Raw genomic sequence first — 56,117 nt, 5'->3', positions numbered from 1 at the left:
CTGCACGCGTTTGCCGTGCTTGCTGCCTTCGGCGTAGATGTATTCGGCGATCGGCGTGGAGCCGACGAAGCTCAGGGCCTTGACCTCCGGCGCCTGGATCAGCGCATCCACCGCCGTCTTGTCGCCATGCACCACATTGAGCACGCCTGCGGGTAGGCCGGCTTCATGCAGCAGTTGGGCGATGTACAGGGTGGAGCTGGGGTCGCGCTCGGACGGCTTGAGAATGAAGCAGTTGCCGCAGACGATGGCCAGCGGGTACATCCACAGCGGCACCATGGCCGGGAAGTTGAACGGGGTGATGCCGGCGACCACGCCGACCGGCTGAAAGTCGCTCCAGGCGTCAATGTTGGGGCCGACGTTGCGAGTGTATTCACCCTTGAGAATCTCCGGTGCCGAGCAGGCGTATTCGACGTTCTCGATACCGCGCTTGAGCTCACCGGCGGCGTCTTCGAGGGTCTTGCCGTGCTCTTCGGCAATCAGCTTGGCGATGGCTTCTTCGTGCTGCTCGAGCAGTTGCTTGAAGCGGAACATCACCTGGGCGCGCTTGGCCGGCGGCGTGTTGCGCCAGGCCGGAAAGGCCTCTTTGGCCGAGTCGATGGCCTGCTGCACGGTGGCCACGTCGGCCAGGGCGACGCGGCGAATCGCTTCGCCGGTGGCCGGGTTGAACACGTCGGCGCTGCGGCCGCCCTGGCCGTCGGTGAGTTGGCCATGGATCAGGTGCTGGATGGTGGTCATTGAGTCCTCCGAATGCTGTTCGCTTGGGCGGCAGCGATGCAGGCCGCTGCCGCAGGAAATGGGGTGGTCACTTGAGTTCGGTTTCGACGAAGACCACTTCGTGGTCGCTGGCGTTGACCACGTTGTGCTCGACGCCCGCCTTGCGGAAGTAGCTCTGCCCGGCGACCAGCGTCGCGTGCTTGTCACCGTCCGCGGTTTCCAGCAGCAGGGTGCCGTCGGTCATCGGCACCACCACATAGTCGTAGCCATGGCGGTGGCGGCCGGTTTCAGCACCGGGTACGAAGCGCCACTCGGTGACGATCACTTCGTCGTTATCCACCTGCACGGTGGCCACCGCGTGTTGTCGACCGGCCATCAGGCGATACCCTGCAGCGCGTCGCCAACGGCGCTGAACACGCGGTCGAGGTCTTCGATCTTGGCGTTGAACATTGGCCCGAACTGCAGGCCGTCGCCGCCGAAGCGCACGTAGAAGCCGGCCTTCCACAGGGCGATACCGGCCTCGTACGGGCGGATGGTCGGGTCGCCGTCACGGGGCGCCAGCTGGATCGCGCCGGCCAGGCCGCAGTTGCGGATGTCGACCACGTGCTTGGCGCCCTTGAGGCCATGGATGGCGTTCTCGAACTTGGGCGCCAGCTCCGCGGCCTGCTGGATCAGGTTCTCGCGCTTGAGCAGCTCCAGCGACGCCAGGCCGGCGGCGCAGGCCACCGGGTGGGCCGAGTAGGTGTAGCCGTGGGTGAATTCGATCATGTGCTCGGGCGTCGGCTGGCCCATGAAGGTCTGGTAGATCTCGCGGCTGGCGATCACCGCACCCAGGGGGATGGCGCCGTTGGTGATCTGCTTGGCGACGTTGAGGATGTCCGGCGTGACGCCGAAGTACTCGGCGCCGGTCCACTTGCCCATGCGCCCAAAGGCGGTGATCACTTCGTCGAAGATCAGCAGGATGTTGTGCTGGGTGCAGATCTCGCGCAGGCGCTCCAGGTAACCCGCTGGCGGCACAATGACGCCGGCCGAGCCGGACATCGGCTCGACGATCACCGCGGCGATGTTCGAGGCGTCATGCAGTTCGATCAACTTGAGCAGCTCATTGGCCAGCTCGACGCCGCCGGTCTCGGCTGCCCCCCTGGTGAACGCCATGCCCGGCTGCAGGGTGTGCGGCAGGTGGTCGACGTCCATCAGCTGGCCGTACATCTTGCGGTTGCCGGCGATGCCGCCGAGGCTGGTGCCGGCGATATTCACGCCGTGGTAACCGCGGGCGCGGCCGATGAACTTGGTCTTGCTGGCCTGGCCCTTGAGGCGCCAGTAGGCCTTGGCCATCTTCACGGCGGTGTCGGCGCACTCGGAGCCGGAGCCGGTAAAGAACACGTGGTTGAGCTCGCCCGGCATCAGGTCGGCCATCTGCTCGGCGAGCTTGAACGACAGCGGGTGGGCGTACTGGAAGCCCGGCGAGTAATCGAGGGTGCCGAGCTGCTTGGCCACCGCCTCCTGAATTTCCTTGCGGCAATGGCCGGCGCCGCAGGTCCACAGGCCGGACAGGCTGTCGTAGACCTTGCGACCGGAGTCGTCGGTCAGCCAGGCGCCTTCGCCGGCGACGATAATCCGCGGGTCGCGCTGGAAGCTGCGGTTAGCGGAAAACGGCATCCAGTGGGCATCCAGCTTGAGCTGGCTGGCCAGGGGCGGCGTTGCGGTCTGCGGCATGTTCATGACGATGGCCTCGGCAGTGGCGGCGTGATCGGGAATAACGAGGGAGGGGCTTTAGCCGCGAGAATCAGCAGCAATCGCGGCTAAAGCCGCTCCCACAGGTATAGGTCGGTTGTCAGCCAAGGTGCCACAGGCATAAAGTCACTCAAACCAGACTCTTCTTAACCTCAGTTCAGTGATGACTAAACAATGAGCAGCCGACGCCCCGAACCTCTCGCCCAGGTCAGCGACTTCGATATCCGCCTGCTCAAGCTGTTTCGCAGTGTGGTCGAGTGCGGCGGGTTTTCTGCCGCAGAGAGCGTGCTGGGCATCGGCCGTTCGGCGATCAGCCAGCAGATGAGCGACCTGGAGCAGCGCCTCGGCCTGCGCCTGTGCCAACGCGGCCGCGCCGGCTTCGCGCTGACCGAGGAAGGCCGCGAGGTGTACCAGTCGACCCAGCAACTGCTTGCAGCGCTGGAGAGCTTTCGCACCGAGGTCAACGGCCTGCACCAGCACCTGCGCGGCGAGTTGAACATCGGCCTGACCGACAACCTGGTGACGGTGCCGCACATGCGCATCACCGGCGCCCTCGCCCGCCTCAAGGAACGCGGGCCGGACGTGCGGGTGAACATCCGCATGACCCCGCCCAGCGAGGTCGAGCAAGGCGTGCTCGACGGCCGCCTGCATGTCGGCGTGGTGCCGGTGGTCGGCGGCCTTTCCGGCCTGGATTACCAACCGCTGTACGACGAACGCTCGCGGCTTTATTGCGCGGTCGGCCATCCGCTTTTCTATGTCGATGACAAGGAGCTGGCGGACGAGCGCCTCAACGCTCAGGACGCCATCGCGCCGACCTTTCGCCTGCCGCCGGAGATCCAGAACCACTACGGCGTGCTCAATTGCACGGCCAGCGCGTCGGACCGCGAAGGCATGGCGTTTCTGATCCTCACCGGGCGCTACATCGGCTACCTGCCCGACCACTACGCCGAGGCGTGGATCAAGGAAGGCCGCCTGCGCGCGCTGAAGGCCGATTCGCGCTTCTACGACATCAGCCTGGCCTCGGTGACCCGCAAGGGCCGCCGGCCGCACTTGGTGCTGGAGAGCTTTCTGCAGGAATTGGCGGCGAGCGCCTGAGCGGTCGCTTTTGATCACTTGGGTGTGCGCTTGAATGAGCGGCATAAAGGCAGAAGCGCTCGTTCGCTACGTAGGGTGGACGACGCTTCACCCGTCCACCGCTCCGAAACCGCAATGGTGGATGAAAAAAGCGTCATCCACCCTACGCCTGAGCAAACAGCCGTTCGCCAATCCACTGTGGGAGCGCGCCATGCGCGCGAAAAATCGCGGGCATGGCCCGCTCCCACAGGGAATGCACAAACGTCCGCTACCGCCATCTTTCAACCATTAAGGCGCCCTACTCGACCTTCTCGTAATGCCCGCCGCAGTCGGTAAAACAACTCTTGTAGCTGTCCGAGCAGATGCTCGTGTCCGGCCCGCTGATCGCCGTGGGCTGCGGGCACAGCGACTGGAGGTTTGGGTCGCGGGTGCTGTTGTGCAGGCAATTCTGGTAGGTCTGATTCTGGGCGTCGTAGATCACCTTGAAGCCCTGGTACGACTCTTCTGCACGCTGCCTGCATGCGCTTGCCTGCTCGGTGCATTTACGCACGCAGGCCTGGCCTTCGGCCGTTTGCGGGGGCACTTCGCGGTACTGGGTGCAGCCGCCGAGCAGGGTCAGCGCGGCAAGCAAGGTCACGGGCAGGAAACGATGGGGCACAGTTCAAGTCCTTGTGAGGTTCGAGCAGGCCGCCTGAGCGTGGCGGCAGAAGCAAAAGCCTCTTTCTGAGAACAGGCGCTCTGGATGGTTCCCGCTGAGCGACATAACAGGTAACAAGTCATCCTGGCGATGCAACCGATTGGCCGAAGTGGACGACTAACCTCATCTGCCTAGCCCTTTTCGCAATGGAGCACGCCATGCCCAGCCGTCGCCATTTTCTGCAGGGCAGCGCTGCCCTGATGACCATCACCGCCGGCAGCCAATTGCTGCCCGGCTTTGCCTTCGCCGCCAATCCGTCACCGCTGCTGCAACGCAAGATCCCGTCCAGCGGCGAGAGCCTGCCGGCGATTGGCCTGGGTACGTCGCAAACCTTCAACGTGAGCCTGGACAACACCAGCCTGATACCGCTCGACGAAGTGGTGCGCGCCTTTATCAATGGCGGCGGCACGCTGATCGACACCGCGCCCAGCTACGGCGCTGCCGAAGCGGTGACTGGCGAGCTGCTCAAACGCACCAAGACCCAGGGCAAGGCGTTTCTTGCCTCCAAGCTGTCGAGCACCGGGCGCGAGCGTGGCCTGGCGCAGTTCGAGGCCAGCCTCAAGGCGCTGCAGACCGACAAGATGGACCTGCTGCAAGTGCACAACCTGCAGGACACCACCACGCAACTAGCGCTGGCCCGCGAACTGCGTGAGCAGGGCAAGGTGCGCTATATCGGCATCACCCATTACATCGAGTCGGCCCACGACGACCTACTGGCCGTGCTCGCCAAGGAGAAGGTCGACTTCGTGCAGCTCAACTACTCGGTGGGCGAGCGCAACGCCGAGAAACGCCTGCTGCCCTACTGCGCCGACAACGGCATCGCCACGCTGATCAACCGTCCGTTCCAGCGCGCGCAGTTGCTCAGCCGGGTGAAGGGCAAACCGCTGCCAGAGTGGGCCAACGAAATCGACGCGACCTCCTGGGCGCAGCTGCTGCTCAAGTTCATCCTCGCCAATGAGGCGGTAACCGTGGCGATTCCGGCCACCTCGAACCCGCGCTATATGGTCGACAACCTCAAGGCTGCCCAGGGCCGCTTGCCGGATGCGAAGCTGCGCGAACGCATCGTCCAGGCCTTCAGCTGATCCACGCGGGTTCTGCGGACATACACTAGGCTCCCCCGGCGCTTGTCACGCCCGCAGCAGAGGAGTATTTCTTCACCCGCTGAGCCCCTCGATCACCACGGAAGCCCCTTGATGCCCCCCGACGCCACCGCTGCACGCGCCACCACCGGCAAACCGACTGGCCGCATCCGGCAGAAGAACGAAGAAGCGATCATCGCCGCCGCCGTGGAGCAGTTCGCCTGCCACGGCTTCAAGGGCACCAGCATGAACACCATCGCCCAGGCGGTGGGCCTGCCCAAGGCCAACCTGCATTACTACTTCAGCAGCAAGCAGGGCCTGTACCTGGCCGTGCTGAGCAACATCATGGAGCTATGGGACAGCGCCTTCGACAGCATGAGCGTCGACGACGACCCAGCCGAAGCGCTGGAGCGCTACATCCGCGCCAAGCTGGAATTCTCGCGCCGTTATCCGAAAGCCTCGCGCGTATTCGCCATGGAGGTGATCAGCGGCGGCGCCTTCCTGTCCCAGCATCTCGGCGATGATCAGCAGAGCTGGTTCCGCGAGCGCGCGGCGATCTTCGAGCAGTGGATCGCGGCCGGCAAGATGGACGCCGTCGACCCCACCAACCTGATCTTCATGATCTGGAGCAGCACCCAGTACCACGCCGATTTCGCCTCGGAGATCTGCCGGGTCACCGGCCGCTCGCGCCTGACCAAGCCGGACTATCAGGCGGCTGCCGACAACATGGTGCGCATCATCCTCAAGGGTTGTGGGCTGAAGCCGAGCGTCTGATGCCTTACCTGCTACTCGCCCCCTGTGATTACCGCGAGGAAATCCGCAAGAGCCGCTTTCTCGCCCAGGCCCGCGCCATCAGCAGCGCGGCCGATGCCCAGGCGTTCATCGACGAGGTCAGCGACCCGGGCGCCTCGCACAACTGCTGGGCCTGGAAGCTCGGCCAGCAATACCGCTTCAGTGACGATGGCGAACCCGGAGGCACCGCCGGTAGGCCGATTCTGGCGGCCATCGAGGCGCAGGGTTTCGACGGCGTGGCTGTGGTGGTGACGCGCTGGTACGGCGGCATCCAGCTCGGCACCGGCGGCCTGGCCCGCGCTTATGGCGGCAGCGCCAACAAATGCCTGCAAAACGCCGAGCGCCAGGAACAGGTGCCGCGCACCGCCTGCGCCTGCCATTGCGGCTTCGCCGAACTGGTCCTGCTCAAATCACGCCTGGCCGAATTCGATGCCGTGCTGGAACAGGAAAGCTTCGATGTCGAAGGCGCCGAACTACAGCTGGCCGTGCCGCAACCGCAGATCGAGGGCCTAAGGCGCCTGCTTGCCGACATCAGCCGTGGGCGCAGTAGACTGCGCATCATCGAGTGACCACCGCCCACTTGCCATGGAGCCTCTATGAAGCCGCATCTGCTGATTCTCAACCCGCTCAGTGAAACCAGCCTGGCACGCATCGCCGAACACTACCGGGTAACCCACGCACCGAATGCCAAGGCCCGCGAGGCGGCCATCGCCGAGCACGGCACGAACATCGAAGCGGTGCTGACCATCGGCACCATCGGCCTGAGCGGCGAGGAGATCGCTCGCCTGCCAAAGCTCGGCTTCGTCGGCACGCTCGGTGTGGGTTATGAAAAGGTCGATATCGAGGCGGCCCGCGCTCGCGGCATCGCCCTGAGCAACGGCGCCGGCAGCAATGCGGTGTGCGTGGCCGACCACGCCATGGCGTTGCTACTGGCGGCGATCCGTGACGTACGCCGCCTGGACAATGCCTGCCGCGCTGGCATCTGGCGCGACGCCCTGCCGATGACCGATGGCGTCAGCGGCAAACGCCTGGGCATCCTCGGCCTCGGCGCCATCGGCGAACAACTGGCCCGCCGTGCGGCGGCCTTCGACATGCCGGTGGGTTATCACAACCGCTCACCGAAAGCCGGCAGCCCCCACCAATACTTCGCCAGCGTGCAGGCGTTGGCGGATTGGTGCGACTGCCTGGTGGTGGCCATTCCCGGCGGCGCTGCGACCCATCACCTGGTCAATGCCGAGGTGCTCGATGCGCTGGGGCCGCAAGGTTATCTGATTAACGTGGCGCGCGGCAGCGTGGTGGACACCGCGGCGCTGGGCAGCGCACTACGCGAGAAACGCATCCGCGCCGCGGCGCTGGACGTGTACGAAAGCGAACCGCTGCCGCCCACCGAGTTGCTCAACCTCGACAATCTCACTATCACCCCCCACGTCGGCGGCAACTCGCCTCAGGCGCTGGAGCAATCGCTGAGCCAGTTTCTCGACAATATTGGCCGGCACTTTCGGGGGGAGGCGCTGCTGACGCCGATCTGAGAATCTCTTTTTAGGCGAGATAAATGAGGCTGCAACCAATGCAAGAGCAGCCTTTGGTACGGTGGACGACGCTTCATCCGTCCACCGCACTGCTATCGCAATGGTGGACAAAAAGAGCGTTGTCCACCCTACGAGACTGCAATTGAATAATGCGGGCTCCCTGTGGGAACGGGCGGGGACGCCTAGTCCATGCCCGTGACTTTTCGCGGGCATGGCCCGCTCCCACAGGGTAATAGTCTTCAGACCGTAAGATGGGTCGGGCCGCGTAGGCGCTAGCCCATCAAAACCACGCGCGCCAGACCAAACTACCCTACCCGCCCCCACTCACCTGCAAGCCAATCCCCAGCGCCTTGGCCAGCGACAGCGGTAACAGTAAGGTATCGAGCAAGGCGCTGGCCGGCAGGTCGACGCCCGCGTAACGCGGCGCCTCGGCGCCAAAGCGCTCGACCGGGCAGCAGCCGTCCTGCAGCGCGTACCAATCCAGCCGCGTGCCGGCATACACCACCGGCGCGCCGGGCTTGTTGGCATCCAGCGTACGTGCGGTGGCGCAGCCGCCCAGGTGCAGGCAGGTGAGCAGCAGAAGCCAGCCAGCGTGCTTATTCATCGCCACTGTTGAGGTGATGCTCGCCCCAGCGCGGCAGCATGTCCTGAGGGATATTCAGGCAGTTGAGGATGCGCGCGACCACGAAGTCGACCAGGTCATCCACGGTCTGTGGCTGGTGATAGAAGCCCGGTGAGGCCGGCAGGATGGTCACGCCCAGGTTGGAGAGCTTGAGCATGTGCTCCAGGTGAATGCTCGAATACGGCGCCTCGCGCGGCACCACAATCAGCTGGCGGCGCTCCTTGAGGGCAACATCGGCGGCGCGCTCGATCAGGTTGTTGCAGGCACCGGTGGCAATCGATGACAGCGTGCCGGTGCTGCACGGCACCACCACCATGGCCGACGGCGCACCGGAGCCAGAGGCGACCGGCGCCATCCAGTCTTCCTTGCCGTAGACGCGAATCTGCCCGTCGGTGGCGCCGGTGTACTCGGTCAGAAACGCCTGCATGGCCTGCGGTTTGGCCGGCAGGCTGACGTCCGTTTCGGTAGCCATCACCAGCTGCGCGGCCTTGGAAATCAGGAAGTGCACTTCCCGATCCTCACGCACCAGGCAGTCGAGCAGGCGCAGGCCGTACTGGGCGCCCGAGGCGCCGGTCATAGCAAGGGTGATTCTTTCAGGGCCTGACATTCAGTCCTCCAGTGCCTTGGCCAGCTTGCCGTGCAGGCCGCCGAAACCGCCGTTGCTCATGATCACCACTTGAGTGCCAGGCCGTACCCGCGCCTTCACGCCGTCGATGATGGCCTCCAGAGAATCGCATACCTGGGTCGGGTTGGTCGCCCCGGCAACGGTGGCCGCCAGGTCCCAGCCCAGATTCGGCGGTGCGTACCAGAACACCGCATCGGCCTGCACGGCGGATTCGGCCAGGCCGTCACGGTGAGCTCCGAGCTTCATGGAGTTGGAGCGCGGCTCGATCACCGCGATGATCTGCTCGTCGCCGACGCGCTTGCGCAGGCCGTCGAGGGTGGTGGCGATGGCAGTTGGGTGGTGGGCGAAATCGTCATAGACGGTCACGCCGTTCACCTCGGCAACCTTTTCCATGCGCCGCTTGGCGTTGATGAACGTGCCCAGCGCCTCGATGCCCAGCGCCGGCACCACGCCAACATGACGCGCCGCCGCGAGCACGGCCAGGGCGTTGGCAACGTTATGCTGGCCGGTCAGCTGCCAGTCCACCAAACCTTCGACCTTGCCGTCGAAGCTCACTTCGAAACGAGAGCCGTCGGCGCTGAGCAGGCGGGCCTGCCATTGGCCACCTTCACCGGTGGTCTGCACCGGCGTCCAGCAACCCATCTGGATCACTCGCACCAACGCTGTTTCGCCGGCCGGGTGGATGACCAGGCCTTCACTGGGGATGATCCGCACCAGGTGATGGAACTGCCGTTCGATGGCGGCCAGGTCCGGAAAAATGTCCGCGTGATCGAATTCCAGGTTGTTGAGGATGGCGGTGCGCGGGCGGTAGTGGACGAACTTGCTGCGCTTGTCGAAGAACGCGCTGTCGTACTCATCCGCCTCGACCACGAAGAACGGCGTGTCGCCCAAACGCGCGGAAATTCCGAAGTTCTGCGGCACGCCGCCGATCAGAAAACCTGGTGCCATGCCGGCGTACTCCAGCACCCAGGCGAGCATGCTTGAGCTGCTGGTCTTGCCATGAGTGCCGGCCACAGCCATCACCCAGCGGCCCTGCAGCACATGATCGGCCAGCCACTGCGGGCCGGATACATAGGGCAGTCCCTTATTGAGCACATATTCCACTGCCGGGTTACCGCGGCTCATGGCATTACCAACCACCACCAGATCGGGTGCAGGCTGCAGGTGCGCGGGGTCGTAGCCCTGCATCAGCTCGATACCCTGGGCTTGGAGCTGGGTGCTCATCGGCGGGTAGACGTTGGCATCGGAGCCCGTAACGCGGTGGCCCAGGTCCTTGGCCAGCACGGCGAGCGAGCCCATGAAAGTGCCGCAGATGCCGAGAATGTGGATATGCATGAAAACCTCGAGAACAGGCGCGCCAGGGGCCAGGCGAGCCGCGTGAAAATATGGCCGCAGATTAGCACAGCGGCGCCTCGCTCCCAGCCTGCCTGAAGACGTGCAACGCGTGCGCTGCGCAGCCGTTAGCAAAACCGCTCGCTAAGCGAGTAAAGGCTCTGCGTCGCTGGCTTTAGGGCGAAAACTGCACTTTAATCGAAACGCCTGCCGTCTCCACCCGACAGCCAACGAGGCCCTCGCCTATGCGCATCGTGCAAGCCACCCTGGAGCACTTGGATCTACTCACCCCGCTGTTCGTTCGCTACCGCGAATTCTATGGAGAGCGGCCGTTTCCCGACTCATCGCGCAAGTTTCTGGAAACTCGCCTCAAGCGCGACGAATCGGTGATCTACCTGGCCCTGGCCGACGACGATGACAAGCTGCTGGGCTTCTGCCAGCTGTACCCGAGCTATTCGTCGCTGTCGCTCAAGCGCGTGTGGATCCTCAACGACATCTATGTGGCCGAGGATGCGCGCCGCCAGCTGGTCGCCGACCGCCTGCTGCAGACCGCCAAGAAGATGGCCAAGCAAACCCAGGCCGTGCGCATGCGCGTGGCGACCAGCCGCGATAACGAGGTGGCGCAGAAGGTTTATGAGTCGATCGGTTTCGTCGAAGACGATCAGTTCAAGAACTACGTGCTGCCCATCAATAGCGAGTAACTCCTGAGAACCTGCTCAAAGTCTGCTGCGCGTCGGCACTGCGGCGTTGAAAACAGGCTGGAATGCCAGCCCAGTCGGACTGCTCATTTACAGCTCGTAAACTCCGCGTCCTCGCCTGTTTTTGCGGGGCCGCCTAGGCCTTGCATTGCTCTAGCTCGCGAGGCTTTGAACAGGCTCTGAGCGCTTGCGGCCTGCGGCCGGGCTGTTAAGGTGACGCGTCTTTCAATCGAGCCGTTTGCATGTGGTCGTTTAGCGCCTGGCGCCGTCGTCGAATTCTCTCCCGTCACCCCGTCAGCGCCAGCAGCTGGGCCACGGTGCGCCAGCGCCTGCCGATTCTCGATGGCCTGAGCAGCGAAGAAGAGCAGCTGCTGCGCGAGCGCGCCGTGCTGTTTCTGCACGCCAAGCACCTGACCACCCTGCCCGGCCTGGAACTGGACGGCGACGACCGCCTCGCTCTGGCCGCGCTCGCCGAACTGCCGTTGCTCGGCCTGGCCGACCTGAACTGGTACCAGGGGTTCCATGAGGTGATCCTCTACCCCGACGACTTCGTCAGCCCACAACGCCATCGCGACTCCGGCGGCATCGAGCACGAATGGGACGGCGAACACAGCGGCGAAGCCTGGCAGCAAGGCCCGGTGATTCTCGCCTGGCCAGGCGTACAGGCCAGCGGCAGCTGGGAAGGCTACAACCTGGTGATCCACGAGCTGGCCCACAAACTGGACATGCTCGGCGGCGATGCCAACGGCCTGCCGCCGCTGCACAGCAATATGGACGTGACGCAGTGGGCCAGCGCCATGCAGCAGGCCTTCGACAGCATGAACGCCGAGCTGGACATTGACGAAGAAGCGCAGACCGCCATCGACCCTTATGCGGCGGAAAACCCGGCCGAGTTCTTTGCGGTCACCAGCGAGTATTTCTTCAATGCGCCAGACCTGCTCGAAGAGGCCTACCCGGCCGTCTACGAACAATTGCGCCTGTTCTATCGGCAAGACCCATTGGCACGTTTGCGCCGCCTGCAGGTCGAACACCCGGACTATCAGCAAGCCACACCCGCGCCCGCCGATACGCCAGATGGCTGTAATGGCAACGACGCAGGAATCCACCTATAATCGCGCCACTTTTTTTGGCGCACATCAGGGAGTCACCCATGAGCTACAGCAAGATTCCGGCTGGTAAAGACCTGCCGAACGACATCTACGTCGCTATCGAAATCCCGGCCAACCACGCGCCGATCAAATACGAAATCGATCACGACACCGACTGCCTGTTCGTTGACCGTTTCATGGCCACGCCGATGTTCTACCCGGCCAACTACGGTTTCATCCCGCACACACTAGCCGACGACGGTGATCCCCTCGACGTGCTGGTCGTGACTCCGTACCCGGTCGCACCAGGCTCGGTGATTCGCGCTCGCCCGGTTGGCGTGCTGCTGATGAGCGACGAAGCCGGCGGCGACGCCAAGCTGGTTGCCGTACCACACGACAAACTGAGCGTGCTGTACAAAGACGTCCAGGAATACACCGACCTGCCCCCGCTGTTGATTGAGCAGATCAAGCACTTCTTCGAGAATTACAAAGATCTCGAGAAAGGCAAGTGGGTCAAGGTTGAAGGTTGGGCCGGTGCCGACGAGGCCCGCAACCTGATTAACAAGGCAGTCGCGGCTTACCAAAAATAAGCTGAGACCACCCCCTAAAAGCCGGCCACAAGCCGGCTTTTTTATGCCTGCGGTTTAGCGCCGCGTCAGGGTACGGCCAAAGAACGCCAGCATCTGCTTCCAGCCATGCTCGGCCGCTTTTTCGTCGTAAACCGGGAAGTCCGGCTTCATCCACCCATGCTGTGCCGGGTAGTTTTCCGAGCTGAAGGTCACGCCAGCGTCGCTCAGGGCCTTCTCGAAACGCTCGGCCATTTCCGGTGGGTAGCTGCCGTCGTTCTCGGCGGCGGCGATATACAGCTCGGCCTGCAGCGCGGATGCTGAAAGATGTGGGCTGTCGGCGGCATCGGTCGCCAGGTTGCCGCCATGGAAGCTGGCGACCGCCGCGAAGCGTTCCGGTCGTGCACCAGCGGAGGCGATGGCCATGCCGCCGCCCATGCAGAAGCCCACCGCACCGATGCGCTCCCCGTGCACGTCGCTGCGCCCATCGAGGTAGGCGATATAAGCATCGATGTCCGCAGCAGCCTTGGCGTTGCCGGTGGTTGCCATCAGCGGCCCGACGACGGTGCGGAAATCACCCTTGAACACTTCCTTGGGGTCGAACGGCCCGTAGATGCCATAGCGGTAGTAGGTATCCGGCAGCAGCACCACATAGCCGGCATCGGCCAGCCGCTCGGCCATGCCGAGCACGCCTGGGCGGATGCCGACGGCGTCCATGTAGAAGATGATCGCCGGGCCGCCCTGCCCGTCAGCAGGCGTGAACACGTGGGCCGGGCATTGGCCGTCTGGCGTGGTGATGACTGTTTGCTCGTGAGCCATGTTGATCCTCCGGTTGGATGCTCCCGCCAGCTTCAGCCGATGCGGGCATAAATGGACGAAGTCAGGTATTGGTCAACAGAATGGCAAGCGAGTGCCCGGACTTGAGGAACAACAACGCTTCGCGGCAGCTAGCCGACCGGGCTGCCACTCGGCGCCAGGCGCGCCCGCTTTACCCGGTACATGTGTCCGTCTGCATGGTCGAGCAATGCATCGGCGTCCGCTCCGTCGGTGGGGTAGCACGCCACGCCGATGCTGCAGCTCGGCATACGCAGCGCGCCGAACTCGGCGCCCAGCGGCTCGCTCAGAGCAGCGAGAATCTGCGCCACCTTTTCAGCGACGGCCTGCGGCGTATCGATATCGGTCAACAGCACGGTGAACTCGTCACCACCCATGCGCGCCACGGTGTCGGTTTCCCGTACGCAGGCCTGCAGGCGCCGGGCCACCTCGCACAGCACCTGATCACCCGCCGTATGTCCGTGGGTATCGTTGATCCCTTTGAAATCGTTGATATCCAGAAACAGTAAAGCCAGCGTACTGGTGCGGCGTTGGGCGGCGCGCAACGCTGTTTCCAGGCGGTCGCGAAACAGCGCGCGATTGGTCAGCTTGGTCAGGGGATCGTGGTGGGCGAGGAAACGTAATTCCTCCTCCGCATGCGCAAGGGCCGTCACGTCCCGCGCGACGCCGATGCGCGCGCCGACCTCTTCGGACCAGAAGGCAGCCCAGAGGATGTAAACGACGCTGCCATCCTTGCGTATGTAGCGATTGCGAAAGTCGAAGTGGGGCTGACCATTCATGACCCGAACGATCGACGCCTTGGTGGCGGCCAGATCATCCGGATGCATGTAGTCGGTGATCAGCGTGCCGCAGAGCTCGGCGGCGCGGTAACCGAGCAGTGTTTCGCAGGCATCGCTGACGAACACAATGCGGTTGTCCGGATCGACCACAAAAACCGTGTCCAGCATCAGGTGGATCAGTTTGGGATAGAGCGCTTGCAAGTCGACGGGCATAGATCGGCAATCCGGTTCTGATGGCTGATCATAGCCTGATCCCAGCGCACGGCGGCGAGCAAATCATCTGCATTTCCGTGCGTTTCGCTCACGTAACGAGTGCTCTGCCAATACGCCTGGATCGACGCTAACGCGCACATGAAAAAGCCAGGGCAACTGCCCTGGCTTCTTTTACAACGCTTAACCCTAGACAGCCTTGAGCCGTAGCTCCTTGGGCATGGAGAAGGTCACGTTCTCCGGGCGGCCATCAAGTTCCTGGACGTTACTCGCACCCCACTCACCCAGCCTGTCGATCACCCCGCGCACCAGCACTTCGGGCGCGGAAGCGCCGGCAGTGATACCGATGCCCTTGGCGCCATCGAACCACTCGCGCTTCAGATCCTCGGCACCATCGATCAGGTATGCAGGCGTGCCCATACGCTCTGCCAGCTCGCGCAAGCGGTTGGAGTTGGAGCTGTTCGGGCTGCCAACCACCAGCAGCACGTCGCACTCGTCAGCCAGTTGTTTGACTGCGTCCTGACGGTTCTGGGTGGCGTAGCAGATGTCGTCCTTGCGCGGCCCGCCGATGTTGGGGAAGCGTGCTCGCAAGGCATCGATGACCTTGCTGGTGTCGTCCATCGACAATGTGGTCTGGGTGACGAAGGCCAGGTTGTCGGGATCGCGTACCTGCAGCGTGGCGACGTCTTCTTCGTCCTCGACCAGGTAGATCGCCCCGCCATTGCTGGCGTCGTACTGGCCCATGGTGCCTTCGACTTCCGGATGGCCTTCGTGGCCAATCAGGATGCACTCGCGGCCATCGCGGCTGTAGCGCACCACTTCCAGGTGCACCTTGGTGACCAGCGGGCAGGTGGCGTCGAACACTTTCAGGCCACGGTTGGTGGCTTCGTTGCGCACCGCCTGAGACACGCCGTGGGCGCTGAAGATGACGATCACGTCGTCGGGCACCTGGTCGAGCTCTTCGACGAAGATCGCCCCGCGCGAACGCAGGTCTTCGACCACGAACTTGTTGTGTACCACTTCATGGCGCACGTAGATCGGCGGGCCGAACACCTCGAGGGCGCGGTTGACGATCTCGATGGCGCGGTCGACACCGGCGCAGAAACCGCGGGGATTGGCGAGTTTGATTTGCATGGCACGCTCGGCACGGAAAGCTTGAGTGGAGAGTCTATCCCACGAGCCGCACTGGGCTCATGGGATAGACAGCGCGTTCACGAGTAATGTCCGCCTGCGACTGACGCCCGGTCAGATCGCCTGCACGTCGATGATCTCGACATCGAAGGTCAGCGTCTTGCCGGCCAGCGGGTGGTTGAAATCGATGGTCACCTGGGCGTCATCGAACGCCTTGACCACCCCTGGCAGCTCGGTATTTGCAGCGTCGTTGAAGATCACCAGCAGCCCTTCCGACAACTCCATGTCCTGGAACTGCGAGCGCGGCATCACCTGCACGTTCTGCGGGTTGTGCTGGCCGAAGCCCTGCTCGGGCTGCACGGTGAGGCTACGTTTGTCGCCGGCCTTGAAACCGTACAGCGCGGCCTCGAAACCCGGCAGCAGGTTGCCGTCGCCGACCTTGAAGGTCGCCGGCTGCTTGTCGAAGGTGCTGTCGACCACATCGCCGTTATCCAGCTTCAGCGCGAAGTGCAGGGTCACCTGCCGATCCGGGCCGATACGTACATCAGTCACGTGCCACCTCTTCTTCGGGCTTCTTGCTCTTGAACATATCCAGCGCCAGCAGTATTGCGCCGACGGTGATCGCGCTGTCGGCGAGATTGAAGGCCGGGAAATACCAGCTGCTCTGCCAGTGCACCAGGATGAAGTCGACCACGTGGCCGAACACCACGCGGTCCACCAGGTTGCCCAGGGCGCCGCCGAGCACCAGGGCCAGGCCAACGGCCAGCCAGGTTTCATCAGGCTTGAGGCGCTTGAGCCAGACCACCAGCACCACGCTGACCACCACGGCGATCAGGGTGAACAACCAGCGCTGCCAACCGGACGCACCAGCCAGAAAGCTGAAGGCCGCGCCGGTGTTGTAGGCCAGCGTCCAGTCCAGCACATGAGGGATCACGGTAATGCGCTCCCACATCTGCAGGTTGTTGTCGAACCAGTATTTGGTGACCTGGTCGATCACAAACACCACCGCGCTGAGCCACACCCAGCCGAGCTTGCCGAAACGTGCGCTCATGAATGCATCTCCGCAGTGCAGGCCAGGGCGTTACGCATGGTGGCGTACCTCGCCCTTGCCTTCGATATTGCTGATGCAGCGGCTGCACAGCTCCGGATGCTCGGCATGGCTGCCGACATCGGCACGCAGGTGCCAGCAACGGCCGCATTTGGCATGGGTAGACTTGACGATCTTCAGCTTCAGGCCTTCGACCTCGGTGACCACCGCATCGGCCGGCGCTTCGCTCAGCGGCGCGGTAGCAGCGGCGGAGGTGATCAGCGCGAAGCGCAGTTCGTCGCCGAGCTTGCCCAGGTCATTACGCAGGGCGTCATCACTGAACAAGGTGACTTCGGCCTGCAGGCTGGCACCGATGGCCTTGGTTGCGCGCAGGTTTTCCAGCTCCTTGTTGACCGCGCCCTTGACCGCCATCACGCGCTCCCAATAGGCGTTGCCCAGCTCGGCGCCTTCTGGCAGGCGAGCCAGGTTCTCATACCAGGTGGCCAGCATCACCGACTCGGCGCGCTCGCCCGGCAGGAACTGCCAGATTTCCTCGGCGGTAAACGACAGGATCGGCGCGATCCAGCGCACCAGCGCCTCGCAGATGTGGAACAGCGCGCTCTGGCAGGAACGACGGGCGATGCTGTCAGGTGCGGTGGTGTACTGGCGGTCCTTGATGATGTCCAGGTAGAAGCCGCCCAGCTCCTGCACGCAGAAGTTGTGTACCTTGGAATACACGTTCCAGAAGCGGTACTCGGCGTAGGCTTCGGTCAGCTCGTCCTGCAGGCGCGCGGTGGCGTCGACGGCCCAGCGGTCCAGATCGAGCATCTGCTCGACCGGCAGCAGGTCGGTAGCCGGGTTGAAGCCATTGAGGTTGGCCAGCATGAAACGCGCAGTGTTACGGATGCGCCGGTAGGCGTCGGCACTGCGCTGCAGGATCTGATCGGATACCGCCATCTCGCCGGAGTAATCGGTGGAGGCCACCCACAGGCGCAGGATATCGGCGCCCATGCTGTCGATGACCTTCTGCGGCGCGACCACGTTGCCGAGGGATTTGGACTGCTTGCGGCCCTGCTCGTCGACGGTGAAGCCGTGGGTCAGCAGTTCCTTGTATGGCGCATGGCCGTCGATGGCGCAGCCGGTTAGCAAGGATGAGTGGAACCAGCCGCGGTGCTGGTCGGAGCCTTCCAGGTACAGGTCAGCCACCGGGCCGCTGGTGTGCGCTAGCTCGGCGTGGGAGCCGCGCAACACGTGCCAGTGGGTGGTGCCGGAGTCGAACCACACGTCCAGGGTGTCGCGACTCTTGTCGTACTGATCGGCCTCGGCGCCGAGCAGCTCGGCGGCGTCCAGCTTGAACCAAGCTTCGATGCCTTGCTGCTCGACGCGCTTGGCGACCTCCTCCATCAGCTCCACGGTGCGCGGGTGCAGCTCGCCGCTCTCCTTGTGAGTGAAGAACGGGATCGGCACGCCCCAGTTGCGCTGACGCGAGATGCACCAGTCCGGGCGACCAGCGATCATGCTGTGCAGGCGCGCCTGGCCCCAGGCCGGGACGAACTTGGTGTCTTCGATTGCCGCCAGCGAACGCTCACGCAGGGTGGCGCCGTCTTTCGGCTTGGTGTCCATACCGACGAACCACTGCGCAGTGGCGCGGTAGATCAGCGGGGTCTTGTGGCGCCAGCAGTGCATGTAGCTGTGGCTGATAGTGGCGTGCTTGAGCAGCGCGCCCACTTCTTCGAGCTTGGCGACGATGGCCGGCGTGGCCTTCCAGATGAACTGGCCGCCGAAGAACGGCAGCGAGTCGACGTACACACCGTTGCTCTGCACCGGATTGAGGATCTCGTCGTTGCTCATGCCGTAGCGCTTGCAACTCTGGAAGTCGTCCTCGCCATAGGCCGGCGCGGAGTGGACGACACCGGTACCGGCGCCCAGCTCGACGTAGTCGGCCAGGTAAAGCGGCGACAGACGATTATAGAACGGGTGACGGAAGTTGATCAGTTCCAGCGCCGAACCTTCGGCGGTGGCGACCACCTGGCCCTCGAGGCCAAAGCGCTGCAGGCAGCTCTCGACCATTTCCTCGGCGAGCAGCAGCAGGCGGTCGCCCACGTCCACCAGCGCGTAGGTGAATTCCGGGTGCACGTTCAGCGCCTGGTTGGCCGGGATGGTCCAGGGCGTGGTGGTCCAGATGACGATGGCGGTCGGCTTGCTCAGGCTGGCCAGGCCGAAGGCGGCAGCCAGCTTTTCGGCATCTTCGACCGGGAAAGCCACGTCGATGGCTTCGGATTTCTTGTCCTGGTACTCGACCTCGGCCTCGGCCAGGGCCGAACCGCAGTCGAAACAGAAGTTGACCGGCTTGAGCCCCTTGAACACGAAGCCGTTCTTGACCATTTCCGCCAGGGCGCGGATCTCGCCGGCCTCGTTGGCGAAGTTCATGGTCAGGTACGGGTTGTTCCAGTCACCCAGCACACCGAGGCGGATGAAGTTGGCCTTCTGCTCCTCGACCTGCTCGGCCGCATAGGTGCGGCAGCGCTCACGGGTCAGGTCGGCCGGCTGGTTCTTGCCGAAGGTGGTCTCGACCTTGTGCTCGATCGGCAGACCGTGGCAGTCCCAGCCCGGCACGTACGGCGCGTCATAGCCGGCCAGGGTCTTGGAACGAGTGATGATGTCCTTGAGGATCTTGTTCAGCGCGTGACCGATGTGGATGCTGCCGTTGGCATAGGGCGGGCCATCGTGCAGCACGAATTTCGGGCGGCCTTCGCCGGCCTTGCGCAGCTTTTCGTACAGACCAATATCAATCCAGCGCTGCAGGGTCTGCGGCTCGCGTTGCGGCAAGCCTGCCTTCATCGGGAAGGGAGTATCGGGCAGGTTCAGCGTGGCTTTGTAATCGGTCATGTCAGGCTCTTCATCAGCGGATGGCGCTGCCAGTGGTCGCGGGCAGCGGCAATATCGGCCGCAATGGCCGTCTTCAGTGCCTCGAGCGAGGCGAAACGCTGCTCATCGCGCAGCTTGTGGTGGAAAGCCACCGTCAAACGCCGGCCATACAGGTCACCGGCAAAATCCAGCAGGTGCACCTCGAGGTGGGCGCTCCCGTCGCCAGCCACGCTGGGGCGCACACCGATATTGGCGACGCCGGGCCATGGCTGATCGTCTATCTCGACGCTGACCAGGTAAACCCCGGTCAGCGGTACACGTTTACGTTTGAGCTGCACGTTGGCGGTCGGCGCATTCAGCTGGCGACCGAGCTTCTGGCCATGCAGCACTCGCCCGACGATGCGAAACGGCCGGCCCAGCATGCGCTCGGCCACGGCGAAGTCACCGCTGGCCAGCGCTTCACGCACACGCGTGCTGCTGACCCGCTGCCCGTCGATCTCCACGGTCTTGGCCGCCTCGACGCTGAAGCCTTCACGCTGCGCGGCCTCGGCCAGAAAGGCGAAATCTCCGGCGCGGTCGCAACCGAAGCGGAAATCGTCGCCCACTTCCAAGTGCATAACACCCAGGCCGTCGATCAGCGCACGCTGTACGAACTCGGCAGCGCTGAGTTCGCGTAGACGCGGGTTAAAGGTCAGGCACAACACCCGGTCGACGCCTTCGGCAGCCAACAAGGCGAGCTTGTCACGCAGCCGGCTCAGACGCGCCGGAGCGCCCTCTGGATCGAAGTATTCACGCGGCTGCGGCTCGAACAGCACTACGCAGCTCGGCACACCCAGCTCTGCCGCGCGCTCGCGCAAACGCGCCAGAATTGCCTGGTGGCCACGGTGAACGCCGTCGAAATTACCGATGGTGGCGACACAGCCCCGATGCTGGGGCCGCAAATTATGAAGGCCTCGAACCAGCTGCATAACGCACTTCTTGCTCACAAAGTGGCCAATTATACGCACAGCCGCTGGTGCCGGGTAGCAGATACGGCGCGCTCATTTGGCCGCGCCGCGGCGCCATCAGGCAATCGAGCGCCGAGAGAAGTCGCGCAGACGGAAACCGAGGATGCCCAGCACCGCGAAATAGCTCAACGCACCGGCAGCCACCAACGCACCCAGGCGCAGCAGACGGGCCAGCATGTTGCCGTCGCTCCAGGCGGGCATCAGCCAGAGCATACCGATCAGCACAACGACCATCACCAACACCGCCGCCAGCAGCTTGCTGGCGAACATCGCCCAACCCGGTTGTGGCTGGTAGAAGCCGCGGGCGCGCAGCTTCCAGAACAGCAAGCCGGCATTCAGGCAGGCCGCCAAGCCGATGGCCAACGCCAGGCCGGCGTGGGCCATGGGGATGACGAAGATGAACAGCACGTTCATCACCTGCGTCATCAGCAACGTGAACATGGCGATGCGCACTGGCGTACGGATGTCCTGGCGCGCATAAAAGGCAGGCGCCAGCACCTTGACCAGCAGCATGCCCAGCAGACCGAGCGAATAGGCCAGCAAGGCACGCTGAGTCATGTCCGCGTCATGGGCGGTGAAGTTGCCGTACTGGAACAGCGCCACCACCAGTGGCTCGGAGAGCAGCGCCAGCGCCAGCGCACAAGGCAGCGCCAGCAGGATGCACAGGCGCAGGCCCCAATCGAGCAGTTTCGAATAGGCCGCGGGATCTTCAGCAGCGTGGGTCTTGGCCAGCGACGGCAGCAGGATGGTGCCCAAGGCAACGCCCAGCACGCCGGACGGCAACTCCATCAGGCGGTCGGCGTAATACATCCACGACACCGAGCCTGCAACCAGAAAGGAGGCGAATATGGTGTTGATGATCAGCGAGATCTGCGCCACCGACACGCCTAGAATCGCTGGCCCCATCTGCCGCAGCACGCGCCACACGCCGCTGTCGCGCAGGTTGAGACGCGGCAGCACCAAAAGCCCGATCTTGCGCAGGTGCGGCAGCTGATAGAGCAACTGCAGCAGGCCGCCGACCAATACCGCCCAGCCCATGGCCATGATCGGCGGATCGAAGTACGGGGTCAGGAACAGCGCGAAAATGATCATGCTGACGTTGAGCAGCGTCGGCACGAAGGCCGGCACGGCGAAACGGTTCCAGGTATTGAGCAGCGCACTGGCGAACGACGACAGCGAGATCAGCAGAATATAAGGAAAGGTTACGCGCAGCAGATCGCTGGTCAGCTCGAAGCGCTCGGGATTGTCACTGAAGCCCGGCGCCGAGGCCCATACGATCCAGGGCGCAGCCAGCACGCCGAGCAGCGTCACCAACGCGAGGATAAGCGTCAGTTGGCCGGCAACATAAGCGACGAAGGTACGGGTCGCCTCCTCACCTTTCTGCGTCTTGTATTCCGCCAGGATCGGCACGAATGCCTGGGAAAATGCTCCCTCGGCAAAAATACGCCGCAGCAGGTTGGGCAATTTGAAGGCCACCACGAAGGCATCCGAGGCGATGCCCGCACCGAAAATCCGGGCCATGATGGTGTCGCGCACGAAGCCGAGAACCCGCGACAGCATGGTGATGGAGCTGACCGCAGCCAGCGACTTGAGAAGATTCATTCGGCAGAGATGCTCAATCGGCGATTACATGATCAGGCGCGACGCTTGTCACGCGTCAGCAACAGACCCCGACATCGCACGAAGGTGCGGTGTCGCAAGTGCGGGCCGGAAGTGTAGAATTGCCGGCTCGATAAAGCATCCTTTCTTGTAGGGCGCCTTGCGACGACTGACCGAGGTTCGACCTTGACAAGTGCTTCGCTCGCCTGCATGATTCGCGGCCTTATTTGTCTGTAACCCCTTAGTTTTCGAGGAGCTTGACGGTGGCCAATACACCTTCTGCCAAAAAACGCGCAAAACAGGCTGAGAAGCGTCGTAGCCATAACGCCAGCCTGCGCTCCATGGTTCGTACCTACATCAAGAACGTAGTCAAGGCTATCGACGCCAAAGACCACGAGAAAGCACAAGCTGCTTACGTTCTGGCTGTGCCTGTTATCGACCGTATGGCCGACAAAGGCATCATCCACAAAAACAAGGCCGCTCGTCACAAGAGCCGCCTGAACGGTCACGTCAAAGCACTCAGCCAAGCTGCTGCTTAAGCGTCCCGCTTCATGAAAAACCGACCTCAGGGTCGGTTTTTTATTGCCTGTAGAAAAGAGCTACACCACCCCCCCGAAAGCCTAGCTATCGATACACTCAAGCAACAAGCGAAGCGGCCGATATGCCGACTGATTCCGCAGCACTCGCGCGGACAAAGAAAGGAATTCTGTCATGTGGCTGAGAGGGTTGAACATTGGCAAACGTGCCAGCCTGGCATTCGCGCTGTTAGCAGCGATCGTACTGGGGCTCGGAGTTTTTTCGGTGTCGCAAATGAATCGTATGGACGATGCGTCGGACGAGCTGCGCGACAACTGGCTGCCCTCTCTACTCGCCGCAGAGGGAATCACCAACAGCATTGGCCGCCTACGCGCCCTCACGCTGCGCATGGTACTGCTGACCGATGAAAGCGATCGGCAGAGCACGGTTGCCGTTGTCGACGGTATCGCCAAAGCCCTACCCGACCAGCTCGACGCCTATGTCCGATGGATCAGCGGCCCTAACGAGCAGAAACTGTTCGACCAGTTGCGCGGCGCCTATGAAAAGTATTCAGCAGTGCAACAACAGGTGGTGAATGCTGTTCGCAGCAACAAACCCGACGACGCCGTGCGGTTGGTCAATGGGCCACTGGTCAGTCTCGCAGACGACTTGGCAAACGCCATCACCCAACTCGCGGACTTCAACAACGCTGGCGCCAAGCAATCGACCGATGTCAGCCAGGACACCTTCGATAGCGCCGTGACGATGGTCATCGCTACCCTGGCCATTAGCCTGGTGATAACGGTCATTCTCGCCCTAATGCTGACACGCAGCATTGTGCGGCCGCTGGGTGAAGCCCTGAGCGTTGCCAACGTTATCGCTGCTGGCGACCTGACCCAGCGCATCCAGGTCAGCGGCAGCGACGAGCCGGCACGACTGATGGGCGCCCTACAGACAATGCAGAAGAACCTGCACGGGGCGATTCAGAGCATCGCAGACTCTTCCAACCAGCTCGCCTCCGCCTCAGAAGAACTGCACGCAGTCACCGAAGATTCCACTCGTGGCCTGCACCAGCAGAATACCGAGATCGAGCAGGCGGCCACAGCCGTGAACCAGATGACTGCCGCCGTGGAAGAAGTAGCACGCAATGCGGTCAGCACCTCGGAAGCCTCCAAGGAATCCAACAACACAGCCATTCGCGGCCGTGAACAGGTACGCGAAACGGTCGAATCGATCAGCCAGCTGACCCGCGACGTGACCGACACATCAGGCGAAGTAGAAAAGTTGGCCGAACAGATTCGCGAGATCAGCAAGGTGCTCGACGTGATCCGCTCGATCGCCGAACAGACCAACCTGCTCGCACTAAACGCCGCTATCGAAGCGGCGCGCGCCGGGGAAGCCGGCCGCGGGTTTGCCGTGGTTGCCGATGAAGTGCGCGCACTGGCGCACCGCACCCAGCAGTCGACCCAGGAAATCGAAGGGATGATTGGCGGCATCCAGACCGGCACCGAGAAAACCGTTACCGCCATGCAGAACAGCAACCAGCGAGCGCGCTCGACACTGGATGTCGCCAAGGGCGCCGGCCAAGCGCTGGAGCAGATCACCGAAGCCATCGCGATGATCAACGAACGCAACCTAGTGATCGCCAGCGCGTCGGAAGAGCAGGCTCAGGTGGCCAGAGAGGTCGACCGCAATTTGGTGAACATCCGCGACCTGTCCATGCAGACCTCCGCCGGCGCCAACCAGACCAGCGCCTCCAGCCAGGAGCTGTCGCGCCTGGCCGTGGACCTCAACGCACTGGTGACACGCTTCAAGATCTGAGCAAAGGCGGCGAGCGCCGCCTACTCAGTTGCTTTTCGGCCAGGGCAGAATCGGAATGGCCGTCACCGCATTCTGCGGGCTACCTTCGATGATGCGGTCGCTGTAGACCAGGTACACCAGGGTGTTGCGCTTCTGATCGAAGAAGCGCACGACCTGCATGGTCTTGAACACCAGCGAGGTACGCTCGCGGAAGACTTCATCGCCATCCTTGAGCTCACCGACAAAGCTGATCGGCCCGACCTGGCGGCAGGCGATCGATGCCTCGGCACGATCCTCCGCCAAACCAAGCCCACCCTTCACACCGCCAGTCTTGGCCCGCGACAGGTAGCAGGTCACGCCTGCCACTTTGGGGTCATCGAATGCCTCGACCACGATCTTGTCGTTGGGCCCCAGCCATTTGAATACCGTGGAAACCTGCCCCACTTCCTCGGCAACCGCACCCAGCGGTACGGCCATCACCGCTGCAGCAATCAACAGAAGCCTACGCATCGCAACCCCCCTAAGCAGCCGTCATACCAGAATCAGATTGTCGCGATGCACCAGTTCCGGCTCATCGACATAGCCCAGCAAGCGCTCGATCTCATCCGAAGGACGACCGATGATCTTCTGTGCCTCGAGCGCACTGTAGTTGACCAGACCGCGGGCGATTTCCCGACCGTCCGGCGCCACACAGACCACCATTTCGCCGCGACGGAAACTACCCTGCACGGCTTTGACGCCAACCGGCAGCAAGCTTTTGCGATCGGAGCCCAGCGCTTTCACCGCGCCATCGTCCAGCACCAGCGTGCCGCGGGTTTGCAGGTGCCCGGCCAGCCACTGCTTACGCGCCGCCAGCATGCCGCGCTCGGGCACCAGCAAGGTGCCGAGCAGCTCGCCAGCCTTGAGCCGCGCCAGCACCTGCTCGATGGCGCCGCCGACGATCACCGTGTGCGCGCCGGAGCGCGCGGCCAGGCGCGCAGCACGCAGCTTGGTCTGCATGCCGCCACGCCCAAGCGCACCACCCACACCGCCGGCCACGGCATCCAGCGCCGGGTCATCGGCGCGCGCCTCATGAATCAGCTTGGCATCAGGGTTGTTACGCGGATCAGCGTCGAACATGCCGTCGCGGTCGGTCAGGATCACCAGCAGGTCAGCTTCCACCAGGTTGGCGACCAGTGCAGCCAGGGTGTCGTTATCACCGAAACGAATGCCCTCGGTGACCACCGTATCGTTCTCGTTGATCACCGGCACCACATCGAGATCGACCAGCGTGCGCAAGGTGCTGCGCGCGTTGAGGTAGCGCTTGCGGTCAGACAGGTCATCGTGGGTCAGGAGGATCTGCGCGGTACGCCGACCATGCTCGCCAAAGCTCGACTCCCAAGCCTGCACCAGACCCATCTGGCCAATAGCGGCAGCGGCTTGCAACTCATGGACCGCGCTCGGTCGCGCCGTCCAGCCAAGACGACTCATGCCCGCCGCTACCGCGCCGGACGACACCAGCACCAGCTCGACACCCTGCGCACGCAGAGCGACCATCTGCTCGACCCACACCGCCATGGCGCCGCGATCGAGCCCCTTGCCATCGGCGGTCAGCAAGGCACTGCCGATCTTCACTACCCAGCGCTGCGCACCACTTACCTTGTCACGCATGTTTTCCAACCCTAGCCAGAAGCACATTTTCGCAAGCCATCACCGACGGCAACGGCCGAACTTACGAAAACGCCGCTAAAAAGCGGCGTCTGTCGTCCAATCAATCCCGGACGTATATGATTTCCGGGCCATCCTCTTCATCTTCCTGATCCCAGAAGCTGTCGTCTTCCTCGACGTCACCAACAGGCCGCACACCGGAACGACGCAACGCACGCTTGTCATCCAGCGCCTGCAACTGGGCACGGGCTTCATCTTCGATACGCTGATCGAGCTCGGCGAGCTGCGAGGCGAACTCCGGGTTCTCCTGGATACGCTCAGCACGGGCTTCGAGGAAGTCCATGATGTCGTAGCACAGCTGCTCGGTACCTTCGCGCGCCAGCGCCGAGACCACATACACCGGGCCTTCCCACTCAAGCCGCGCGACGATCTCGGCAACACGCTGCTCCTTCTCCTCATCGAGGATCTGGTCAGCCTTGTTCAGCACCAGCCAGCGCTCACGCTCGGCCAACGCGGGGCTGAACTTGGTCAGCTCGGCAACGATGGTGGCAGCAGCCTCGGCAGGATCGGTCAGATCCAGCGGCGCCATGTCGACGAGGTGCAACAGCAAGCGGGTACGCGACAAATGCTTGAGGAAGCGAATCCCCAGGCCGGCGCCCTCGGAAGCACCCTCGATCAAACCCGGAATATCAGCGACCACAAAGCTCTTGTAACGGTCGACGCTGACCACACCCAGGTTCGGCACCAGCGTGGTGAACGGATAGTCGGCAACCTTCGGCTTGGCAGCCGACACCGAACGAATGAAGGTGCTCTTGCCCGCATTGGGCAAACCAAGCAGACCAACATCTGCCAACACCTTGAGCTCCATCTTCAGGTCACGGGCATCGCCCGGTTTGCCTGGAGTGGTCTGGCGTGGCGCACGATTGGTACTGGATTTGAAACGGGTATTGCCCAGGCCGTGCCAGCCACCCTGAGCGACGAGCAGGCGCTGGCCGGCCTTGGTCAGGTCGCCAATCACTTCCTGAGTGCCAGCATCGATCACCGTGGTGCCAATCGGCACTGGCAGGATCAGGTCTTCACCCTTGGCGCCGGTGCAGTCGGTGCTGCCGCCCTTCTCACCATTGGGCGCCTGGAAGCGGCGGGTATAGCGGTAGTCCACCAGCGTATTGAGGTTGGCCATCGCCTCGATATAGATCGAGCCGCCATCACCACCATCACCACCGTTAGGGCCGCCGTTCTCGATGAACTTCTCACGACGAAAGCTCATCATGCCGTTGCCACCGTCACCGGCCTTTACAGAAATCGATACTTCATCGACGAATTTCATGGGTACACCTCCCGCTTAAAACGCGGGTCACTGAAACAAGAAACACCGGGTGCTTGCGAAATTGCCCTGAAACCACCCGCGCTCAACCCAGGACAGTTTGGCAAGAACCCACACGGTGCGCACCCTAGAGGCACTTCCCATTGAGGAAGTCACCGAAAAGCCACGCCATAGGATACAGAAACAAAAAAGCCCCGTCGCAGGACGGGGCTTTTCCAGCAACGTCGCGATTAGGCTGCGACGACGCTCACGTAGCGGCGGTTGAACGCGCCTTTTACTTCGAACTTGATCACGCCTTCGATTTTCGCGAAGAGGGTGTGATCTTTACCCATGCCAACGCCATAACCAGCGTGGAATTGGGTGCCGCGCTGACGCACGATGATGTTGCCAGGAATGATTTTCTGGCCGCCATACATCTTCACGCCAAGGCGTTTGGCTTCTGAGTCGCGACCGTTGCGGGTACTACCGCCAGCTTTTTTGTGTGCCATGAGTTCAATACTCCTATAAAGGGCTCAGACGAGAAGAATCAGGCCTGAATACCGGTGATTTTGATCTCAGTGAACCACTGACGGTGGCCCTGACGCTTCATGTGGTGCTTACGACGACGGAACTTGATGATGGTGACTTTATCGTGACGACCTTGCGAAACGACTTCAGCCGATACCTTCGCGCCTTCGACGACAGGTGCGCCGATGGTGACGTCATCACCGTTGCCAACCAGCAACACGCGGTCGAAAGTCAGAGCTTCGCCAGTGGCCAGCTCCAGTTTCTCGACCTTGAGGAATTCGCCTTCGGTGACTTTGTATTGCTTGCCACCAGTAACAATTACTGCGTACATGGTAAATCTCCGTTGATCCTGCTCACCCAGCGCTTTATAGGAATAAGTGTCGGCTGGCATGGCTGCTTGGGGCCGGATGGACACCCTTGCAATTGCGTAAGGCAGGGAAATACCCAGGGGGAAGTTCAGGGTGCGCGATTGTACGCAAGCCATTGACACTGCGCAAGCGCCCCTTGCCGTTGCCTTGACAGCCCCCACCCTGCCCCCTAGCATGCCGCGCAAACTAGGGTCTATTAACGTCAGTAGGCCCTACTAAAGGAGCATATGTCGCCGATGCAACCTCAGGCTTTTTACAGTGTGGTAGCGGATGATTTCACCGCTGTTGACGGCATCATCCGTCAGCAACTGGTGTCCCGCGTCCCGCTGGTCGAGAAGATCGGCGACTACATCATCTCCGCTGGCGGCAAACGCCTGCGCCCGCTCCTGGTTTTGCTCAGCGGCAAGGCCTTGGGCATGAATGGCGAGCGTCTGCGCCTACTGGCCGCGACCATCGAATTCCTGCACACCGCCACCCTGCTGCACGATGACGTAGTCGACATGTCCGACATGCGCCGTGGCCGCAGCACCGCCAACGCCCAGTGGGGCAACGCGCCTAGCGTGCTGGTCGGCGATTTCCTTTATTCGCGCTCGTTCGAAATGATGGTCGAACTCGGCTCGATGCCGGTGATGAAGATCCTCTCCAAGGCGACCCGGGTGATCGCCGAAGGCGAAGTGCTGCAGCTCTCGAAGATCCGCGACGCCAGCACCAGCGAAGAAACCTACATGGAGGTCATCCGCGGCAAGACCGCCATGCTCTTCGAGGCCTCGACTCAGAGTGCCGCAGCGCTGGCCGAAGCCACACCGGAACAGAACGAAGCGCTGCGCCTGTTTGGCGACCATTTGGGCGTCGCCTTCCAGCTGGTCGACGACCTGCTCGACTACAAGGGTGATGCCGCCACCCTGGGCAAGAACGTCGGTGACGACCTGGCCGAAGGCAAGCCGACCCTGCCGCTGATCTACACCATGCGCGAAGGCAACGCCGAACAGGCAGCTCTGGTACGCAAGGCGATTCAGAAAGGCGGACTGGAAGATCTGGAAAGAATCCGCAATGCCGTGGAAGCGGCTGGCGCCCTGGACTACACCGCCAATATGGCGCGCGAGTACGCCGAACGCGCCATCGCCTGCCTCGAAGTCTTGCCCGCCAGCGTCTACCGCGACGCACTCGTGGAGCTGAGCCATTTCGCCGTGGCTCGCACGCACTGATCGCCCGCCAGAGCATCATCAGAAGCCCGTCCCAGTGACGGGCTTTTTTATGCCCGCCCTCCCGGCTCAATAAGCCAAGACATCGGCAGATCGACGAAAGGCGCGATTAAGACTTGCTATTAACGTAATAAGAATTATTCTCATATCTGCCATTTACCAAGGGAGATGCAAGCATGACTTATCTAATAGACGCCTGGCTGGATCGCCCTCATCCCTACCTACGCATCCTGCACCGTGAGACAGGAGAAGTCTGCGCCGTGCTTGAAGAGGAAGCACTGGATGAACTGCGTAAACAGGGTGACCTGGATCTGCACGAACTGAGCTCGAGCGAGCCGCTGATCCTCAAGGAGCTGGTGCGTAGCCTGTTCCTGTATTGCTATGCCCGAGCATTGCGCCCGTGACATTGGAGCGGCATCTAAAGGCTCGCGAGCTAGAGCATTGCAAGGCAAAAATCGCCGAGAAACACAGCGCAGCGAAATAACAGCCAACGGCTGGCCCCTAGGGTGAGCGCAGCGAATCAAGCGGCCGGGGTCGCGACCGACTGTACTTTTGTACATGAGCATTACTCGCTCCGCTCGCCCTTCAGGCCGCGCTGAAGCGCGTTAGCCGCAAGCGGCTTTCCTCGGCGATTTTTAACGCCGCAAGGCTGACGCGCAGCAGCCTTCGCAGGTGCTTACAGGATGTCGAGCAGCTCGACATCAAACACCAGCACGCTGTGCGGCGGGATGCTGCCAACGCCCTGAGCGCCGTAAGCCAGCTCGCTCGGCACGTACAAGCGCCATTTGCTGCCGGTGCCCATCAGTTGCAGGGCCTCGGTCCAGCCGGCGATCACGCCACCGACCGGGAACTCCGCCGGCTGGCCACGCTCGTAGGAGCTGTCGAATACGCTGCCGTCGATCAGAGTGCCGTGGTAGTGAGTGCGCACGCTGTCGTCACGCGAAGGCTTGGCGCCGTCGCCGGCGGTCAGTACTTCGTACTGCAGGCCCGACTCCAGCACGGTGATGCCGTCGCGCTTGGCGTTCTCGGCCAGGAAGGCCAGGCCTTCGCCTGCTGCCGCATCGGCTTTGGCCTTGGCTTCAGCTTGCATCACATCACGGATGACCTTGAAGCTGGCCGACAGGTCGGCTTCGCTGACGCGGCTCTGCTGGCCAGCGAAGGCGTCGGACAGACCTGCCAGAACGGCGTCCAGGCTCACGCCCGGTGGAGGATTGTCACGCAGTTGGCCACCCAGTTGACGGCCAATGCCGTAGCTGACGCGTGCTTCGTCAGTAGAAAGATCGAGTTCGGACATATACCGCTCCGCTAGCAGGAAAAAAGGCCGGCTAGCCTATCACGGTTCCAGGCGGGCTCTGCGCTTACCAGCGGCTGCGTAGGCCAACCGGCACGCGCAGGGCATCGCGCGACCCCGTCTGCAGGCCGCACATTTCATCGTAGGCCGAGGCATGCACCAGAAACATCGGCACATCCGGTAGATCCTCGAGCAGGTCACGGGCGTGCTCGACCGAGCGCAGATGCTGATTACGCCCGACATCATCGACCAGATAGGCGCGCTGCTGCGGGCCGAGAATCTGCAGCAGGTAGATGCCGCCTTCCAGGGAAATCAGTTCGAGTTCGCTCACCGCACCAGCGCGCGCCGCTTGCAGCAATTCAGGCAGGGTCATGGCATGTCCTCGCAGGCAAGAAGCGCCACTATACGATTGTCGGCCTGCAGATAACAAAACACCCGGCGCGCAATCTGCGGGCCGGGCGTTTTGTTTGCCAGCAATGATCAGTGCTTGGTCAGCTTGTCCAGATAACCCATGGCGAAGGCCGACACCACGAAGGTCATGTGAATGATCACGTACCACTTCAGGTGCTCGGGGTCATGGTTGCGCGCATCCATGAATACTCGTAGCAAATGGATCGAGGAGATCGCCACGATGGACGCTGCGACCTTCATCTTCAGCGAGCTGGAATCCATCTTGCCGAGCCAGGCGAGCTTTTCCTTGCTGTCATCGATATCCAGTTGCGAGACGAAATTTTCGTAGCCGGACATCATCACCATCACCAGCAAGCCGCCAACCAGCGCCATATCGACCAGAGACAGCAGTACCAGAATCAGCTCCGCTTCGGCCATGGCGAAGATGTTGGGCAGGATGTGGAAAATTTCCTGGAAGAACTTCAGGGCCAGCGCCAGCAGGCCAAGCGACAGGCCGAAGTAGATGGGGGCCAGCAACCAGCGCGACGCGTACATCGCGTTTTCGATAAAGCGTTCCATGGGCTCTCACCGTAATTAGAGGCGAGCGAGTATACCCATCGGCCGGGAGCAGACAAAACGATCTTCAGCGCCTTGAACTGCGCTTTTTATGCTCGACGGTCGGCGCTTTATGGATTGTGGATAAGATCCGCGGCCATGCGTCGCAGGCTGACTGCTCGGTCGCTGAAAGAGCGCACGAAAGCTATCCGCTTACTTATCAGGCCAGGACTGCGTAGCGGCCCGCGAACCGCCACCCGTACCGTTGAGGCGACGCAACTGCGCCTGGGCGTGCAACTGCCAGATCAAGGGTTCCTCGCACGGCTCATAACCTTGGGCAGCGAGGCTCTCGGCAATATCATCGAGCAAGTGTTCAACGACTAAAGGCCCGTGGAATGGGCCTTGCGCTTTGATGGCAGTGGGTTGGCGAGCGGACATTCCGGCGATGCAGATCAGCGTCCACAGCCCTTGCTCACCCGCCAGGGGCAACACCGTACATTCGATGCGAGTGGTTACACCGAGGTAATGACGGGTCAGGCAGAGGCTACGCGACATGGCGGCAATCCTCGCGGAATACCCGTGCAGCCTACACCTGCCAGGCAATCAGGCAAAGCCAGGTTTATACACAAAAGCTGTGGATAACCTTGTGCATGACAGGTGCGCAAGCACCTGTCATGCAGCCGGCTAAATGGCAGTAGCAGAGCCGATCACCGATTGATCAGCTCGGCGTGTTGACCGGCTCGACCGTCGATTTTTTCCCGCGCGGTTTCTTCGGCGCCTTTTCCGGCAGCGCGGCGGTCAGCGCTTCTTTGGCCTGCTCCGGTTTCTCTTCCTCGCCCATACCGATTTCGGCGATCTCGCGCAAACGTTCGACCACCCGAGCGTTGACACTGCCCGCAGGGAAACGGCCCTTGTCATCCGGCGTACCAGCGTCTTCGCCAACCAGCAGGCTCAGCGCCTCATCGACATGGCGCACCGAGTACACGTGGAACTGCCCGGCGCGCACAGCCTGCAGCACACGCTCGTCGAGCATCAGCGTGGAGACGTTGGAATGCGGGATAATCGCGCCCTGCTCGCCCGTCAGGCCACGCGCTTCGCAAAGGCGGAAGAAGCCTTCGATCTTCTCGTTGACGCCGCCAACGGCCTGCACCTCGCCAAACTGGTTGATCGAACCGGTAATGGCAAAGCACTGCTTGAGCGGCGTGCGTGACAAGGCGGAGATCAGCGTGCAAACCTCGCCAAGCGAAGCGCTGTCGCCATCCACATAACCGTAGGACTGCTCCAGGGCGATGCTCGCGGAAATTTCCAGCGGGAATTCCTGGGCATAGCGGCTGCCGAGGAAACCGGTGAGGATCATCACGCCCTTGGAGTGAATGGGTTGGCCAAGGTTGACCTCACGCTCGATGTCGACGATGCCCGAGCCGCCTGGGTAAACGGTCGCGGAAATCCGCGCTGGCACGCCAAAGGCCGAGTCACCGACTTCCAGCACGGTCAGGCCGTTGCATTTGCCGATGGCGGCCCCTGCGGTGTCGATCAGGATGATGCCGGCCAGCATGTCGTCGATGATCCGCGCGGAAACCCGACCGGTACGCGTGGCCTTGGCTTTAAGGGCACGTTCGATATGGTCGGCGTCGGTGACCGCTTCGCCTGCCAGATTGCGGATGAAATCCGCCTCGCTGACCAGCTGGAACAAGTCGCCGATACGCGCCGACAGGCGCCCTTGATGTTCCGCCAGACGCGCACTGTGAGTCGCCAGGCGTGCCACAGCGGCAGCGCTCAGCGGCGCCATGCCCTCTTCGGTGGTGCGGGTTTTCATCAGCTGGGCGAACTGCTCCAGGCTCTCGTCCGCCAGGGGAATGTCCTCGTCGAAATCGACCAGTACGCGGAACATCTCCTGAAAGTCCGGATCGGCATCCTGCAGCGCGTAATAAAGCTGACGCGAGCCGATGATCACCACCTTGAGCTGCAGCGGAATGGTTTCCGGATTCAGAGTGACCGTGGCGATGCGGCCCAGATCGCCGAGCGGCGATTCCATCTTCAGTTTGCGCGACTGCAGGGCGCGCTTGAGCGCCTCCCAGACGAACGGCTCGCTGAGAAACTTCTCGGCTTCGAGGATCAGGAAGCCGCCGTTGGCGCGGTGCAGCGCGCCGGGGCGCAGCTGGCGATAGCTGGTGTAGAGCGCGCCTTGATCAGTGTTGTACTCGATGCGCCCGAACAGGTTGTCGTAGGTCGGGTGCGGCTCGAACACCACCGGCGCGCCGCCGTCAGCATGATGGCCAACGATCAGGCTCGGGCAATACAGTTCTTCGAGCAGTTTGCGGGTCTGGGCATCGGCCTTTTCCACCTCGATGAGCAGATCAATCACGCTTTTCAGCAGATCCACCTGCATGGCCTGCAGGTAGGCGCACACGCCGGCGTTCTCGGCGTACTTCTGCGACAACGGCGCCAGCAGCGGCTGCAGGGCAACGGTGATGGTGTCTTCGTTGAGCTGACGCAGCTGATTGCTGGACTCACGCTTCCATTGCGGCAGGCTGGCCAGCTCTTCGTTGAGGCGTTCCTCCAGCGCGGCGATATCGTCGTGAAAACGCTCACGATCGGCCTCGGGCAGTTGTGCGAACTCGGCTTCGTCCAGCGCCTTGCCATCGAGCATCGGTGTGAAGGCGATATTGGTACTGTCGCGGTACAGCGCGATGCCGCGCTCCAGCGACAGCTTCTCGATCACGTCCAGCGCCTGGTCGTAGCGCTTGTTGAAGGCGCGGTCGATGGCGCTCTTCTTTTGCTGGAACGACGGATGCTCGAATACCGCCGGAAAGGTCGCCAGCAGGTTGTCGATCAGTGCGTTGATGTCGGCGATGAACTCGCCAGCGGTGCCAGCCGCCAGCTCCACAGCGCGGGGCTCGCGGGGCTCGTCGAAGTGGTTGACGTAGACGCGATCCGGCGGGGTTTCCAGGCGTTTGCCCTCGGCCCGCAGGTAGCGTTTGACGAACGAGAAGCGACCGGTGCCCGGCTCGCCCATGACGAATACGTTATAGCCGGGGCGCGGCATCGCCACGCCGAATTGCAGTGCCTGCACGGCACGCTCCTGCCCCAGCACACCGCGGAAGGGTTCCAGATCATCGGTGGTGGTAAAGGCGAACTGCGTGGGCGAGAAGGGACGGGTGAGTGCATCGGGCGCCAGGCGCAGGCCGGCTGCAACGGGATCGGGCATCGGGGATCCTTAAATACCGCGGAGAAGTGTCTGCATTCTCGCGCTGCCTACTTCCCGCTGGCAAGGCACCATTGGTGCTCACGAGCAGAAAGCAAAACGCCCGCGACAGGTGCGGGCGCTTGGCATTGCAGCAGGGCTTACAGGTAGAAGGATTTCAGCGGCGGGAAGCCATTGAATTCCACCGCGCTGTAGCTGGTGGTGTAGGCGCCGGTAGAGAACCAGTACAGGCGGTCACCGCTGGCCAGGTTCAGCGGCAGGCCGTACTTGTAGTGCTCGTACATGATGTCGGCGCTGTCGCAGGTCGGGCCAGCGATGACTACTTCCTCCATCTCGCCCTTTTTCTCGGTCCAGACCGGGAATTTGATGGCTTCGTCCATGGTTTCGATCAAGCCGCTGAACTTGCCCACGTCGGTGTATACCCAGCGCTCCACGGCGGTGCGCGATTTACGCGCGACCAGGACCACTTCGCTGACCAGGATGCCGGCGTTGGCGATCAGTGAACGGCCTGGCTCGAGGATGATTTCCGGCAGCTCGTCGCCGAAATCGTCCTTGAGGAAGCGGATGATTTCTTCCGCGTAGGTTTCCAGGCTGTTGGTACGGGTGATGTAGTTGGCCGGGAAGCCGCCGCCCATGTTGATCATCTGCAGGACGATGCCGTCTTCTTCTTTAAGACGCTCGAAGATCACCTTGACCTTGGCGATGGCGGCGTCCCATACGTCGATATCGCGTTGCTGCGAGCCAACGTGGAAGGAGATGCCGTACGGCACCAGCCCCAGCTGTTTGGCGAGGATCAGCAGATCCATGGCCATGTCGGTCTGGCAGCCGAACTTGCGGCTCAGCGGCCAGTCAGCCGAAGTCGAGCCTTCGGTGAGGATACGCACATAGATCTTCGAGCCCGGCGCGGCCTTGGCGATGTTGCGCAGGTCTGCTTCGGAGTCAGTGGCGAACAGGCGCACGCCCTTCTCGTAGAAGTAGCGCACGTCGCGGGCTTTCTTGATGGTGTTGCCGTAGCTCATGCGGTCCGGGCTGACGCCGGCGGACAGCACCTTGTCCAGCTCGTAGATCGAGGCGATATCGAAGTTCGAGCCCTTGTCGCGCAGCAGCTCGATGATTTCGATCGCTGGGTTGGCCTTGACGGCGTAATACACCTTGGCGAACTCGAAACCGGCACGCAGGTCGTCGTAGGCCTGCTTGATGATCGCGGTATCGATCACCACGAACGGGGTTTCATGCTGGTCGGCGAAGGCTTTCATTTTGTTGAAAGTTTCGCGTGGGTAGTAGTCTTCGACCTTGATCGGCATGCGGCACTCCAGATGGCTAAACCATGAACACTAGGATTCGGGCAGTTGAACCGGGCACAGGTTCAACATCGGGGGCGGCTGATTTTGCAATCGGCCGGAAGGCCTGTTTCCAGGCCACGAACGTCTGATCAGTTTCCCCACTTTGGTTCGCCTACTTCCCAAGGCATGTCGCCGAGAATTGCGCAGCCTGCAATCAGGCGCCGCAACCTCTCGTCGTCAGTACTTGAGCCGAATGGATCGTTGCCAGCATGGACGTTCGGCCGCGGACTTTAAGACCATGCCCCGCTCAGATCAACCAAAAATTGCCCTGAGCGGAAACTGATTTCACAGGCGTTTTGGATTCCACACAAACCACGGCGGAATGCTGCACAGCCGAGGCCCGCACATGAAAAACCCATGCCCGGCGATAAGCCTGGCATGGGCTGCTTTCAAAGCGATGACAGTAGTGTTGGCCAACCCCAGAACGGGGCTGACCAAGCGGCGACGCGTAGCTGTTTTAGCTGCGCTGCCGAGAGAGGGACTTAGCGGAAACGCTCGACTTCGCGATGTAAGTCAGCGGCCAGTGTCTCCAGCTCCTTGGAGGTGTGCGCTAGGTTGGCGATTACTTCGCGCTGCTCGCCGTTGGCCTGGGCGATGCTTTGCAGGTTGCTGCTCAGCACTGTGGCGGTGCTGCTCTGCTCGCTGGTCGCGGTGGTGATAGCGGCGAACTGCTCGCCGGCGGCGTTAGTCTGCTCAGCGATCTGGGTCAGCGCGGCAGCAACCTTGGCGTTGAGCTCAAGACCGTTCTGCATCAACTGACGGCCCTGCTCCATGGTGCTGATCGCACTGCTGGTTTCACCCTGAATGCTACTGATCATGCTGGAGATCTCGGTGGTCGCCTCACGGGTACGACCGGCCAGGCTGCGCACTTCGTCAGCCACGACGGCAAAACCACGGCCCTGCTCACCGGCACGCGCAGCCTCGATGGCGGCGTTGAGCGCCAGCAGGTTGGTCTGATCGGCGATCGAGGTAATGACGCTGAGGATGCCGCCGATTTCCTGAGAGCGCTGACCGAGGCTGTCGATAACTTTGGCGGCGCTATTGAGCGAGGTAGAAATCTGCTCCAGGGCGTTGGACGCCTCGTCCATCGAGGTGCGGCCAATACGTGTCTGGCTGGCGTTCTCGCTGGCCATACGCTCGGTGCTGCGCATGTTGTCGGCGATGTTCAGCGAGGTGGCGCTGAACTCTTCCACGGCGCCGGCCATGCTGCTGATCTCACCGGACTGCTGCTCGATGCCTTCATAGGCGCCACGCGACAGGCCAGACAACGCCTCGGCGCGCTGGCTGACATTGCCGGCGGAACTGCGGATGTGCGAGACCATGGTCGACAGCGCTTCGCTCATCTGGTTGAAGCTGCGCGACAGCTCGCCGATTTCGTCATGGCTCTTGACCTGCAGACGCACGCTCAGATCACCAGCGCCCAATGCCTGAGCCTGTTGAACCAAGTCACCAAGCGGGCGCAGCTTGCGACGCAGCAGCCAGATCACCGCCAACACGGCCAGCACCAACGTCACCAGGCTGCCGATAGCCAGCTGGCTGCCGACACGCCAGGTCACGGCCTCGATCTCTGCTTCCGGCATGCTCGCCACGACAGTCCATGGGCCGCCAGCGAATGGCACGGCAACGCTGTAGAACTGCTGCTCGCCGTCGCTCCAGAAACCACCTTTGCCCGGCGTGCCAAGCACCTTCGTCATGTTGCCGGTCAGTTGCTCGGGGCGCTGCGCGCCATAAGGCGGCACCAGCCATTTGTTCCCGTCGTCGAGCAGCGCCAGCGAGCCAGTGCTGCCGATGCGGAAGCGCTGCAGGTTGGCGAACTGGGCATTCTGCGCGTCGGTGTAATCGAAGCCGACGAACAGCACGGCGATCACTCGGCCTGCGCTGTCACGCACCGGGGTGTACTGGGTCATGTAGAAACGCTCAAACAGCAGCGCGCGCCCCACATAGCTCTCACCGGCCAGCAGGCGTGCATAGGCCGGGTGGTTGCGATCGAGCACGGTACCGATGGCGCGGCCACCATCCTGTTTGGTAAGCGAGGTGGTGACACGCACGAAGTCATCGCCATCACGCACGAAGATGGTCGCCACACCGGCGGTCAGGCGGCGAAACTCGTCGACTTCGCTGAAATCGTTGTTCAGCAAGGTGCTGCCCATATAGAGAGCAGGCGCTTGCAGGGCGCCGACGGCGACGCGCTCGTCCGCGCTAACGCGCAAGCCGCTGCTGAAACGTCGCTCGAACAGGCCAGCCAGACGCTGCGTACTTTCACGCAGGCTCTCGTGGAAAGTGCTCAGCTGGTCGGCGAGCAGGCGTGCTTCGCTACCAAGGTGCTCTTCACGGGTCACCAGGTTGGCGCTGCTCAGCGAGCGCAGGGCAAATACGGTACTGACACTGATCAGCAACACCAGCATGGCGGCAAGAGCCGTCGCCAGTTGCCAGGCGATACGCGAACGAGGTTGGTTCATGAAACATCTCCGTGCTCCATCGTCCCTGTATGGAGTAATTGAATAAATAATGATCAGCCTGTACGTCGGCGAGCGCGGAGAATACTTGAGAGTTTTAGTGCGTCAATGGCCATCATGACGCTATCACCCCATTTTTTACGTGGGGTAATGAAAACGTCCCGTAGATGAAAGTTTTCAGCGGTTTTCTAGCGGCGTAGCTCCACTTCGGGCAATTGCATGGCCGCCACTTCGGCGAGCAGGAACTCGGCCAGCCGCTCGAAACGCTCCTGACCGCGGCGCGCCTTGGGCCACACCAGGTAATAGCTTTCACCGCTGGAGACGGCGGCCGGCCAGGGCAGCGCCAGACGTCCCAGCAGCACGTCCTCGGCGACCATGGCCAGGTCGCCGATCGACACGCCGTAGCCACGGGCGGCGGCGACAATGCCTAGCTCCAGGGTGTCGAACACCTGGCCACCCTTAAGCGACACCTGATCGGTCAGGTCCATGGCCTGCAGCCAGCGGCGCCAGTCACGGCGGTCGGGCGTCGGGTGTACCAACTCGGCCTGTTGCAGGCGGCTGACGTCCCAGGGCTGTTCGCCAGAGGCGCCTGGCGCGTAGACCGGGATCAGCCATTCCTCGAACAGCCGCACGCTATGCCATTCGTTGCTGAAGGTGCCGGCACTGAGTAACACGGCGCAATCGAAAGGTTCATGGAGAAAATCCACGCGATCAAGATCCATCCAGGCGCTGGTGAGCTGCACTTCAAGGTCTGCATGCCGGGCGCGAAACAGCGACAGGCGCGCCAACAGCCAGCGCATGGTCAGAGTCGAAGGCGCCTTGAGACGCAAGGTGCCGTCCTCCACGAGCAGGGTCGCGCAGGCCCGCTCCAGGGACTCGAAACCTTCGTGCACGCCCGGCAGCAGCAGACTCGCCGGCTCGGTCAGGTGCAACGCCCGGCCGCGGCGCTCGAACAGCCGGCAGGCGAAGTGTTCTTCGAGGGTGCGAATGTGCCGGCTCACCGCACTCTGGGTGATCGCCAGCTCATCGGCGGCGCGGGTGAACGAGAGATGCCGCGCGGCGGCCTCGAAGGCACGCAGGGCATAGAGAGGGGGCAAGCGCCGCGTCATCGCCCTAAACCATGAGTTTTAATCATGCCTGGCATGGCTATTTTCCTTTTGTGGCCACCTGCTACAAACCTGAGAATAGCGGTCATTGCTCATCTCCTGACAGTCCGGGGATGCTTACCCTACCGAAGTTTTACTCATCATGAAAAATCCCCTCCGTCACGAGCTGCGCTCGCTGCTGCGCCTGGCCGGGCCGCTGATCTCTGCGCAGCTGGCCCACGCGCTGATGATTTTCACCGACACCTTGATGATGGCCATGCTCGGCCCCGGGCAGCTGGCCGGCGGCGCCCTGGGCACGACCTGCTACTTCATCTTCTCGATCTTCTGCACCGGGGTGGTTGCCGCCGTGGGCAGCATGATCGCCATCCGCCATGGCGCCGGAGACGCTGAGGGCGTCACCCGCCTGCTGCGCAACGGCCTATGGCTGGCGATACTGCTCGGCGTCATCAGCGCGTTGTGCCTCAATGGCCTGGGCCCACTGTTGCCGCATCTGGGTCAGAACCCGGCCGCTGCCAGCGAGGCCATGAGCTTTCTGCGCCCACTGTCGCTGGGCCTACCCGCCTACCTGTGCTTTATGGCCTTGCGCGGCTTTACCAGCGCCATCGGCCATCCCGGCCCGGTGATGACCATCAGCATCGTCGGCACCATCGCCAACTTCATCATCAACTACGCGCTGATCAAAGGCTGGTTCGGCGTCGACCTGGGCCTGAGCGGTATCGGCCTGACCACCGCGCTGGTCAGCAGCGCCATGGCGCTGGCCCTGGGGCTATACATCCTGATGTCGCCGACCTACCAGCGTTACAAGCTGCGCGGCGGCCTGGGTCGGCCACAACGCGCCGAGATCCGCGCCCTGCTGCGCCTCGGCCTGCCGATTGGCGGCACCTACGCGGCCGAGCAAGGCCTGTTTACCTTCGCCACCCTGTGCATGGGTGCCCTGGGCAGTGTGCAGCTGGCAGCGCACCAGATCGCCATGCAATCGGTCGCCCTGGCCTTTATCGTGCCCCACGGTCTTTCTTATGCGGTGACCTTCCGGGTCGGCATGCACTACGGCGCCGATCGCCTGCATCTGTCGCGTCTGGCCGGCCACCTGGGCATGGGTATGGGCGCCGTGCTGATGCTGCTGTTCGCCCTGGCGTTCTGGCTGCTGCCGGAGTGGATCATCGGCCTGTATCTCGACCGTCACGATCCGGCGTTCGCCGAGATTGTCACCCTCGCAGTGAGCCTGCTGGCGATTGCCGCCTGGTTCGAGCTGTTCGACGGCCTGCAGAGCATCGCCATGGGAGCGATCCGTGGCCTCAACGACGGCCGTCTGACCCTGGTGATCGGCCTGACCGGCTACTGGTGCATTGGCGCGCCACTGGCCTGGCTGCTGGCCTTCCCATTTGGCTGGGGCGCCCATGGCGTGTGGTGGGGCTTGGCTGCGGGTCTGGCGGTGACGGCGAGCGGCCTGGTGCTGGGCTTCCAGTGGAAAACTGGGCGTCTGCAAAAGCCAGAGGCCACGCAGGCCTGCCCGTCCTGATTGGGCAGCTGATCGCTGCGGCTAGGGTCGACCACCGAGTAGCGACTGGCGAACGTCCGCCGACAGAAAGCGCGCCAGCTCTGTCAATGGCATCGCCTTGCTGATCAAGTAGCCCTGCGCCTGATCACAACCGAACTCGCGCAGCAGCTGGAGCTGTTCCAGGGTTTCCACACCTTCGGCGACCACTTGCAGGTCGAGGTTATGGGCCAGGCTGATCATCGCCTGCACCAGCTGTTGGCTCTGCGGGCGCGTTTCCATGCCGGTGACGAAGCTGCGGTCGATCTTCAGCAGGGCGATAGGCAGGTTGCTCAGGTGCTCGAAGGACGAGAAGCCGGTGCCGAAGTCGTCCAGGGAGAAGCGCACGCCCAGATGCCCAAGACGGCGCATGGTCTGCAGCACGTAGTCGCTGCGGCGCATCACCGCAGTTTCGGTCAGCTCGAACTCCAGCCAGTGGCTGTCGATACCGCAGCTGTCGATCAGCCGCTCCAGGGTCGGCAGCAACTGGCTGTCCTGGAACTGGCGGAACGACAGGTTGACCGCCATGTGCAACGCCGGGTGGCCACGCTCGCGCAACAGCTGCATGTCACGCATCGCGCGGTCGATCACCCAGTAACCGAGCGGTACGATCAGCCCGCACTCCTCGGCCAGCGGCACGAACTCGCCAGGCATCAGCAGACCATATTGCTCGTGCTGCCAGCGCACCAGCGCCTCCAGGCCGACGATGCGCCCCGTGTGCAAACAGAAGCGCGGCTGATAATGCAGCTGCAGCTCACCTTTGCGCAGCGCCCGGCGCAGCTCGCGCTGCATGTCGACCTGGCTGCGCATGCCGTGGTCGAGACGCTCGTCGTATAGGTGATAGGTGCAGCCCTGCCGGCTTTTCGCCTGCTGCATGGCGATATGGGCGTGCCACATCAGGGTATCGGCGGTGCTTGCCGGTTTGGCCAGCGCCACGCCAAGGCTGCAGCCCAGCAGCAGGCTTTCGCCCTCGACCCAGTACGGCTCGCCCAGCGCTTCGAGCAGGTGCTGAACCCAGCCGTGAAAACGCTCGACGTCGCCATGGCTGTCGACCAGCAGGGCGAACTCATCGCCGCCCAGCCGCGCCAGCTGATCACCGCGGCCCAGGTGCTGTTCGAGACGCGCCACTACCTGCTGAATCAGCTGATCGCCAGCCAGGTGGCCGAGGGCATCATTGGCCTGGCGGAAGTTGTCCAGGTCCAGCTGGATCAGCGCCAGGCCGCGACGGCCCTGCTCGCCAAGGCGCGCTGCCAGCAAGGTATGAAAACCCTGACGATTGGCGATGCCGGTGAGGGCATCCTGCTCGGCCAGCTGTTGCAGGGTCATGCGCAAGCGGCCCTGCTCGCGCACATACCGCAGGCTGCGGCGCAACACGTCAGCGCTCAGTTGGTCACGCACCAGCCAGTCGCAGACCTGGGGCGGCGCCTCGCTCGGCTCCTGCTCCAGCAAAAGAATGATCGGCGCGGCGCAGCGCCTGGAGTCTGGCAGGTGCGCTGGCGTGGTGAGCAGCACTGCATCGCTGGCTTCATCGAGCAGCATGCTGGCGTCCAACCAGCTGGACGCGCAGCTCAACGGCACCGGGCTGCCGGCAACTTCCAGGCGCTCGCACAACAGTTCGCGCCACTGCGGCGTTTCCGCCAGCAGAACCAGACGTAACGGCTCGACGAATGCGCTCAAGAAATACCCCCCGATGCACGAAAAAAATGAGCACTTACCAGTGCTTCTGAATGCGCCGTTCCGGCGTCAAATCAATCACTTCCGTGTAAATCGCTGAACATCCTGCGATAAAACCCATCGAGGCGACAACCCCGGCAAAGGAATCAGCGCCCACACGCGGCAGCACGGCTGTCGGCTGATGCAGCAAAGCCACGAAATGCCAGACGACTTTCGGCTAAAATGCGCGGCCATTTTCCTTCGCGATAAACACGATGTCCCGACTCAACCCCCGGCAACAAGAAGCCGTGAACTACGTCGGCGGCCCTCTTTTGGTGCTCGCCGGTGCAGGCTCCGGCAAGACCAGCGTGATCACCCGCAAGATCGCCCACCTGGTGCAGAACTGCGGCATCCGTGCCCAGCACATCGTCGCCATGACCTTTACCAACAAGGCCGCGCGCGAGATGAAGGAGCGTGTCGGCAGCTTGCTCAAGGGCCCCGAAGCCCGCGGCCTGACGGTGTCGACCTTCCACAACCTGGGCATGAACATCATCCGCAAGGAATACGCGCGCCTGGGCTACAAGCCCGGCTTCTCGATCTTCGATGACGGCGACATCAAGGCGCTGCTCACCGACATCATGCAGAAGGAATACGCCGGCGATGATGGCGCTGACGAGGTCAAGAACTACATCGACAGCTGGAAGAACGACCTGATTCTGCCCGACGAGGCGCTGGCCAACGCGCGCAACCCCAAGGAACAGACCGCCGCCATCGTCTACCTGCACTACCAGCGCACGCTCAAGGCGTACAACGCGGTGGACTTCAACGACCTGATCCTGCTGCCGGTGAAGCTGTTCCAGGAACACAGCGACATTCTGGAGAAGTGGCAGAACCGCATCCGTTATCTGCTCGTCGACGAATACCAGGACACCAACTCCAGCCAGTATCTGCTGGTGAAACTGCTGGTAGGCATGCGCAACCAGATCACCGTGGTAGGCGACGACGACCAGTCGATCTACGCCTGGCGCGGCGCACGCCCGGAAAACCTCAACCTGCTCAAGGAGGATTACCCGTCACTGAAGGTGGTGATGCTCGAGCAGAACTACCGCTCCACCAGCCGCATCCTCAAGTGCGCTAACACCCTGATCGCCAACAACCCCCACGCCTTCGAGAAGCAGCTGTGGAGCGAGATGGGCATGGGCGACGAGATCCGCGTGATCCGCACGCGCAACGAAGACGCCGAGTGCGAGCGCGTGGCGCTGGAAATTCTCACCGAGCACCTGCGCACCCAGCGCCCGTACAGCGAGTTCGCCATCCTCTATCGCGGCAACTACCAGGCCAAGCTGATGGAGCTGAAACTGCAGCACCACCAGATTCCCTATCGCCTGAGCGGCGGCACCAGCTTCTTCGCCCGCCAGGAAGTGAAAGACCTGATGAGCTACTTCCGCCTGCTGGTCAACCCGGATGACGACAACGCCTTCCTGCGTGTAATCAACGTACCGCGCCGGGAGATCGGCTCGACCACCCTGGAAAAGCTCGGCAACTACGCCAACGAGCGCAAGATCAGCATGTACGCTGCCAGCGACGAAATCGGCCTCGGCGCTCACCTCGACAGCCGCTACACCGAGCGCCTGGCGCGCTTCAAACGCTGGATGGACGGCGTGCGCGAGCAGTGCGTGGTCAACGAGCCGATCGCCGCGATCCGCAGCATGGTCATGGATATCGACTACGAGAACTGGCTGCGCCAGAACGCCTCCAGCGACAAGGTTGCCGATGCGCGCATGGGCAACGTGTGGTTCCTCGTCGATGCGCTGAAGAACACCCTCGACAAGGACGAGGAAGGCGACATGACCATCGAGGACGCCATCGGCAAGCTGGTGCTGCGCGACATGCTCGAGCGCCAGCAGGAAGAGGAAGATGGCGCCGAAGGTGTGCAGATGATGACCATGCACGCCTCCAAAGGCCTGGAGTTTCCGTCGGTGTACATCATCGGTTTCGAGGAGGAGATCCTGCCGCACCGCTCCAGCATCGAAGCCGACACCATCGAGGAAGAGCGCCGCTTGGCCTACGTGGGCATCACCCGCGCCAAGCGCAACCTGGCGCTGACCTTTGCCGCCAAGCGCAAGCAGTACGGCGAGATCATTGACTGTTCGCCGAGCCGCTTCCTCAACGAACTACCGCCCGAAGATCTGGTGTGGGAAGGCATGGAAGAGGCCCCCGTGGAAGTCAAAGCTGCCCGCGGTAACGACGCCCTGGCCAGCATGCGCGCCATGCTCAAGCGCTGACGCAAGACCGTAGCCCGGGTCGAGCGCAGCGACACCCGGGAATCTACCTGGGTATCGCCTGCTCAACCCAGGCTACGTTTTCATCGAGCCCAAGATGGCGTCGGGCACCTGCGTAACATTTCGTAGTCAGAGTGAAAGCCCGGCCGCTATGGCCGGGCATTTCGTTCTCCGTGAAGCTCCTTTGCAAAGAGGCCCGGCACCATGCGCACGCTCACTCTCGACCTCGATACCCTGACCCAATTGATCAACGGTCGCGAAACCCTCGAGCACTGGCTCGACATGGAAGCCGGCACGGTGCTGACCTTGACGCCCGAGGATCAGGGCAGCGACGAGCGCCAGCAGATCCAGCTCAACCCAGACCGGTACACCGCCGTGCCGAATCTCGATGTGGCCCAGCGCGTGGCGATGCGCGAGTCCTTTCTGTTCACCCTGAACGACCTCAATGCTCACCCGCTGCTCAGCGCCGCACTGACGGGCCGCAAGCCGCTGCGCGCCTTCGACTACGAGATCGACCACTTCCCAACCCTGCGCCAGCAGTGGCACGACTACGAACAGAAGCAGCTGCGCGAGTACGCCCTCAACTGGCTGTTCGAGCTGGGCCTGGAGCCCGCGCCGGACAAGCTGCCTCTGGATACCCGCGGCATTCCCAAGGATATTCTGCGGCGCCTGACCAAAAGCGCCTGAGCGCTGCGTTTGTACCTGCAATGGATGAGCGGAGCGCTGCGCGTGCGGTTTCGCTACAAATGATCGGCATTTTGAGCGAAAATCCGCCGCTTTGCTCTTGAGCCCAGAGGATCGATCGTGGAGTCGTTGAAACAGAAGATATGCAGTGAAGGTACCGTCCTCTCCGAGCAGGTGCTCAAGGTCGACGCCTTTCTGAATCACCAGATCGACCCACAGTTGATGAAGGAGATCGGCCACGAGTTCGCCGAGCGCTTCAAAGGTCAGGGCATTACCAAGATCGTCACCATCGAGGCTTCGGGCATCGCGCCGGCGGTCATGGCCGGTCTGGAGCTCGGCGTGCCGGTGATCTTCGCCCGCAAGTATCAGTCGCTGACGCTCACCGACAACCTCTACATCTCCAAGGTGTTCTCGTTCACCAAGCAGACCGAGAGCACACTGGCGATTTCATCCAAGCACTTGAACGCCACTGACCACGTATTGCTGGTCGATGACTTCCTGGCAAACGGCCACGCCGCCAAGGCTCTGATCGATCTGGTCGGCCAGGCCGGCGCCAGCATCGCCGGCATCGGCGTGGTGATCGAGAAGTCGTTCCAGAGCGGCCGCGCTGCGCTGGACGCCGAGGGTTATCGCATCGAATCCCTGGCGCGTATCCAGTCCCTGGCAGGCGGCAAGGTTACCTTCCTCGAGTAGCCTGCAGCCCGGCCAGCACAAGACGCTGGTACAGCTCTTCGCGCAGACCATCGGGCCGTTCCAGGCCCATGCGCTGCAGGGCTGCCGGAAACGCCTCGGCGGGCGGCGCATCGAACGCCGCCTTGCCCAACTCCAGCACCTCGCTCAAGTGGAACTTGCCCTTCAGCCAGGTCAGCGCTCGCAACAGCGCCTGCTCCTCGTCACTGAAATCGCTGCCTAACGGGTATTCGACGAACATCGGCCGATGCCGCCCGGCAATCTGTTCCAGGCGTTCGGGGGTGTTGTCGGTGTAGCGCGCATCGAGGCGAAAATCCTTGGAAAGCTTGCCCGCGTCGATGGCCTGCTGCATCAGCTCTTCCTGGAAACGTGAATCGGCGACTGCCAGCAGTGCCTCGACAACCTGGGAGTCGGTCTTGCCGCGCAGGTCGGCGATGCCATATTCGGTGATCACCACGTCACGCAGGTGACGGGGAATGGTCACGTGGCCGTATTCCCAGACGATGTTCGAGCTGACTTCACCGGCCGATTCGCGCCAGCTGCGCAGCAGCAGGATCGACCGAGCACCAGGCAGCGCATGCCCCTGGGCGACGAAGTTGTACTGCCCGCCCACGCCGCTGAGCACCCGGCCATCTTCCAGCTGGTCAGCCACCGCCGCGCCAAGCAGGGTCACGGTGAACGCGCTGTTGATAAACCGCGCGTCGACGCGCTGCAAGCGCTTCAGTTCTTCCTGCCCGTACAGCTCATTGATGAAGCCGATGCCGGTCATGCCGAAGCGATTGCGCTGCTTGGGATCCATGGCGTTGAGCCGCGCATAGAAGGATTGCGGCCCCAGGAAGAAGCCACCATGAACACACACGCCGTGCTGCGCAGGCGTCAGATAATCGCGCAGCGCTGCCTGGCTCAGCGGGTCGGAGAGATCCGTGGAGCACTGCTGGTCGGTGGGCAGCAGCAGGTTCTCGCCCTGCAGCTTGAGGTTGGCGTCCAGCAAACCAGCTTCCTGCAGCCAGGCCAGGGTGGCTTCGTCGAGGCGCGGGGGCAGGCCCGCATCGAGCAACGCCTGTACGCTGCACGGCTGGCCATTGGCATCCAGCGCGCCAGCACTGGCCAGGCGCTGCACCCGCAAATCGGGATAGACGATGCGGCGAATCACTCCAGCATCGGCAAGCGCCAGCAGGCCGCTGACGAACATCTCGCTGCAGCCGTAAAGCCCCTTCTGAAAAACGCCCAAATCACCGAGCACGCTACTCAGCGGATGAACGCGACCGTTTTGCAGATCATCCAGCACCGCGCGGTACGCCGGGTTATCTGCGTGGCGCTGCAACAACGCGGCACTGACCGCATCGCCCATGGCGCCGATGCCGATCTGCAGGCTGCCGCCATCGCGCACCAAAGTGCTGGCATGCAGACCGATGCAATGGTCCTGCACCGTGACCGGCATGTTCGGTGTGGAAAACAGCGTAGTGGTTTCGGGTTCCTGCAGCTCGATATCGAAGACGTCTCGGGACACCTCGGCGTCGCCGGCCATGTACGGCAGCCCCTCATGCACCTGAGCCACACAGAGAATGGTTTCGCCACGCTCGCGGCGCGCCTGCAGCATCGGCAGCAGATCGAGGGTGATGTCCGGGTTGCAGCTGAGGCTGAAGTGATAAGGCCGTGTCGGGTCGGTCGCGACCAGCTGCGCCACCACGTTGACGCCCTTGGCGTTTAGGTCACGGGCGGCGTGGCTGTAGTTGCTGCTGGTGTAATCGAGCTGGGTCGGCGCGCTGTCGAGCAGGCTGCCGGGTTGCAGAAAGAACTGCTCGACCCGCACATTGGCCGGCAACTGATCGGCTTGCAGGTCGGCAAGAAAATCCAGCTCAAGATAGTCGCCATAGATACGTTCGACGAAGGGTTCGAGAAAGCGCTGCTGCAGTTCCTGCCCGGCCCGCGGCCGGCCCAGACACAGCGCGGTGTAGATGGTCAGGTGCCGCTCGGGCAATTCACGCAGCCGCGCATAAAGGGCGTTGACCCAACGATTGGGCTTACCCAGGCCAAGCGGCAGACCAAGGTGAATCGGCCCGTCGATCGTTTCCAGCACACGGTCTACAGCTTGCTCGAGGGTACAAGATTGGGGCATGCGGTTCTCCAGGCCAACGGTCGGGATCGTCCATGTTGGACTCCCCCGCTACGCCTTTTGCTGCATGTCGTCATCATTCTGAAACGCCAAAGCCGCCTCGCGGCGGCTTTGGCGGGCGCGGAAACGCCGTTCTACAGGCCGGACATCTTCTGGATGGCGGCGCGCAACTCGTCATCTGAACAGTCACCGCAGGTGCCTTTAGGCGGCATGGCGTTGATGCCGTTGATGGCCGCCGCAAGAATGCCGTCCAGGCCGCCCTGGTGATCCGCACGCTCCTTCCAGGCAGCGCTATCGCCAATCTTCGGCGCGCCGAGCAGGCCGCTGGTGTGGCAGGCCGTGCAGTGCTTGGCAATGATGTCATCGGCATTGCGGGCGCCACCGCTGCTTACCGCCGCAACGGCTTCGACACCCTTGCATTCCTGACCGGCGATGCACACCTGCCCGACGGGCTTGATTCGCTCGGCAACCGCCTCGTCGGTGTTCGCCTGGGCTGTCACGGCCCATAGCGTCAGGGCGATGGCTGGCGCTAGCAGCATGCTTCTAGAAGGCCGTTGAAAAACGTCAGCGAGGCCGCCGGAGCGAGGCAAAAACAGCCGAAAAAGCGGAGTGTACGAGTTGTACATGAGCATTTTGAGGCTGTTTTTAACGATGTGCCGGCAACGTAGGTAGTTTTTCAACGGCCTGCTAATTGGGTTCACTCAGATGCCCTCATGGATGACTTATCACGCTCGCGGCCACGGTTTCGCAAGCCAGCAAAGTATACCGACTGGCCCGGGTGACGGGATGCGTGACCCCATGACGCAGATCAACGACGGCGCAGATTGCCACGCGCGTGCATTGGATCCGTACGAAAAGTCTCCGAGCGAAGGTCAGGCGAGGCAAAAATCGATGAGGCCTCGGAGTTTACGAGCTGTAAATGAGCAGCCCGACTGGGCTGGCACTCCAGCCGTTTTTTAACGAAGCATCACCGAGCGCAGGTACTTTCCGTACGGTTCCTAGAAGTTGGCCGGCGTGGTGGCACTGATCAAGCGCGCCGGCTGATCGAAGGGATTGCGGAAACGGTGCGGCCGGCTGCTCTCGAAGTAATAGCTGTCGCCGCTCTCGAGGATGAACACCTCGTCACCGACGGTCAGCTCCAGACGCCCTTCCACCAGCATGCCGGTCTCCTCGCCCTCGTGGGCGTACATCTCCAGGCCGGTGTCGCTATGCGGCGGGTAGGTTTCGTCGAGAAAGGAAATGGCCCGGCTGGGGTGCGCCTTGCCGATCAGTTTCATGGTGATCGCACCGCTGTGGATATCGGTGAGCTCGCTGGCGCGGTAGACCACCTGCACCTGGTTATCCTGCTCGGCTTCCAGAGAGAAGAACTCCACCAACGACATGGGAATGCCGGCCAGTACCTTCTTCAACGAGCTGATCGAGGGGCTCACGCTGTTCTTCTCGATCATCGAGATGGTGCTGTTGGTAACCCCCGCCCGCTTGGCGAGTTCGCGCTGGGAAAGCCCTTTTTGCTTGCGGATAGATTGCAGGCGAAGACCGACGTCCAATGTTGGATACCCCCAGTGAAACCATGAAAAGTGGCTTCATCATGGCGGCAGTGTTCAGTATTTACAACAGTCCGAACACTCTGGGTCGTATCCCGCTCAGAACCTATTCATGATCTTTGTGAGCATGCACGGGCGGCTACAAGGCAAAAGCAGACGGTGGGCGGAGCTTTTGTGGGAGAGGCTTTAGCCTCGATTGTGCCAAGCTAGGCGTAAAGAGCTCGGGGCTAAAGCCCCTCCCACGAGTTCGCGAGCGGCTGCTTTCGCCCCACCTAGCTACCAAACCGACGAAGCTTGGCTGAGCGATCATGGACTGCTTCTCAGGCTTCGCTGTAGATCAGCGGCACCCGGCGCACATTGCAGAACAGCTGATAGGGAATGGTGCCGGCGGCCACGGCGACGTCGCTGGCCAGCACGCCGCGGCCCCAGAACTCGACGCGGCTGCCCACGCCGGTACCCGGCAGATCGCTGAGGTCGACGGTGAGCATATCCATGGAAATACGGCCGATGATCCGCGACGGCTGGCCGTCGATCAGCACCGGCGTGCCGGTCGGCGCATGGCGCGGGTAGCCGTCGGCATAGCCCATGGCGACCACGCCGACCCGTGAGGGGCGCTCGCTGACGAAGCGCGCGCCGTAGCCGACCGGCTCGCCGGCCGGCAGATCACGCACGCTGATGACCTTCGACTCCAGGGTCATCACCGGCTGCAGCCGCGAGGCGACTTCTTGCGCCTGCTCGAACGGCGTGGCGCCGTAGAGCATGATGCCGGGCCGCGACCAGTCACTGGGGATACTCGGCCAACCCAGCAGCGCCGGCGAGTTGCGCAGACTGACCTCGGCGGCCAGGCCTTCGCGGGCCTGCTGAAACACTGCCAGTTGCTCGTCGCTGCGGCTGCAATCGAGCTCGTCGGCCCGGGAGAAATGGCTCATCAGCACGATCTTCGCCACTTTGCCGCTGCCCAGCAGGCGCCGATAGGCCGCCTGATAATCAGCCGGGTGAAAACCGACGCGGTGCATACCGCTGTCCAGCTTGAGCCAGACGTTCAGCGGACGCTTGAGCGCGGCCTGCTCGATGGCTTCGAGTTGCCACCCAGCGTGTACCACTGTCCAAAGGTCATGCTGCTCGATCAGCGCCAGCTCGCTGGCTTCAAAAAAACCTTCGAGCAACAGAATCGGCCCACTGATGCCCGCTGCGCGCAGCTGCAGCGCCTCTTCAATACAGGCTACTGCGAAACCATCGGCCTCGTCCTGTAGCGCCTGAGCACAACGCACCGCGCCATGCCCATAGGCATCGGCCTTGACCACCGCCAGCGCACGCGCACGCGCGCCAGACAGTTCACGAGCCAATTGGTAGTTGTGACGCAGAGCTTGCAGATCGATCAGAGCACGGGCGGGACGCATGGTTATCTCTAAACAGGGTGTAAGCGGGGAACCTGTGGGAGCGCGCGGGGACGCCTAGCCCATGCGCGCGAAAAAATCGCGGGCATGGCCCGCTCCCACAATGGATCGGCAAAACGCTTCTTACAGTCGGATCATTTCGGTAGATCGCAAGCCGGCCTTCAATCACGGCAGCGCAGCAATCACCGTCATTTCCACCAACACATCCGGCGAATACAGCTTGGCCTCGACGCACGCGCGCGCCGGCGAGTGGCCAGCCGGCACCCAGGCATCCCAGACCTTGTTCATGCCGTCACGATCATCGATGTCTTTCAGAAAGATGGTGATCGACAGGATGCGCGTCTTGTCGGTGCCAGCCTCGGCCAGGAATGCGTCGATGCTGTCCAGGGTCGCTTTGGTCTGAGCCTCGATGCCTTCGCTGTGGTTTTCATCCAGCTGGCCGGCCAGGTAGACGGTGCCGTTGTGGATGACGATTTCGCTCAGGCGCGGCTCAGTTCGCAGGCGCTGTATGGACATGGCTGTTCAACTCCTTGGGGCTACCGTAACGGGAAATATCCAGGCCTTCGCTGCTGATCTGCGGGCGCTTCTTGGCGATCAGGTCGGCCAGCAAGCGACCAGAGCCGCAGGCCATGGTCCAGCCTAGGGTACCGTGTCCGGTGTTCAGAAACAGGTTTCGATAGGGTGTGGCGCCAACGATCGGCGTGCCATCCGGGGTGGCCGGGCGCAGGCCGGTCCAGAAGTCCGCCTGGCTCAGATCGCCGCCCTGGGGATACAGATCACCGACGATCATCTCCAGGGTCTCGCGACGGCGCGGGTTGAGGCTCAGGTCGAAGCCGGCGATTTCGGCCATGCCGCCGACGCGGATGCGCTGGTCGAAACGGGTGATGGCGACCTTGTAGGTCTCATCGAGAATGGTCGAGGTCGGCGCCATGTCCGGGTTGGTGATCGGCACCGTTAGTGAATAGCCTTTGAGCGGATACACCGGCGCGCGGATACCCAGCGGTTTGAGCAACTGTGGGCTGTAGCTGCCCAGGGCCAGCACATAGCGGTCGGCGGTTTCCAGCTTGCCGTCGATCCACACGCCGTTGATGCGGTCACCGGCCACGTCGAGACGCTGGATGTTCTGCCCGAAGCGGAACTGCACGCCCAGCGCGGCGGCCATCTCGGCCAGTTTGCGGGTGAACAGCTGGCAGTCGCCGGTCTGGTCATTCGGCAGACGCAGGGCACCGGCGAGCTTGTCGGTGACGCTGGCCAGGGCCGGTTCGACCTTGGCGATACCGGCACGGTCGAGCAGTTCATAGGGCACGCCGGACTGCTCGAGTACCGAGATATCCTTAGCGGCGTTGTCGAGTTGCGCCTGGGTGCGGAACAGCTGAGTAGTACCGAGCTGACGCGCTTCGTAACCAATGCCGGTTTCCGCGCGCAACTCGTCGAGGCAGTCACGGCTGTACTCGGACAGACGCACCATGCGCTCCTTGTTCACCGCATATCGGCTGGCGGTGCAGTTGCGCAGCATCTGCGCCATCCACAGGTACTGGTCGATATCGCCGGTCAGCTTGATCGCCAACGGCGCATGCTTTTGCAGCAGCCACTTGATGGCCTTCAGCGGGATGCCCGGAGCCGCCCACGGCGATGCGTAGCCCGGCGACACCTGGCCGGCGTTGGCGAAGCTGGTTTCCATGGCCGGGCCGTCCTGGCGATCAACGACCACCACCTCGAAACCCTGACGGGCCAGGTAATACGCACTGGCCGTACCGATCACACCGCTACCAAGCACCAGAACCCGCATGTTGTTCTCCTCGCCGCGACGATGCACTGGCGTATTACGATTTGAGAAGTCGATGCGTACAGTATAGAAAGTGAATGGCAGTGCTTTTCACTGTATACACTCGTATATTCGAAGGGAATTCTGGCTTTACGAGCCTTTCACGGAGGGGTGCCGAGCATGCGTACGCAACATCAGAGCCGCCGCGAGCTGGACAAGATCGACCGCAACATCCTGCGCATCCTCCAAGAGGACGGGCGCATCTCCTTTACCGAGCTGGGCGAACGGGTGGGGCTGTCGACCACGCCGTGCACGGAACGGGTCCGCCGTCTGGAGCGCGAAGGCATCATCATGGGGTATCACGCGCGCCTCAACCCGCAGAACCTCAAGGCCAGCCTGCTGGTGTTCGTGGAGATCAGCCTGGACTACAAGTCCGGTGACACCTTCGAAGACTTCCGCCGCGCCGTGCTCAAGCTGCCCCACGTGCTGGAATGCCACCTGGTGTCCGGCGACTTCGACTACCTAGTGAAAGCGCGAATAAACGAGATGGCCAGCTACCGCAAGCTGCTCGGCGACATCCTGCTCAAGCTGCCCCATGTGCGCGAGTCGAAGAGCTATATCGTGATGGAAGAAGTAAAGGAGAGCCTGGCGCTACCGGTGCCGGAGTAATTCTCTAGACGAGAACCTGGCGGGTGCTGGCGATCAACTGATGCACCTGCCGCTCCACATGCGCCTCAATGGGTTGCTCGGGGCCGTGGCCGTGAGGGCATGGCAGGTTCGGCGTGGTGCCGAACAGCCGGCAAATCAGCGGGCGCTGGTCATACACCTGACACCCCTGGGGCCCGAGATGCACGCAGTTGTACTCGGCCAGGGCAGCCTCCTGCTCGGCGGCGGTCTTGCGTGGCAGACGCGACATTTCCTCGGAGGACGCGGTCACCGGGCCGCAGCAGTCGTGGCAGCCGGGCACGCAGTCGAAGCGCGGAATCTGGCGACGCAGCAGGTCGATCTTGCGGCTGGTACAACTCATGGACAGGGGCTCTGGAACGGCAGACGAGCATGGTACAGGCGGGCCCGGGCGGCGCAAAGCTCGGTCTGCCAAGGTGATCACCAGTTGGCCCGCAGCGGATTCCGCGCTTATGCTTCGTCCATTTTTACGCACATAACACTCAGGATCCTGCACATGACCGCCCGTGCCCACCCGCCGGTTCATAGCGCCGAGCATGCGCCCTCCTACTACGCCGCCAGCGTCAACCAGTCCCTCGATTTGCCGGCCTTGCAAGGTGAGCAGCACGCCGATGTGTGCATCGTCGGCGGCGGCTTTTCCGGCCTCAACACGGCGATCGAACTGGCCCAGAAAGGCCTGTCGGTGGTGCTGGTCGAAGCTCACCGGATCGGCTGGGGCGCCAGCGGACGTAACGGCGGGCAGCTGATTCGCGGTGTCGGCCATGGCGTGGAGCAGTTCGAGTCGGTGATCGGCAAGGACGGGGTGCGCGAACTGAAACTGATGGGTCTGGAGGCGGTAGAGCTGGTACGGCGGCGGGTCGCCCAGTACGACATCGCCTGCGACCTGACCTGGGGCTACTGCGACTTGGCCAACAAGCCCCGCGACCTGGCCGGTTTCGCCGAAGACGCTGCCGAGCTGCAGAACCTCGGCTATCGCCACGAGCTGCGCCTACTGCAACCGGAACAGATGCACGAGGTGGTCGGCTCGAAGCGCTATGTCGGCGGCATGATCGACATGGGTTCGGGGCATTTGCATCCGCTCAACCTGGCGCTGGGCGAGGCCGCTGCGGCACAGAGCCTGGGGGTGCGCCTGTTCGAGCGCTCGCCCGTCACACGAATCGACTACGGCAGCGAGATCCGCGTGCATACGGCTCAGGGTGTGGTGCGCGCCGGGCAGCTGGTGCTGGCCTGTAATGCCTACATCCGCGATTTGAACCCGACACTGGGGGGCAAGGTGCTACCGGCCGGCAGTTACATCATCGCCACCGAGCCACTGAGCGAGGAGCAGGCCAACAATTTGATCCCGCAGAACATGGCGCTCTGCGACCAGCGAGTGGCGGTCGACTATTACCGCCTGTCCGCCGACCGCCGCCTGCTGTTCGGCGGCGCCTGTCGCTACTCCGGCACCGACCCGGCGGATATCGCAGCCTATATGCGGCCGAAGATGCTCGCGGTATTCCCGCAACTGCAGGATGTGCGTATCGACTACCAGTGGGGCGGGATGATCGGCATCGGCGCCAACCGCCTGCCGCAGGTCGGCCGACTCAAGGATCAGCCCAACGTCTTCTACGCCCAGGCCTACGCGGGCCACGGCGTGAACGCCACGCACCTGGCCGGCAAGTTGCTCGCCGAAGCCATCGCCGGGCAAGCCGGTGGCGGCTTCGAACTGTTCGCCAAGGTGCCGCACATGACTTTCCCCGGCGGGCGCCATCTGCGCTCGCCGCTTCTGGCGCTGGGCATGCTCTGGCACCGGCTCAAGGAGCTGGTCTGACAGCGCCCGTAACCTGCCTAGAGCGTCCAGTCTCGTAGGGTGGATGGTGCTTTTTCATCCACCGTTGCGATTGCGGAGCGGTGGATGGGTCGGGCCGCGTAGGTGAAGCGTCGGCTACGCGCCCCGGTCCACCCTACAAACAGGCACCGCCTCAAGGAACTGGACTGACAGAGCGCAGCGATACCCAGAAAGAAGCCCCCGGGTATCGCTGCGCTCAACGCCGGGCTACGGCCCTGATTCAGA

Annotated in this window: 55 protein-coding genes (2 of these 55 only partly in view); 18 read left to right on the top strand and 37 right to left on the bottom strand. The window is 62.6% G+C overall.

Annotated elements, in window-relative coordinates:
• The 3 genes from BUC40_RS19735 to aptA all read right to left on the bottom strand — a co-directional run.
• On the bottom strand, positions 1–735 hold the beginning of the coding sequence (locus tag BUC40_RS19735) for a CoA-acylating methylmalonate-semialdehyde dehydrogenase (protein ID WP_073268021.1). The gene continues 765 nt to the left of window position 1, outside the view; only the first 735 of its 1,500 coding nucleotides appear in the window; the start codon lies at positions 733–735; its stop codon lies beyond the left edge, outside the window.
• Between the two features lie 67 nt (positions 736–802).
• Positions 803–1,090 carry a cupin domain-containing protein gene (locus BUC40_RS19730; protein WP_073268019.1) on the bottom strand — a complete coding sequence of 96 codons (288 nt, stop codon included), beginning with the start codon at positions 1,088–1,090 and terminating at the stop codon, positions 803–805.
• Positions 1,090–2,436: an omega-aminotransferase AptA gene (aptA, locus tag BUC40_RS19725; protein ID WP_073268017.1), complete on the bottom strand. Its 1,347-nt coding sequence runs from the start codon at positions 2,434–2,436 to the stop codon at positions 1,090–1,092. The genes BUC40_RS19730 and aptA overlap by 1 nt, the downstream gene beginning before the upstream one ends.
• Before the next feature lie 186 nt (positions 2,437–2,622).
• Between aptA and BUC40_RS19720 the strand changes: the two genes are divergently transcribed.
• On the top strand, positions 2,623–3,543 hold the full coding sequence (locus tag BUC40_RS19720) for a LysR family transcriptional regulator (RefSeq protein ID WP_073268015.1): 921 nt from the start codon (positions 2,623–2,625) through the stop codon (positions 3,541–3,543).
• Positions 3,544–3,820: 277 nt separating this feature from the next.
• On the opposite strand, the gene BUC40_RS19715 is transcribed toward BUC40_RS19720, so the two are convergent.
• The gene (locus BUC40_RS19715) at positions 3,821–4,180 is read right to left on the bottom strand and encodes a hypothetical protein (RefSeq protein ID WP_073268013.1); all 360 of its coding nucleotides are present in this window, start codon (positions 4,178–4,180) and stop codon (positions 3,821–3,823) included.
• A gap of 197 nt (positions 4,181–4,377) precedes the next feature.
• Between BUC40_RS19715 and BUC40_RS19710 the strand changes: the two genes are divergently transcribed.
• From BUC40_RS19710 to BUC40_RS19695, 4 genes are all read left to right on the top strand, one after another.
• Positions 4,378–5,301, top strand: a complete 924-nt coding sequence (locus tag BUC40_RS19710) for an aldo/keto reductase (RefSeq protein WP_073268011.1) — start codon at positions 4,378–4,380, stop codon at positions 5,299–5,301.
• Between the two features lie 111 nt (positions 5,302–5,412).
• Entirely contained in the window at positions 5,413–6,072 is a 660-nt protein-coding gene (locus BUC40_RS19705) for a TetR/AcrR family transcriptional regulator (protein ID WP_073268009.1), read from the top strand.
• A complete protein-coding gene (locus BUC40_RS19700; protein ID WP_073268007.1) occupies positions 6,072–6,659 on the top strand; it encodes an IMPACT family protein in 588 nt (195 codons plus the stop codon). The genes BUC40_RS19705 and BUC40_RS19700 overlap by 1 nt, the downstream gene beginning before the upstream one ends.
• A 27-nt stretch (positions 6,660–6,686) precedes the next feature.
• On the top strand, positions 6,687–7,619 hold the full coding sequence (locus BUC40_RS19695; RefSeq protein ID WP_073268005.1) for a 2-hydroxyacid dehydrogenase: 933 nt from the start codon (positions 6,687–6,689) through the stop codon (positions 7,617–7,619).
• Positions 7,620–7,929: 310 nt separating this feature from the next.
• Here the strand turns inward: BUC40_RS19695 and BUC40_RS19690 are convergent, their stop codons facing one another.
• The 3 genes from BUC40_RS19690 to mpl are packed head-to-tail and all read right to left on the bottom strand — an operon-like array spanning position 7,930 to position 10,201.
• Positions 7,930–8,223, bottom strand: a complete 294-nt coding sequence (locus BUC40_RS19690; RefSeq protein ID WP_073268003.1) for a YceK/YidQ family lipoprotein — start codon at positions 8,221–8,223, stop codon at positions 7,930–7,932.
• Positions 8,216–8,848 (bottom strand): flavin prenyltransferase UbiX, encoded by a 633-nt coding sequence (gene ubiX / locus BUC40_RS19685; protein WP_073268001.1) that lies wholly within the window; start codon positions 8,846–8,848, stop codon positions 8,216–8,218. The genes BUC40_RS19690 and ubiX overlap by 8 nt, the downstream gene beginning before the upstream one ends.
• On the bottom strand, positions 8,849–10,201 hold the full coding sequence (gene mpl / locus BUC40_RS19680) for a UDP-N-acetylmuramate:L-alanyl-gamma-D-glutamyl-meso-diaminopimelate ligase (RefSeq protein ID WP_073267999.1): 1,353 nt from the start codon (positions 10,199–10,201) through the stop codon (positions 8,849–8,851).
• A gap of 242 nt (positions 10,202–10,443) precedes the next feature.
• Between mpl and BUC40_RS19675 the strand changes: the two genes are divergently transcribed.
• The 3 genes from BUC40_RS19675 to ppa all read left to right on the top strand — a co-directional run bounded on the left by BUC40_RS19675 (position 10,444) and on the right by ppa (position 12,574).
• Positions 10,444–10,899, top strand: coding sequence for a GNAT family N-acetyltransferase (locus BUC40_RS19675; protein WP_073267997.1), 456 nt, complete (start codon positions 10,444–10,446; stop codon positions 10,897–10,899).
• A 239-nt stretch (positions 10,900–11,138) separates the two neighbouring features.
• A complete protein-coding gene (locus BUC40_RS19670; RefSeq protein WP_073267995.1) occupies positions 11,139–12,008 on the top strand; it encodes a M90 family metallopeptidase in 870 nt (289 codons plus the stop codon).
• A gap of 38 nt (positions 12,009–12,046) precedes the next feature.
• Positions 12,047–12,574: an inorganic diphosphatase gene (ppa, locus tag BUC40_RS19665; RefSeq protein WP_073267993.1), complete on the top strand. Its 528-nt coding sequence runs from the start codon at positions 12,047–12,049 to the stop codon at positions 12,572–12,574.
• A gap of 54 nt (positions 12,575–12,628) precedes the next feature.
• Here ppa and BUC40_RS19660 read toward each other — a convergent pair whose 3' ends face one another.
• The 8 genes from BUC40_RS19660 to murJ all read right to left on the bottom strand — a co-directional run bounded on the left by BUC40_RS19660 (position 12,629) and on the right by murJ (position 22,008).
• Positions 12,629–13,369 (bottom strand): dienelactone hydrolase family protein, encoded by a 741-nt coding sequence (locus BUC40_RS19660; RefSeq protein ID WP_073267991.1) that lies wholly within the window; start codon positions 13,367–13,369, stop codon positions 12,629–12,631.
• A 128-nt stretch (positions 13,370–13,497) separates the two neighbouring features.
• Positions 13,498–14,376 (bottom strand): sensor domain-containing diguanylate cyclase, encoded by an 879-nt coding sequence (locus tag BUC40_RS19655; RefSeq protein WP_073267989.1) that lies wholly within the window; start codon positions 14,374–14,376, stop codon positions 13,498–13,500.
• Between the two features lie 186 nt (positions 14,377–14,562).
• On the bottom strand, positions 14,563–15,507 hold the full coding sequence (gene ispH / locus BUC40_RS19650) for a 4-hydroxy-3-methylbut-2-enyl diphosphate reductase (RefSeq protein WP_073267987.1): 945 nt from the start codon (positions 15,505–15,507) through the stop codon (positions 14,563–14,565).
• 111 nt (positions 15,508–15,618) lie between these two features.
• A complete protein-coding gene (locus tag BUC40_RS19645; protein ID WP_073267985.1) occupies positions 15,619–16,056 on the bottom strand; it encodes an FKBP-type peptidyl-prolyl cis-trans isomerase in 438 nt (145 codons plus the stop codon).
• Positions 16,049–16,555, bottom strand: a complete 507-nt coding sequence (lspA, locus tag BUC40_RS19640) for a signal peptidase II (RefSeq protein ID WP_073267983.1) — start codon at positions 16,553–16,555, stop codon at positions 16,049–16,051. The genes BUC40_RS19645 and lspA overlap by 8 nt, the downstream gene beginning before the upstream one ends.
• A gap of 30 nt (positions 16,556–16,585) precedes the next feature.
• Positions 16,586–19,420: an isoleucine--tRNA ligase gene (gene ileS, locus BUC40_RS19635; protein ID WP_073267981.1), complete on the bottom strand. Its 2,835-nt coding sequence runs from the start codon at positions 19,418–19,420 to the stop codon at positions 16,586–16,588.
• Positions 19,417–20,367 carry a bifunctional riboflavin kinase/FAD synthetase gene (ribF, locus tag BUC40_RS19630; RefSeq protein WP_073267979.1) on the bottom strand — a complete coding sequence of 317 codons (951 nt, stop codon included), beginning with the start codon at positions 20,365–20,367 and terminating at the stop codon, positions 19,417–19,419. The genes ileS and ribF overlap by 4 nt, the downstream gene beginning before the upstream one ends.
• Positions 20,368–20,463: 96 nt before the next feature.
• Positions 20,464–22,008, bottom strand: a complete 1,545-nt coding sequence (gene murJ, locus BUC40_RS19625; RefSeq protein ID WP_073267978.1) for a murein biosynthesis integral membrane protein MurJ — start codon at positions 22,006–22,008, stop codon at positions 20,464–20,466.
• A 260-nt stretch (positions 22,009–22,268) separates the two neighbouring features.
• On the opposite strand from murJ, the gene rpsT reads away from it, so the two are divergent.
• Together rpsT and BUC40_RS19610 are read left to right on the top strand one after the other, a co-directional pair.
• Complete coding sequence (gene rpsT, locus BUC40_RS19615; RefSeq protein ID WP_042556309.1) at positions 22,269–22,544, top strand: 30S ribosomal protein S20; 276 nt, start codon at positions 22,269–22,271, stop codon at positions 22,542–22,544.
• A gap of 172 nt (positions 22,545–22,716) precedes the next feature.
• Complete coding sequence (locus BUC40_RS19610; protein WP_073267974.1) at positions 22,717–24,342, top strand: methyl-accepting chemotaxis protein; 1,626 nt, start codon at positions 22,717–22,719, stop codon at positions 24,340–24,342.
• 24 nt (positions 24,343–24,366) lie between these two features.
• On the opposite strand, the gene BUC40_RS19605 is transcribed toward BUC40_RS19610, so the two are convergent.
• The 5 genes from BUC40_RS19605 to rplU form a co-directional block, all read right to left on the bottom strand.
• A complete protein-coding gene (locus BUC40_RS19605; protein WP_073267972.1) occupies positions 24,367–24,831 on the bottom strand; it encodes a CreA family protein in 465 nt (154 codons plus the stop codon).
• A 21-nt stretch (positions 24,832–24,852) separates the two neighbouring features.
• Complete coding sequence (gene proB, locus BUC40_RS19600) at positions 24,853–25,971, bottom strand: glutamate 5-kinase (RefSeq protein ID WP_073267970.1); 1,119 nt, start codon at positions 25,969–25,971, stop codon at positions 24,853–24,855.
• Positions 25,972–26,071: 100 nt separating this feature from the next.
• Positions 26,072–27,295, bottom strand: a complete 1,224-nt coding sequence (gene cgtA, locus BUC40_RS19595) for an Obg family GTPase CgtA (RefSeq protein ID WP_073267968.1) — start codon at positions 27,293–27,295, stop codon at positions 26,072–26,074.
• 227 nt (positions 27,296–27,522) lie between these two features.
• Complete coding sequence (rpmA, locus tag BUC40_RS19590; RefSeq protein WP_003176049.1) at positions 27,523–27,780, bottom strand: 50S ribosomal protein L27; 258 nt, start codon at positions 27,778–27,780, stop codon at positions 27,523–27,525.
• 38 nt (positions 27,781–27,818) lie between these two features.
• Complete coding sequence (rplU, locus tag BUC40_RS19585; protein ID WP_073267966.1) at positions 27,819–28,130, bottom strand: 50S ribosomal protein L21; 312 nt, start codon at positions 28,128–28,130, stop codon at positions 27,819–27,821.
• A 273-nt stretch (positions 28,131–28,403) separates the two neighbouring features.
• Between rplU and BUC40_RS19580 the strand changes: the two genes are divergently transcribed.
• Positions 28,404–29,372 carry a polyprenyl synthetase family protein gene (locus BUC40_RS19580; RefSeq protein ID WP_073268106.1) on the top strand — a complete coding sequence of 323 codons (969 nt, stop codon included), beginning with the start codon at positions 28,404–28,406 and terminating at the stop codon, positions 29,370–29,372.
• A gap of 173 nt (positions 29,373–29,545) precedes the next feature.
• Entirely contained in the window at positions 29,546–29,773 is a 228-nt protein-coding gene (locus BUC40_RS19575) for a PA4570 family protein (RefSeq protein WP_070887188.1), read from the top strand.
• A 272-nt stretch (positions 29,774–30,045) separates the two neighbouring features.
• Here BUC40_RS19575 and bamJ read toward each other — a convergent pair whose 3' ends face one another.
• The 8 genes from bamJ to BUC40_RS19535 form a co-directional block, all read right to left on the bottom strand.
• Positions 30,046–30,663, bottom strand: coding sequence for a BamJ family beta-barrel-assembly machinery protein (gene bamJ / locus BUC40_RS19570; protein ID WP_073267964.1), 618 nt, complete (start codon positions 30,661–30,663; stop codon positions 30,046–30,048).
• Positions 30,664–30,727: 64 nt separating this feature from the next.
• Positions 30,728–31,033: a DUF6482 family protein gene (locus tag BUC40_RS19565; RefSeq protein WP_073267962.1), complete on the bottom strand. Its 306-nt coding sequence runs from the start codon at positions 31,031–31,033 to the stop codon at positions 30,728–30,730.
• 107 nt (positions 31,034–31,140) lie between these two features.
• A complete protein-coding gene (locus BUC40_RS19560) occupies positions 31,141–31,629 on the bottom strand; it encodes a TIGR00645 family protein (RefSeq protein WP_073267960.1) in 489 nt (162 codons plus the stop codon).
• A 189-nt stretch (positions 31,630–31,818) separates the two neighbouring features.
• Positions 31,819–32,160 (bottom strand): PA4575 family protein, encoded by a 342-nt coding sequence (locus tag BUC40_RS19555; protein WP_073267959.1) that lies wholly within the window; start codon positions 32,158–32,160, stop codon positions 31,819–31,821.
• A gap of 163 nt (positions 32,161–32,323) precedes the next feature.
• Positions 32,324–34,813, bottom strand: a complete 2,490-nt coding sequence (locus BUC40_RS19550; RefSeq protein WP_073267958.1) for a Lon protease family protein — start codon at positions 34,811–34,813, stop codon at positions 32,324–32,326.
• A 137-nt stretch (positions 34,814–34,950) separates the two neighbouring features.
• Positions 34,951–36,114 (bottom strand): type III PLP-dependent enzyme, encoded by a 1,164-nt coding sequence (locus tag BUC40_RS19545; protein WP_073267957.1) that lies wholly within the window; start codon positions 36,112–36,114, stop codon positions 34,951–34,953.
• A 521-nt stretch (positions 36,115–36,635) separates the two neighbouring features.
• Entirely contained in the window at positions 36,636–38,612 is a 1,977-nt protein-coding gene (locus BUC40_RS19540; protein WP_073267955.1) for a methyl-accepting chemotaxis protein, read from the bottom strand.
• A gap of 185 nt (positions 38,613–38,797) precedes the next feature.
• Positions 38,798–39,718, bottom strand: coding sequence for a LysR substrate-binding domain-containing protein (locus BUC40_RS19535; RefSeq protein WP_073267953.1), 921 nt, complete (start codon positions 39,716–39,718; stop codon positions 38,798–38,800).
• A 139-nt stretch (positions 39,719–39,857) separates the two neighbouring features.
• On the opposite strand from BUC40_RS19535, the gene BUC40_RS19530 reads away from it, so the two are divergent.
• Positions 39,858–41,234 carry a NorM family multidrug efflux MATE transporter gene (locus BUC40_RS19530; RefSeq protein ID WP_073267951.1) on the top strand — a complete coding sequence of 459 codons (1,377 nt, stop codon included), beginning with the start codon at positions 39,858–39,860 and terminating at the stop codon, positions 41,232–41,234.
• 21 nt (positions 41,235–41,255) lie between these two features.
• Here the strand turns inward: BUC40_RS19530 and BUC40_RS19525 are convergent, their stop codons facing one another.
• Positions 41,256–42,926 carry a putative bifunctional diguanylate cyclase/phosphodiesterase gene (locus tag BUC40_RS19525; protein WP_073267949.1) on the bottom strand — a complete coding sequence of 557 codons (1,671 nt, stop codon included), beginning with the start codon at positions 42,924–42,926 and terminating at the stop codon, positions 41,256–41,258.
• Positions 42,927–43,177: 251 nt separating this feature from the next.
• Between BUC40_RS19525 and rep the strand changes: the two genes are divergently transcribed.
• The 3 genes from rep (at position 43,178) to BUC40_RS19510 (ending at position 46,561) form a co-directional block, all read left to right on the top strand.
• Positions 43,178–45,187 (top strand): DNA helicase Rep, encoded by a 2,010-nt coding sequence (gene rep, locus BUC40_RS19520; RefSeq protein ID WP_073267947.1) that lies wholly within the window; start codon positions 43,178–43,180, stop codon positions 45,185–45,187.
• 201 nt (positions 45,188–45,388) lie between these two features.
• Positions 45,389–45,871 (top strand): UPF0158 family protein, encoded by a 483-nt coding sequence (locus BUC40_RS19515; protein WP_073267945.1) that lies wholly within the window; start codon positions 45,389–45,391, stop codon positions 45,869–45,871.
• Between the two features lie 117 nt (positions 45,872–45,988).
• Complete coding sequence (locus BUC40_RS19510; protein WP_073267943.1) at positions 45,989–46,561, top strand: xanthine phosphoribosyltransferase; 573 nt, start codon at positions 45,989–45,991, stop codon at positions 46,559–46,561.
• Here the strand turns inward: BUC40_RS19510 and BUC40_RS19505 are convergent.
• From BUC40_RS19505 to dadA, 6 genes are all read right to left on the bottom strand, one after another.
• A complete protein-coding gene (locus BUC40_RS19505) occupies positions 46,545–48,677 on the bottom strand; it encodes an acetyl-CoA hydrolase/transferase C-terminal domain-containing protein (RefSeq protein WP_073267941.1) in 2,133 nt (710 codons plus the stop codon). The two genes, BUC40_RS19510 and BUC40_RS19505, sit on opposite strands and share 17 nt — an antisense overlap.
• 131 nt (positions 48,678–48,808) lie before the next feature.
• A complete protein-coding gene (locus tag BUC40_RS19500) occupies positions 48,809–49,213 on the bottom strand; it encodes a c-type cytochrome (protein WP_073267939.1) in 405 nt (134 codons plus the stop codon).
• A gap of 459 nt (positions 49,214–49,672) precedes the next feature.
• Positions 49,673–50,221, bottom strand: coding sequence for a cupin domain-containing protein (locus tag BUC40_RS19495; protein ID WP_073267937.1), 549 nt, complete (start codon positions 50,219–50,221; stop codon positions 49,673–49,675).
• 317 nt (positions 50,222–50,538) lie between these two features.
• A complete protein-coding gene (alr, locus tag BUC40_RS19490; RefSeq protein ID WP_073267935.1) occupies positions 50,539–51,618 on the bottom strand; it encodes an alanine racemase in 1,080 nt (359 codons plus the stop codon).
• Between the two features lie 162 nt (positions 51,619–51,780).
• Positions 51,781–52,131: a RidA family protein gene (locus tag BUC40_RS19485; RefSeq protein WP_073267933.1), complete on the bottom strand. Its 351-nt coding sequence runs from the start codon at positions 52,129–52,131 to the stop codon at positions 51,781–51,783.
• Positions 52,106–53,404, bottom strand: a complete 1,299-nt coding sequence (dadA, locus tag BUC40_RS19480) for a D-amino acid dehydrogenase (protein ID WP_073267931.1) — start codon at positions 53,402–53,404, stop codon at positions 52,106–52,108. Before dadA ends, BUC40_RS19485 begins: the two co-directional genes overlap by 26 nt.
• Positions 53,405–53,560: 156 nt before the next feature.
• On the opposite strand from dadA, the gene dadR reads away from it, so the two are divergent.
• The gene (gene dadR, locus BUC40_RS19475) at positions 53,561–54,049 is read left to right on the top strand and encodes a transcriptional regulator DadR (RefSeq protein ID WP_013789818.1); all 489 of its coding nucleotides are present in this window, start codon (positions 53,561–53,563) and stop codon (positions 54,047–54,049) included.
• Between the two features lie 4 nt (positions 54,050–54,053).
• On the opposite strand, the gene BUC40_RS19470 is transcribed toward dadR, so the two are convergent.
• Positions 54,054–54,407, bottom strand: a complete 354-nt coding sequence (locus BUC40_RS19470) for a YkgJ family cysteine cluster protein (protein ID WP_073267929.1) — start codon at positions 54,405–54,407, stop codon at positions 54,054–54,056.
• 153 nt (positions 54,408–54,560) lie between these two features.
• Here BUC40_RS19470 and BUC40_RS19465 point away from each other — a divergent pair, with 153 nt between their 5' ends.
• Positions 54,561–55,874, top strand: a complete 1,314-nt coding sequence (locus tag BUC40_RS19465; protein ID WP_073267928.1) for an NAD(P)/FAD-dependent oxidoreductase — start codon at positions 54,561–54,563, stop codon at positions 55,872–55,874.
• A 238-nt stretch (positions 55,875–56,112) separates the two neighbouring features.
• Here BUC40_RS19465 and BUC40_RS19460 read toward each other — a convergent pair whose 3' ends face one another.
• A protein-coding gene (locus BUC40_RS19460) for a DUF1127 domain-containing protein (protein WP_073268104.1) crosses the window boundary here: on the bottom strand, positions 56,113–56,117 show its end. Its footprint extends 235 nt past the window's final position; only the last 5 of its 240 coding nucleotides appear in the window; its start codon lies off the right edge, out of view; the stop codon is at positions 56,113–56,115.

The sequence above is a fragment of the Phytopseudomonas punonensis genome, from assembly GCF_900142655.1.
Taxonomy (GTDB): domain Bacteria; phylum Pseudomonadota; class Gammaproteobacteria; order Pseudomonadales; family Pseudomonadaceae; genus Aquipseudomonas; species Aquipseudomonas punonensis.
Note: the sequence above shows the minus strand (reverse complement) of the source record. Positions and strands in the feature narration are given on the sequence as shown.

Bases quoted from the DNA above. Each gene is read 5' to 3' on its own strand.
- BUC40_RS19730 (WP_073268019.1), bottom strand. From the start codon at position 1,090: ATGGCCGGTCGACAACACGCGGTGGCCACCGTGCAGGTGGATAACGAC.
- aptA (WP_073268017.1), bottom strand. From the start codon at position 2,436: ATGAACATGCCGCAGACCGCAACGCCGCCCCTGGCCAGCCAGCTCAAG.
- BUC40_RS19720 (WP_073268015.1), top strand. From the start codon at position 2,623: ATGAGCAGCCGACGCCCCGAACCTCTCGCCCAGGTCAGCGACTTCGAT.
- BUC40_RS19710 (WP_073268011.1), top strand. From the start codon at position 4,378: ATGCCCAGCCGTCGCCATTTTCTGCAGGGCAGCGCTGCCCTGATGACC.
- BUC40_RS19705 (WP_073268009.1), top strand. From the start codon at position 5,413: ATGCCCCCCGACGCCACCGCTGCACGCGCCACCACCGGCAAACCGACT.
- BUC40_RS19700 (WP_073268007.1), top strand. From the start codon at position 6,072: ATGCCTTACCTGCTACTCGCCCCCTGTGATTACCGCGAGGAAATCCGC.
- BUC40_RS19695 (WP_073268005.1), top strand. From the start codon at position 6,687: ATGAAGCCGCATCTGCTGATTCTCAACCCGCTCAGTGAAACCAGCCTG.
- BUC40_RS19690 (WP_073268003.1), bottom strand. From the start codon at position 8,223: ATGAATAAGCACGCTGGCTGGCTTCTGCTGCTCACCTGCCTGCACCTG.
- ubiX (WP_073268001.1), bottom strand. From the start codon at position 8,848: ATGTCAGGCCCTGAAAGAATCACCCTTGCTATGACCGGCGCCTCGGGC.
- mpl (WP_073267999.1), bottom strand. From the start codon at position 10,201: ATGCATATCCACATTCTCGGCATCTGCGGCACTTTCATGGGCTCGCTC.
- BUC40_RS19675 (WP_073267997.1), top strand. From the start codon at position 10,444: ATGCGCATCGTGCAAGCCACCCTGGAGCACTTGGATCTACTCACCCCG.
- BUC40_RS19670 (WP_073267995.1), top strand. From the start codon at position 11,139: ATGTGGTCGTTTAGCGCCTGGCGCCGTCGTCGAATTCTCTCCCGTCAC.
- ppa (WP_073267993.1), top strand. From the start codon at position 12,047: ATGAGCTACAGCAAGATTCCGGCTGGTAAAGACCTGCCGAACGACATC.
- BUC40_RS19660 (WP_073267991.1), bottom strand. From the start codon at position 13,369: ATGGCTCACGAGCAAACAGTCATCACCACGCCAGACGGCCAATGCCCG.
- BUC40_RS19655 (WP_073267989.1), bottom strand. From the start codon at position 14,376: ATGCCCGTCGACTTGCAAGCGCTCTATCCCAAACTGATCCACCTGATG.
- ispH (WP_073267987.1), bottom strand. From the start codon at position 15,507: ATGCAAATCAAACTCGCCAATCCCCGCGGTTTCTGCGCCGGTGTCGAC.
- lspA (WP_073267983.1), bottom strand. From the start codon at position 16,555: ATGAGCGCACGTTTCGGCAAGCTCGGCTGGGTGTGGCTCAGCGCGGTG.
- ileS (WP_073267981.1), bottom strand. From the start codon at position 19,420: ATGACCGATTACAAAGCCACGCTGAACCTGCCCGATACTCCCTTCCCG.
- ribF (WP_073267979.1), bottom strand. From the start codon at position 20,367: ATGCAGCTGGTTCGAGGCCTTCATAATTTGCGGCCCCAGCATCGGGGC.
- murJ (WP_073267978.1), bottom strand. From the start codon at position 22,008: ATGAATCTTCTCAAGTCGCTGGCTGCGGTCAGCTCCATCACCATGCTG.
- BUC40_RS19610 (WP_073267974.1), top strand. From the start codon at position 22,717: ATGTGGCTGAGAGGGTTGAACATTGGCAAACGTGCCAGCCTGGCATTC.
- BUC40_RS19605 (WP_073267972.1), bottom strand. From the start codon at position 24,831: ATGCGTAGGCTTCTGTTGATTGCTGCAGCGGTGATGGCCGTACCGCTG.
- proB (WP_073267970.1), bottom strand. From the start codon at position 25,971: ATGCGTGACAAGGTAAGTGGTGCGCAGCGCTGGGTAGTGAAGATCGGC.
- cgtA (WP_073267968.1), bottom strand. From the start codon at position 27,295: ATGAAATTCGTCGATGAAGTATCGATTTCTGTAAAGGCCGGTGACGGT.
- rpmA (WP_003176049.1), bottom strand. From the start codon at position 27,780: ATGGCACACAAAAAAGCTGGCGGTAGTACCCGCAACGGTCGCGACTCA.
- rplU (WP_073267966.1), bottom strand. From the start codon at position 28,130: ATGTACGCAGTAATTGTTACTGGTGGCAAGCAATACAAAGTCACCGAA.
- BUC40_RS19580 (WP_073268106.1), top strand. From the start codon at position 28,404: ATGCAACCTCAGGCTTTTTACAGTGTGGTAGCGGATGATTTCACCGCT.
- BUC40_RS19575 (WP_070887188.1), top strand. From the start codon at position 29,546: ATGACTTATCTAATAGACGCCTGGCTGGATCGCCCTCATCCCTACCTA.
- bamJ (WP_073267964.1), bottom strand. From the start codon at position 30,663: ATGTCCGAACTCGATCTTTCTACTGACGAAGCACGCGTCAGCTACGGC.
- BUC40_RS19565 (WP_073267962.1), bottom strand. From the start codon at position 31,033: ATGACCCTGCCTGAATTGCTGCAAGCGGCGCGCGCTGGTGCGGTGAGC.
- BUC40_RS19560 (WP_073267960.1), bottom strand. From the start codon at position 31,629: ATGGAACGCTTTATCGAAAACGCGATGTACGCGTCGCGCTGGTTGCTG.
- BUC40_RS19555 (WP_073267959.1), bottom strand. From the start codon at position 32,160: ATGTCGCGTAGCCTCTGCCTGACCCGTCATTACCTCGGTGTAACCACT.
- BUC40_RS19550 (WP_073267958.1), bottom strand. From the start codon at position 34,813: ATGCCCGATCCCGTTGCAGCCGGCCTGCGCCTGGCGCCCGATGCACTC.
- BUC40_RS19545 (WP_073267957.1), bottom strand. From the start codon at position 36,114: ATGCCGATCAAGGTCGAAGACTACTACCCACGCGAAACTTTCAACAAA.
- BUC40_RS19540 (WP_073267955.1), bottom strand. From the start codon at position 38,612: ATGAACCAACCTCGTTCGCGTATCGCCTGGCAACTGGCGACGGCTCTT.
- BUC40_RS19535 (WP_073267953.1), bottom strand. From the start codon at position 39,718: ATGACGCGGCGCTTGCCCCCTCTCTATGCCCTGCGTGCCTTCGAGGCC.
- BUC40_RS19530 (WP_073267951.1), top strand. From the start codon at position 39,858: ATGAAAAATCCCCTCCGTCACGAGCTGCGCTCGCTGCTGCGCCTGGCC.
- rep (WP_073267947.1), top strand. From the start codon at position 43,178: ATGTCCCGACTCAACCCCCGGCAACAAGAAGCCGTGAACTACGTCGGC.
- BUC40_RS19515 (WP_073267945.1), top strand. From the start codon at position 45,389: ATGCGCACGCTCACTCTCGACCTCGATACCCTGACCCAATTGATCAAC.
- BUC40_RS19505 (WP_073267941.1), bottom strand. From the start codon at position 48,677: ATGCCCCAATCTTGTACCCTCGAGCAAGCTGTAGACCGTGTGCTGGAA.
- BUC40_RS19500 (WP_073267939.1), bottom strand. From the start codon at position 49,213: ATGCTGCTAGCGCCAGCCATCGCCCTGACGCTATGGGCCGTGACAGCC.
- alr (WP_073267935.1), bottom strand. From the start codon at position 51,618: ATGCGTCCCGCCCGTGCTCTGATCGATCTGCAAGCTCTGCGTCACAAC.
- BUC40_RS19485 (WP_073267933.1), bottom strand. From the start codon at position 52,131: ATGTCCATACAGCGCCTGCGAACTGAGCCGCGCCTGAGCGAAATCGTC.
- dadA (WP_073267931.1), bottom strand. From the start codon at position 53,404: ATGCGGGTTCTGGTGCTTGGTAGCGGTGTGATCGGTACGGCCAGTGCG.
- dadR (WP_013789818.1), top strand. From the start codon at position 53,561: ATGCGTACGCAACATCAGAGCCGCCGCGAGCTGGACAAGATCGACCGC.
- BUC40_RS19470 (WP_073267929.1), bottom strand. From the start codon at position 54,407: ATGAGTTGTACCAGCCGCAAGATCGACCTGCTGCGTCGCCAGATTCCG.
- BUC40_RS19465 (WP_073267928.1), top strand. From the start codon at position 54,561: ATGACCGCCCGTGCCCACCCGCCGGTTCATAGCGCCGAGCATGCGCCC.